The sequence below is a fragment of the Paenibacillus sp. MMS18-CY102 genome (genome assembly GCF_009789195.1).
In the GTDB taxonomy this organism is placed as follows: Bacteria; Bacillota; Bacilli; order Paenibacillales; family Paenibacillaceae; genus Paenibacillus_T.
Genome location: NZ_WSTC01000031.1, coordinates 1 through 57211 on the forward strand (window position 1 = coordinate 1; position 57211 = coordinate 57211).

At 50.9% G+C, this 57211-nt stretch carries 60 protein-coding genes (1 of these 60 cut by a window edge); 7 read left to right on the top strand and 53 right to left on the bottom strand.

All coding sequences use genetic code 11. The features are described 5' to 3' along the window. Nucleotides 1–191: 191 nt before the first annotated feature. From tatC to GON22_RS19945, 6 genes are read right to left on the bottom strand one after another with little or no spacing between them, the layout of a single operon-like run. A complete protein-coding gene (gene tatC, locus GON22_RS19920; protein ID WP_160397872.1) occupies nt 192–1001 on the bottom strand; it encodes a twin-arginine translocase subunit TatC in 810 nt (269 codons plus the stop codon). Between the two features lie 46 nt (nt 1002–1047). Next, on the bottom strand, nt 1048–1287 hold the full coding sequence (locus GON22_RS19925) for a twin-arginine translocase TatA/TatE family subunit (RefSeq protein WP_160397873.1): 240 nt from the start codon (nt 1285–1287) through the stop codon (nt 1048–1050). Nucleotides 1288–1345: 58 nt separating this feature from the next. Continuing rightward, a complete protein-coding gene (locus tag GON22_RS19930; protein ID WP_160397874.1) occupies nt 1346–2389 on the bottom strand; it encodes a molybdopterin-binding protein in 1044 nt (347 codons plus the stop codon). Next, a complete protein-coding gene (locus GON22_RS19935) occupies nt 2379–2879 on the bottom strand; it encodes a MogA/MoaB family molybdenum cofactor biosynthesis protein (protein ID WP_160397875.1) in 501 nt (166 codons plus the stop codon). Before GON22_RS19935 ends, GON22_RS19930 begins: the two co-directional genes overlap by 11 nt. A gap of 40 nt (nt 2880–2919) precedes the next feature. Continuing rightward, nucleotides 2920–3396 carry a cyclic pyranopterin monophosphate synthase MoaC gene (gene moaC / locus GON22_RS19940; RefSeq protein ID WP_160397876.1) on the bottom strand — a complete coding sequence of 159 codons (477 nt, stop codon included), beginning with the start codon at nt 3394–3396 and terminating at the stop codon, nt 2920–2922. After that, complete coding sequence (locus tag GON22_RS19945) at nt 3384–4025, bottom strand: 5-formyltetrahydrofolate cyclo-ligase (RefSeq protein ID WP_160397877.1); 642 nt, start codon at nt 4023–4025, stop codon at nt 3384–3386. The genes moaC and GON22_RS19945 overlap by 13 nt, the downstream gene beginning before the upstream one ends. Before the next feature lie 224 nt (nt 4026–4249). Here GON22_RS19945 and GON22_RS19950 point away from each other — a divergent pair, with 224 nt between their 5' ends. Then, nucleotides 4250–6193, top strand: a complete 1944-nt coding sequence (locus tag GON22_RS19950; RefSeq protein ID WP_160397878.1) for an ABC-F family ATP-binding cassette domain-containing protein — start codon at nt 4250–4252, stop codon at nt 6191–6193. A gap of 545 nt (nt 6194–6738) precedes the next feature. Here GON22_RS19950 and GON22_RS19955 read toward each other — a convergent pair. From GON22_RS19955 to GON22_RS19995, 10 genes are all read right to left on the bottom strand, one after another. Beyond that, entirely contained in the window at nt 6739–8391 is a 1653-nt protein-coding gene (locus GON22_RS19955) for a catalase (protein WP_237179258.1), read from the bottom strand. A gap of 460 nt (nt 8392–8851) precedes the next feature. Continuing rightward, nucleotides 8852–10474 carry a 2-isopropylmalate synthase gene (locus tag GON22_RS19960; RefSeq protein WP_202113356.1) on the bottom strand — a complete coding sequence of 541 codons (1623 nt, stop codon included), beginning with the start codon at nt 10472–10474 and terminating at the stop codon, nt 8852–8854. 20 nt (nt 10475–10494) lie between these two features. Next, a complete protein-coding gene (locus tag GON22_RS19965) occupies nt 10495–10854 on the bottom strand; it encodes a hypothetical protein (protein ID WP_160397879.1) in 360 nt (119 codons plus the stop codon). A 328-nt stretch (nt 10855–11182) separates the two neighbouring features. After that, on the bottom strand, nt 11183–11332 hold the full coding sequence (locus GON22_RS26195; RefSeq protein ID WP_237179259.1) for a hypothetical protein: 150 nt from the start codon (nt 11330–11332) through the stop codon (nt 11183–11185). A gap of 201 nt (nt 11333–11533) precedes the next feature. Further along, nucleotides 11534–12613 (bottom strand): tRNA (adenosine(37)-N6)-threonylcarbamoyltransferase complex transferase subunit TsaD, encoded by a 1080-nt coding sequence (gene tsaD / locus GON22_RS19970; protein WP_160397880.1) that lies wholly within the window; start codon nt 12611–12613, stop codon nt 11534–11536. After that, nucleotides 12610–13113 (bottom strand): ribosomal protein S18-alanine N-acetyltransferase, encoded by a 504-nt coding sequence (rimI, locus tag GON22_RS19975; RefSeq protein WP_237179260.1) that lies wholly within the window; start codon nt 13111–13113, stop codon nt 12610–12612. The genes tsaD and rimI overlap by 4 nt, the downstream gene beginning before the upstream one ends. Beyond that, on the bottom strand, nt 13110–13955 hold the full coding sequence (gene tsaB, locus GON22_RS19980; protein ID WP_160397881.1) for a tRNA (adenosine(37)-N6)-threonylcarbamoyltransferase complex dimerization subunit type 1 TsaB: 846 nt from the start codon (nt 13953–13955) through the stop codon (nt 13110–13112). The genes rimI and tsaB overlap by 4 nt, the downstream gene beginning before the upstream one ends. Continuing rightward, entirely contained in the window at nt 13952–14461 is a 510-nt protein-coding gene (tsaE, locus tag GON22_RS19985) for a tRNA (adenosine(37)-N6)-threonylcarbamoyltransferase complex ATPase subunit type 1 TsaE (RefSeq protein ID WP_160397936.1), read from the bottom strand. Before tsaE ends, tsaB begins: the two co-directional genes overlap by 4 nt. Nucleotides 14462–14507: 46 nt before the next feature. Then, nucleotides 14508–15722, bottom strand: a complete 1215-nt coding sequence (locus GON22_RS19990; RefSeq protein ID WP_336604337.1) for a thiamine-phosphate kinase — start codon at nt 15720–15722, stop codon at nt 14508–14510. A gap of 199 nt (nt 15723–15921) precedes the next feature. Further along, complete coding sequence (locus GON22_RS19995) at nt 15922–16791, bottom strand: YitT family protein (RefSeq protein ID WP_160397883.1); 870 nt, start codon at nt 16789–16791, stop codon at nt 15922–15924. 406 nt (nt 16792–17197) lie between these two features. Here GON22_RS19995 and GON22_RS20000 point away from each other — a divergent pair, with 406 nt between their 5' ends. Further along, complete coding sequence (locus GON22_RS20000) at nt 17198–17410, top strand: hypothetical protein (protein WP_160397884.1); 213 nt, start codon at nt 17198–17200, stop codon at nt 17408–17410. Here GON22_RS20000 and GON22_RS20005 read toward each other — a convergent pair. Further along, nucleotides 17407–17592, bottom strand: a complete 186-nt coding sequence (locus GON22_RS20005; protein WP_160397885.1) for an H-type small acid-soluble spore protein — start codon at nt 17590–17592, stop codon at nt 17407–17409. The genes GON22_RS20000 and GON22_RS20005 overlap by 4 nt on opposite strands. A 4-nt stretch (nt 17593–17596) precedes the next feature. Beyond that, entirely contained in the window at nt 17597–17827 is a 231-nt protein-coding gene (locus tag GON22_RS20010; RefSeq protein WP_006037510.1) for a hypothetical protein, read from the bottom strand. A gap of 161 nt (nt 17828–17988) precedes the next feature. Between GON22_RS20010 and ku the strand changes: the two genes are divergently transcribed. Continuing rightward, a complete protein-coding gene (gene ku, locus GON22_RS20015; protein WP_160397886.1) occupies nt 17989–19026 on the top strand; it encodes a non-homologous end joining protein Ku in 1038 nt (345 codons plus the stop codon). A gap of 506 nt (nt 19027–19532) precedes the next feature. Here ku and GON22_RS20020 read toward each other — a convergent pair. The 4 genes from GON22_RS20020 to GON22_RS20035 all read right to left on the bottom strand — a co-directional run bounded on the left by GON22_RS20020 (nt 19533) and on the right by GON22_RS20035 (nt 24717). After that, nucleotides 19533–21917, bottom strand: a complete 2385-nt coding sequence (locus GON22_RS20020; RefSeq protein WP_160397887.1) for an MMPL family transporter — start codon at nt 21915–21917, stop codon at nt 19533–19535. A 142-nt stretch (nt 21918–22059) separates the two neighbouring features. Then, nucleotides 22060–22620 carry a hypothetical protein gene (locus tag GON22_RS20025; protein WP_160397888.1) on the bottom strand — a complete coding sequence of 187 codons (561 nt, stop codon included), beginning with the start codon at nt 22618–22620 and terminating at the stop codon, nt 22060–22062. Nucleotides 22621–22645: 25 nt separating this feature from the next. After that, complete coding sequence (locus tag GON22_RS20030) at nt 22646–24037, bottom strand: sensor histidine kinase (RefSeq protein WP_160397889.1); 1392 nt, start codon at nt 24035–24037, stop codon at nt 22646–22648. Next, on the bottom strand, nt 24034–24717 hold the full coding sequence (locus tag GON22_RS20035) for a response regulator transcription factor (protein ID WP_160397890.1): 684 nt from the start codon (nt 24715–24717) through the stop codon (nt 24034–24036). The genes GON22_RS20030 and GON22_RS20035 overlap by 4 nt, the downstream gene beginning before the upstream one ends. 195 nt (nt 24718–24912) lie before the next feature. Here GON22_RS20035 and GON22_RS20040 point away from each other — a divergent pair, with 195 nt between their 5' ends. Next, nucleotides 24913–25638 (top strand): stalk domain-containing protein, encoded by a 726-nt coding sequence (locus GON22_RS20040; RefSeq protein ID WP_160397891.1) that lies wholly within the window; start codon nt 24913–24915, stop codon nt 25636–25638. A 63-nt stretch (nt 25639–25701) separates the two neighbouring features. On the opposite strand, the gene GON22_RS20045 is transcribed toward GON22_RS20040, so the two are convergent. After that, nucleotides 25702–26676, bottom strand: coding sequence for an ATP-dependent DNA ligase (locus GON22_RS20045; RefSeq protein ID WP_160397892.1), 975 nt, complete (start codon nt 26674–26676; stop codon nt 25702–25704). Between the two features lie 194 nt (nt 26677–26870). Here GON22_RS20045 and ligD point away from each other — a divergent pair, with 194 nt between their 5' ends. The 3 genes from ligD to GON22_RS20060 all read left to right on the top strand — a co-directional run bounded on the left by ligD (nt 26871) and on the right by GON22_RS20060 (nt 29327). Next, nucleotides 26871–27776 carry a non-homologous end-joining DNA ligase gene (gene ligD, locus GON22_RS20050; protein WP_160397893.1) on the top strand — a complete coding sequence of 302 codons (906 nt, stop codon included), beginning with the start codon at nt 26871–26873 and terminating at the stop codon, nt 27774–27776. 135 nt (nt 27777–27911) lie between these two features. Beyond that, nucleotides 27912–28847, top strand: a complete 936-nt coding sequence (locus GON22_RS26610) for a peptidoglycan DD-metalloendopeptidase family protein (RefSeq protein ID WP_160397894.1) — start codon at nt 27912–27914, stop codon at nt 28845–28847. Between the two features lie 30 nt (nt 28848–28877). Continuing rightward, nucleotides 28878–29327 carry a bactofilin family protein gene (locus tag GON22_RS20060; protein ID WP_160397895.1) on the top strand — a complete coding sequence of 150 codons (450 nt, stop codon included), beginning with the start codon at nt 28878–28880 and terminating at the stop codon, nt 29325–29327. A 229-nt stretch (nt 29328–29556) separates the two neighbouring features. Here the strand turns inward: GON22_RS20060 and GON22_RS20065 are convergent, their stop codons facing one another. The 30 genes from GON22_RS20065 to GON22_RS20210 form a co-directional block, all read right to left on the bottom strand. Further along, nucleotides 29557–30342 (bottom strand): ABC transporter permease, encoded by a 786-nt coding sequence (locus GON22_RS20065; protein WP_160397896.1) that lies wholly within the window; start codon nt 30340–30342, stop codon nt 29557–29559. Further along, nucleotides 30335–31249, bottom strand: coding sequence for an ABC transporter ATP-binding protein (locus GON22_RS20070; RefSeq protein WP_160397897.1), 915 nt, complete (start codon nt 31247–31249; stop codon nt 30335–30337). Before GON22_RS20070 ends, GON22_RS20065 begins: the two co-directional genes overlap by 8 nt. A 124-nt stretch (nt 31250–31373) precedes the next feature. Continuing rightward, nucleotides 31374–31712 carry a hypothetical protein gene (locus GON22_RS20075; protein WP_160397898.1) on the bottom strand — a complete coding sequence of 113 codons (339 nt, stop codon included), beginning with the start codon at nt 31710–31712 and terminating at the stop codon, nt 31374–31376. Between the two features lie 164 nt (nt 31713–31876). After that, nucleotides 31877–32365 carry a hypothetical protein gene (locus GON22_RS20080; RefSeq protein ID WP_160397899.1) on the bottom strand — a complete coding sequence of 163 codons (489 nt, stop codon included), beginning with the start codon at nt 32363–32365 and terminating at the stop codon, nt 31877–31879. A gap of 91 nt (nt 32366–32456) precedes the next feature. Continuing rightward, nucleotides 32457–32873: a hypothetical protein gene (locus GON22_RS20085; protein ID WP_160397900.1), complete on the bottom strand. Its 417-nt coding sequence runs from the start codon at nt 32871–32873 to the stop codon at nt 32457–32459. Between the two features lie 73 nt (nt 32874–32946). Then, nucleotides 32947–33447, bottom strand: a complete 501-nt coding sequence (locus GON22_RS20090; RefSeq protein WP_160397901.1) for a DUF1854 domain-containing protein — start codon at nt 33445–33447, stop codon at nt 32947–32949. Nucleotide 33448: 1 nt separating this feature from the next. Continuing rightward, nucleotides 33449–35722, bottom strand: coding sequence for an ABC transporter ATP-binding protein (locus tag GON22_RS20095; protein WP_160397902.1), 2274 nt, complete (start codon nt 35720–35722; stop codon nt 33449–33451). Then, nucleotides 35715–36158 carry a signal peptidase I gene (locus tag GON22_RS20100; RefSeq protein ID WP_160397903.1) on the bottom strand — a complete coding sequence of 148 codons (444 nt, stop codon included), beginning with the start codon at nt 36156–36158 and terminating at the stop codon, nt 35715–35717. Before GON22_RS20100 ends, GON22_RS20095 begins: the two co-directional genes overlap by 8 nt. Next, nucleotides 36151–36429, bottom strand: a complete 279-nt coding sequence (locus tag GON22_RS20105) for a PqqD family protein (protein WP_160397904.1) — start codon at nt 36427–36429, stop codon at nt 36151–36153. Before GON22_RS20105 ends, GON22_RS20100 begins: the two co-directional genes overlap by 8 nt. Further along, nucleotides 36426–37214 carry a hypothetical protein gene (locus GON22_RS20110; protein ID WP_160397905.1) on the bottom strand — a complete coding sequence of 263 codons (789 nt, stop codon included), beginning with the start codon at nt 37212–37214 and terminating at the stop codon, nt 36426–36428. The genes GON22_RS20105 and GON22_RS20110 overlap by 4 nt, the downstream gene beginning before the upstream one ends. A 122-nt stretch (nt 37215–37336) precedes the next feature. Further along, the gene (locus tag GON22_RS20115; protein ID WP_160397906.1) at nt 37337–37564 is read right to left on the bottom strand and encodes a hypothetical protein; all 228 of its coding nucleotides are present in this window, start codon (nt 37562–37564) and stop codon (nt 37337–37339) included. 218 nt (nt 37565–37782) lie between these two features. Continuing rightward, complete coding sequence (locus GON22_RS20120) at nt 37783–38760, bottom strand: LCP family glycopolymer transferase (protein WP_160397907.1); 978 nt, start codon at nt 38758–38760, stop codon at nt 37783–37785. Then, nucleotides 38757–39908, bottom strand: coding sequence for a nucleotidyltransferase domain-containing protein (locus GON22_RS20125; RefSeq protein WP_160397908.1), 1152 nt, complete (start codon nt 39906–39908; stop codon nt 38757–38759). The genes GON22_RS20120 and GON22_RS20125 overlap by 4 nt, the downstream gene beginning before the upstream one ends. Before the next feature lie 47 nt (nt 39909–39955). Further along, nucleotides 39956–41293 carry a UDP-glucose dehydrogenase family protein gene (locus GON22_RS20130; protein ID WP_160397909.1) on the bottom strand — a complete coding sequence of 446 codons (1338 nt, stop codon included), beginning with the start codon at nt 41291–41293 and terminating at the stop codon, nt 39956–39958. A 214-nt stretch (nt 41294–41507) separates the two neighbouring features. After that, nucleotides 41508–42869 (bottom strand): sugar phosphate nucleotidyltransferase, encoded by a 1362-nt coding sequence (locus tag GON22_RS20135; RefSeq protein ID WP_160397910.1) that lies wholly within the window; start codon nt 42867–42869, stop codon nt 41508–41510. Continuing rightward, nucleotides 42835–43734 (bottom strand): dTDP-4-dehydrorhamnose reductase, encoded by a 900-nt coding sequence (rfbD, locus tag GON22_RS20140; protein ID WP_160397911.1) that lies wholly within the window; start codon nt 43732–43734, stop codon nt 42835–42837. The genes GON22_RS20135 and rfbD overlap by 35 nt, the downstream gene beginning before the upstream one ends. After that, nucleotides 43727–44746, bottom strand: coding sequence for a dTDP-glucose 4,6-dehydratase (rfbB, locus tag GON22_RS20145; protein WP_160397912.1), 1020 nt, complete (start codon nt 44744–44746; stop codon nt 43727–43729). The genes rfbD and rfbB overlap by 8 nt, the downstream gene beginning before the upstream one ends. A gap of 21 nt (nt 44747–44767) precedes the next feature. Continuing rightward, nucleotides 44768–45313, bottom strand: coding sequence for a dTDP-4-dehydrorhamnose 3,5-epimerase (rfbC, locus tag GON22_RS20150; RefSeq protein ID WP_160397913.1), 546 nt, complete (start codon nt 45311–45313; stop codon nt 44768–44770). Between the two features lie 18 nt (nt 45314–45331). Beyond that, nucleotides 45332–46084 (bottom strand): sugar phosphate nucleotidyltransferase, encoded by a 753-nt coding sequence (locus tag GON22_RS20155; RefSeq protein WP_160397914.1) that lies wholly within the window; start codon nt 46082–46084, stop codon nt 45332–45334. Continuing rightward, nucleotides 46081–47616, bottom strand: coding sequence for a lipopolysaccharide biosynthesis protein (locus GON22_RS20160; protein ID WP_160397915.1), 1536 nt, complete (start codon nt 47614–47616; stop codon nt 46081–46083). Before GON22_RS20160 ends, GON22_RS20155 begins: the two co-directional genes overlap by 4 nt. Before the next feature lie 18 nt (nt 47617–47634). Then, the gene (locus GON22_RS20165; RefSeq protein ID WP_160397916.1) at nt 47635–48711 is read right to left on the bottom strand and encodes a glycosyltransferase; all 1077 of its coding nucleotides are present in this window, start codon (nt 48709–48711) and stop codon (nt 47635–47637) included. Continuing rightward, a complete protein-coding gene (locus GON22_RS20170; protein ID WP_160397917.1) occupies nt 48708–50069 on the bottom strand; it encodes a hypothetical protein in 1362 nt (453 codons plus the stop codon). Before GON22_RS20170 ends, GON22_RS20165 begins: the two co-directional genes overlap by 4 nt. Nucleotides 50070–50085: 16 nt before the next feature. Then, complete coding sequence (locus GON22_RS20175) at nt 50086–51252, bottom strand: glycosyltransferase family 4 protein (protein ID WP_160397918.1); 1167 nt, start codon at nt 51250–51252, stop codon at nt 50086–50088. 20 nt (nt 51253–51272) lie between these two features. Then, the gene (locus tag GON22_RS20180) at nt 51273–52379 is read right to left on the bottom strand and encodes a glycosyltransferase family 4 protein (protein ID WP_160397919.1); all 1107 of its coding nucleotides are present in this window, start codon (nt 52377–52379) and stop codon (nt 51273–51275) included. A gap of 10 nt (nt 52380–52389) precedes the next feature. Further along, on the bottom strand, nt 52390–53592 hold the full coding sequence (locus GON22_RS20185; protein ID WP_160397920.1) for a glycosyltransferase: 1203 nt from the start codon (nt 53590–53592) through the stop codon (nt 52390–52392). 16 nt (nt 53593–53608) lie between these two features. Further along, a complete protein-coding gene (locus GON22_RS20190; protein WP_160397921.1) occupies nt 53609–54301 on the bottom strand; it encodes a sugar transferase in 693 nt (230 codons plus the stop codon). 17 nt (nt 54302–54318) lie between these two features. Next, nucleotides 54319–55221, bottom strand: coding sequence for a UTP--glucose-1-phosphate uridylyltransferase GalU (galU, locus tag GON22_RS20195; protein ID WP_160397922.1), 903 nt, complete (start codon nt 55219–55221; stop codon nt 54319–54321). Nucleotides 55222–55454: 233 nt separating this feature from the next. Next, on the bottom strand, nt 55455–56144 hold the full coding sequence (locus GON22_RS20200) for a CpsD/CapB family tyrosine-protein kinase (protein ID WP_160397923.1): 690 nt from the start codon (nt 56142–56144) through the stop codon (nt 55455–55457). Continuing rightward, complete coding sequence (locus tag GON22_RS20205) at nt 56128–56889, bottom strand: Wzz/FepE/Etk N-terminal domain-containing protein (RefSeq protein WP_160397924.1); 762 nt, start codon at nt 56887–56889, stop codon at nt 56128–56130. The genes GON22_RS20200 and GON22_RS20205 overlap by 17 nt, the downstream gene beginning before the upstream one ends. A 15-nt stretch (nt 56890–56904) precedes the next feature. Continuing rightward, on the bottom strand, nt 56905–57211 hold the 3' portion of the coding sequence (locus tag GON22_RS20210) for a hypothetical protein (RefSeq protein WP_160397925.1). The gene runs 149 nt beyond the window's last position; the window shows 307 of its 456 coding nt (coding positions 150–456); the start codon falls outside the window, past its right edge; it ends in the stop codon at nt 56905–56907.

Genomic DNA, 57211 nt, shown 5'->3' on the forward strand with positions numbered 1-57211 from the left:
AACAGTTTTTATTACGGAGTCAGCGCCCCTAAAAGCCGCACGTTCTCCCGGCTATCGCCATCATAGACCGCCTATAAAAATAGGCCAACCAGAAATGTCTGGCTGACCTGATAATACGAAAAGCCGCTGCCAGCATCCCTCAATCAGGAATGCCAACAGCGGCTTCATGTTCGCTTTGTTACATCATTTAACTAGGCTGATTCCCTCTCCCACTTAGCATCAGCAGCCAACTGTTTCTTGTAGACAGTGCCCGACAAATAGATGCTTGCTTCATACAAGATGAGCAGCGGGATGGAAACAAGAATATCAGAAATGACATCCGGCGGGGTGATGACTGTGCCGATTAGGATCATGACAAAATACGCAATTTTGCGCATTTTTCGCAGCCGAATCGGGTTCAAAATGCGCAGCTTCGTCAAAAACATAATGACAAGCGGCAATTCAAACAGCAAGGAAATCGGAAGCAATAAGTTGAGCAGGAACGAGATGTATTGCATCACGCCATAAGTCTCTATAAGCCCAAGGCTGCGTGATACGGATGTCGTAAATTCGAAAGCCATCGGTGCAATAACAAAGTAAGCAAATGAAAGCCCCATTAGGAACAGCAGCAGCGTAAACGGAATGTACTTTAGCGTAGCACGTTGCTCCTGTACTGAGAGTGCTGGCTTAATAAACGCCCAGAGCTGGAAAAACACAAATGGAAGCACAAGCACGAGCGCGATGAGAAATGCGAATTTCATGTACATCCCAATGCCGTCCCATAGTGAGAACGTATGCAGGTCGACACCATTCATAGGGCCGTCTTCGATGACGAACAAATACAACGGCTTGGCAAAATAGAGTCCGATTCCGAGCCCGATCACGAGTACGAGAAGCGAATAAAAGATACGGCGCCGCAGCTCGCCAAGATGCTCCAAAAGCGGCATTAGCCCATTTTCACTTATTTGCTTTCTCACCTCTGCCGCCGACTGACCGGAGGAAGACTGGTGTTGCTCGGCCATGCTGGCTCACTCCTTAAGCTTATGTAGCAGAAAAAAACGGCCCGGATTAATCCGGAAGCCGCTTGTTGTCGGAGGACTGAACGTCGTCCGTCCGGTTCACTTCAACCCGTTCCTTAGACTTGCGGTCTTCAGGAGCCTCATCGATAATGTCTCGAGCGCCCGCTTTGAACTCTCGCAGCGTACGTCCGAAAGCCCGGCCCAATTCCGGCAGCTTATTCGGCCCGAACAACAAGAGGGCGACTAAAACTAACAAAATAATACCCGTAGGCCCAATGCCACTGAACATTGTATTCACCTCTCAGCTTCAAGTGAGAATCAAACTGTATAAAACGTTTGTCCTTGGCTTAACAGCCATATAACCCGCCGTACCCCATGCTCACAATATCGGCACGAGTAATGGTGTCACCGGCGAGAATACGCGGCAGCAGCACATCGAACGACGTGTAGGGATCATGCATAACACAACCTGGGAGACCCATAATGGGAATGCCGTTCAAATAACCCATTAACAGCATCGAACCTGGCAGCATTGGCGTGCCGTAGCTTACGATATCAGCTCCAGCTTCCTTGATAGCGCCTGGCGTGCGGTCATCCGGGTCAACAGACATGCCTCCAGTTACAACTATCATATCATAACCTTTGTCATGCAAGGAACGGATATGATTGACAATTGTTTGTCGGTCATCTGGCGAGAATAGCTGCTCGTCAACCTCTGAGCCTAACGCTTCCAGCTTCGCCCGTACAGCAGGGCCGAACTTATCTTCAATCCGTCCGCTGAACACTTCTCCGCCAGTCGTCAGCAGGCCGACACGCAGCTTGCGGAGCGGACGCACTTGAATGGGCGACTCGCCATTGTTGGCTGCCCGGTAGGCTTGAATTTGCTCCAGCGCAGCTTCCACCTTTGCCTTGGGCAACACGAGCGGAATCGCGCGAGTAGCCGCGACCGGCTGTCCTGCCGCTACAGGCGCATGATGCTTCACTGTCGCCAGCGCAATGTCGCCAATCTCGTTAATGGCATCAACTAGAGCGGGAGGAATGACAGCAAGGCCTGTTCGTTCCGAACGAAGCGTCACCTTGCCTTCATGCGGCTCGGTTAACGACAAGCCGTCTCCCAGCAACGCCGATGCTAGTTGTAATGCGGCATCATCCTCATGCAAATCATCATCGCCGATCTCAAGCGTATAGATATGCTCTTTGCCAATGTCCAGCAGCCCTGGAATATCCGCTTCGGCAATGAGATGGCCGCGCTTGTACTTGCGGCCCTTGAACTTCCCTGGCACAATCTGCGTCAGGTCATGGGCAAGCCGCATGCCGATTGCTTGCGCTACCGGCACTTCACGCATAACCGTTTCACGGCTGCCGCCCGTTCCATTCCTATTAGCGCTCATTCGCATGCTCTCCGATTCGGCCAGATACGATGCCCAGCGCATGCGGCAGTTGGTCCATGACCTGCATAAGGCATTCATGCACGCCCTTCGGGCTGCCTGGCAAATTAATGATTAGCGAACGGCCTCGCATTCCGCTTACCCCTCTGGACAGCATTGCTCGGCGCGTGCGGCTCATGCCCCCCATGCGCATTGCCTCCGAGATGCCCGGCACGAGCCGATCCGCGATTTTGATCGTCGCCTCCGGCGTAACGTCGCGTGGGCCCAGGCCAGTACCGCCTGTCGTAAGCACTAGGTCGGCTTGATAATAATCTGTCATCTCGATCAGCGCCGCCATGATCTCATCCTGTTCGTCAGGAACTATCCGATAATCGACGATTTCGCCGTTCAGCTCTTCCTCTACAAGCTCCCGGATGACTTGTGCACTCGTATCCTCACGTTCCCCCTTGGAACCTTTGTCGCTCGCTGTCAGAATCGCCACTTTCCATTTCATGAACAATTCCTCCCATCACTTGCGGTTATTCGGCAGCAGGCTAGCTCCCACTCCGATAGTCCCCGCTCTTGCCGCCGGTTTTCTCCATTAACCGTGTCGGCCCTATTACCATATCCTTCTGCAGCGCCTTACACATATCATACACGGTCAAGCCTGCGGCGGAAACCGCCGTTAGCGCCTCCATCTCAACGCCCGTCTTGCCGGCCGTCTTAACAGTTGCTTCAATATATAGTTCGTCCTGCCCATTATCGCCAAAAGCGATATTCACCCCGCTTAGCGCAATAGGATGGCACATCGGAATCCAAGCCGACGTCTGTTTCGCTGCCATAATTCCCGCCACCTGCGCTACTGCGAGCACATCGCCTTTGCCAATCTTGCCGGCTTTGATCGTCTGCAAGGTATCCGGCCGCATCGTAATTGTCGTTACCGCAATCGCCGTACGCGAGGTCACTTCCTTGTCCGTAATGTCGACCATTCGCGCTCGGCCTTGTTCATTAAAGTGTGTCAAAGACTCCATGTCGTACCGCTCCTCCGTCCACTTCGGTAAATCGCCTGCTCTGTCACGATCGCATCCATGTAGGCATCATGCCCATCCGTAGGCACCTGCTCGACTAACTGGGCTTCATAGCCGAGCCCAATCCATGGAGGCATTGCGCCACCCTCGGCGGCCACGGCTGCTTGCAGCGCATCGTAATACCGGTCATAATAACCCGCTCCGTAGCCAAGCCGCCCGCCCGTTCGGTCAAATGCCAAGCCAGGAACGATAACAGCCCCTGGAACAAAAGTATTGCCGCAAGGCGTCGCTGCCGCTGGATTCGGCTCTCGAATCCCATATGCGCCAGGCATGAGGCCATCCCAGCTTCGGATCCAATAAAGCGCCATCGTCCGCCCATCAGATTCACAGCAAGGGACAGCAGTTGCAACCCCGTTGCTCCAGCACCATTCAATCAACGGCGAGGTATCAAGCTCGCTTCGCAGCTGAATATAAACGAACACAGCCGATACGCCCGTCGATTCGAGCAACTGGGCCAATCTGCCGCAAGCAGCAACCGACCGCTGATCCCGTTCAGCAGCGCTCAGGGCATCCCTTTTTGCCTTCATCGCCTTGCGCAGCTCCGGCTTAAGCCCCTTCATTTGATCGACCATCCGCTATCGCTGCCTTTCTTTTCCATCACGTGCTTCTATATCGCTTTTAGTTTACCATTCTTATTGCGCTTTCGCCAATGTGCACATAGTTTCGCAAACGAACGGAATCATGTAAACTGTCCCTATAGAACATAATGCCCGGTGTCCGGGTTTTCAACAGCTGCTAGCATAATATGAACCTATATAAGAATGAACCGATATTGAAATTGGAGGCTATCCTTACCATGTTGCTTCAAGTATCCGACTTGACCAAAAGCTACGGCATAACGCCAATTTTATCCCGCATAACATTCCAGATCCAGGAGCGGGAACGAGTCGGGCTCGTAGGCGTGAACGGCGCCGGCAAATCGACGCTTCTGCAAATGATTGCAGGCGTCATTTCGCCCGATTCAGGTACGGTCTACAAAGCAAAAGAAACGCGAATCGGCTATCTTGCCCAGAATAGCGGCCTGCAATCCGACCGTACCATTATAGAAGAAATGCGTGAGGTGTTCCGCGATCTCATCGATACGGAGCAAGAGCTCCGCCAGCTAGAAGTGGCGATCTCCGACCCGCAGTTGCAGCAAAATGAAAAACGATATGAGGAAACGCTGGCCCGTTATGCTGCGCGATCGGAATATTTTCGCACGGAGGGCGGCTTCGAGATGGACACCCGCATCAAGAGCGTCCTTCACGGCATGGGCTTTGGCCAGTTCGACCAAGCGACGGTTATTTCGACGTTGAGCGGCGGACAGCGCACTCGCTTGGCGCTCGCGCGCATGCTGCTCCAAGCGCCAGACTTGCTTATGCTCGATGAGCCGACGAACCATCTGGACATCGAGACGCTTACTTGGCTGGAAGGCTACCTGCGCAGCTATAATGGCTCGCTGCTCGTCGTATCCCATGACCGCTACTTCCTCGATGCACTGGCAACGTCCATTATTGAGATCGAACGGCATGCCGCTAAGCGTTACACCGGCAACTATAGCCGGTACATTGAACTCAAGGCAGCAGAGTATGAATCGCAGCTCAAAATGTTCGAAAAACAGCAAGATGAAATCGCGAAGCTCGAACAGTTCATTCAAAAAAACATCGCCCGCGCTTCGACTACCAAGCGTGCACAGAGCAGGCGCAAAGCACTCGATAAGATGGAGCGCTTGGATAAGCCGTTAGGCGAACTCAAGAAAGCATATTTCTCCTTCGAAATTGACCGACCGACTGGCAAGGATGTACTAAACGCCGATTCGCTTTCCGTCGCATTCGAGGGCAGCAGTACGCCTCTATTCCGTAACGTTTCCTTTCGCTTAGAGCGCGGAGAAACGGTTGCACTTGTCGGCCCTAACGGAATCGGCAAGTCTACCCTGCTCAAGGCGCTGATCGACCAACAGCAGCTGGCTGAAGGAACCTATCGTTGGGGCACGCATGTGAAGCTCGGTTTCTATGACCAAGAGCAAGCGACTTTGACAGGAACAAAATCTGTCTTAGAGGAAGTATGGAGCGCTTTCCCTAGCTTAGAGGAATCCCGTATTCGCACTGTCCTTGGCAACTTCTTATTTAGTGGCGATGATGTGCAGAAGAGCGTCTCGTCGCTTAGCGGCGGCGAGAAAGCACGGGTTGCCTTGACGAAGCTGATGCTTGACCGGGCCAACGTCCTCATTCTTGACGAGCCAACGAACCACTTGGATTTGTTCAGTAAAGAGGTGCTCGAAGCTGCGCTGTTGGATTATGACGGCACGTTGCTGTTCATTTCGCATGACCGTTACTTCTTAAACAAAATGGCGGAGCGAATTGTCGAATTAACGCCGGATGGCTGCCAGCATTTCCTGGGAAATTATGACGATATGATCGAGAAAAAGCTGGAACGTGAAGAGCTTGCCGCACAAGCTTCCGCTGCTTCTGCTTCAACAACGAAGAGCAAGCAATCTGCTGTTGTGGAGCCTGCCGCCCCAACTTCCTATGAAGCAGATAAGCAAGCCAAGCGTGACGAGCGAAACCGCCAGCGCAAACAAGAGCAGCTGGAAGGCGAGATTGCAAGGCTAGAAGAAGAAATCTCAGCACTGGAGCTTGAGCTCACGGACCCAGCGGTTTTCAACGATTATGTGCGTATCCAAACGATACAAGGTGACGTGGAGACGAAGAAAGCTGAGTTGTCCGCCGTATATGAGCAATGGGAAGCCCTTGTAGGCTAGGATAGCGATATAACAAAAACAACGGAAGCCATGGCCTGAACTATAGCCATGGCTTCCGCTATCTATTATTAGTCCTACATCCCCGTTAACATCCCCCACTTTTCAGCTTATTTCTTGGCATCTGTCCGGATAATAAAAGCATATTCCTTTATCGAATCTCCCCACTTTCCAATTAAACGGAATCCGCGAATCGTAGCTCCGGGTTCATAATCTTTCGAGTTTGAGCTAAAGTTAGCCGCGTAATGCGCTTTGAGCGTGAAAGTGAACTGGGAGTCTTTAATTATTTAGTAGCGCTGCGCTTGCGATTGGGCCAGATGCCTGATAAACGATGCCAGAGTGGTCGCCGTTGTTATAATAAACTCTCGTGCCGATTACTGCATCGATTAGGTTGGTGAACGAGGCGTAGCTTCCGTCAGCCATATATTTGCTAGGGCTGTTCATCCAGTATGTGTTAGTGAAGGCACTTACTACTGCAAAAAAAGTACAGCCTCCTCAGCTTTACACTTGAGGGGCTGTACTTTGGTTCCCGCTGCCTTTCTTAGTTGCTAGTAACGATCCGACGGATGGCCAAGCTCCGATGCGATCTCCATCCCATCATTCGCTTCTGTTGTTCCAATATGCGAGCTACTGCCGGTCTTCAACGACTTCTCAATTGCTTGAGCGACAGCTGCGCCGTACTCAGGGTCCGCTTGCGTGAAGTGGTCGACCATCCGGTTGCGAATGATCTCCCGGCATTCCGATAATGCCGCTCCCAGATTCGCGACGAGATCGTTGCGCTCCACTTCATCCAAGCTGCGATAAGTCGTTCCAGCCTGGGCGAAGTCATTCGTCCGTTCAATCCGCTGGCGGACGAGCCGATCATGATAAACAGGCTCATGCTCCTTGCCTTGTTGCTTCGCTTCCTGCAGCCCGCCAAGCGAAGACGGCTCGTAATTGACATGCGGGTTCTGGCCTGGCGCCATATCAACCTGATAAACCATTTGCCCATCCCGCTGGTTCGTTGCCACATGCTTCTTAGGCGCATTAATCGGCAGCTGCAAATAGTTAGTTCCAACGCGATGGCGCTGCGTATCCGAATACGAGAATGTGCGCCCTTGCAGCAGCTTGTCATCCGAGAAGTCGAGCCCATCCACGAGAACGCCCGTGCCGAACGCGGCCTGCTCCACCTCGGCAAAATAGTTCACCGGATTGCGGTCGAGCACCATTTTGCCAACGCGAAGGAACGGGAACTGTTCAGGATCCCACAGCTTCGTCGGGTCAAGCGGGTCATAATCGAGCTCCTGATGCTCACCATCACTCATGATTTGGACGCATAACTCCCATGCCGGATAGTCGCCACGTTCAATTGCTTCATATAAATCCTGCGTCGCATGGTTAAAGTTTTTGGCTTGAACCTGCTCGGCTTCGCCTGCCGTAAAATTCCGAATGCCCTGGAGCGGCTCCCAGTGATACTTGACGAGCACCGCCTCCCCCTGCCCATTCACCCACTTGTAGGTGTTTACGCCCGACCCTTGCATCTGGCGATAGTTGGCGGGAATGCCCCACGGCGAGAATAGGAAGGTGACCATATGCGTCGCCTCTGGTGAATTCGATACGAAATCAAAGAAACGCTCGTTGCTCTGAATGTTCGTTACAGGATCAGGCTTAAACGCATGCACCATGTCCGGGAACTTGATCGGATCACGAATAAAGAAGATTTTCAAGTTGTTGCCGACTAAATCCCAATTCCCATCCTCTGTATAAAACTTCACGGCAAAGCCGCGAGGGTCACGCAGCGTCTCCGGCGAATGCCCGCCATGAATAACGGATGAGAATCGGACGAATACAGGCGTGCGTTTGCCTTTTTCTTGAAACAGCTTCGCTCTCGTATATTTCGATACCGGCTCATCGCCAGCTTTGCCGTATGCCTCGAAATAGCCATGCGCACCTGCGCCCCGCGCATGAACGACCCGTTCAGGGATGCGCTCCCGGTCAAAGTGCGAGATTTTCTCCAGAAAATCATAGTTCTCAATCGTCGTCGGCCCTCGGCTGCCGACCGTTCGAATGTTCTGGTTATCTGTTACAGGATGCCCTTGCCGGTTCGTCAGCGTCCGTTCATTCTCTCCCTCGGCAAATCGCGTGTCAGATGCGCTGCCCGCATGAAGATCAGGCGAACTCCCGCTCTTGCTTTGGTTGCCTTTATTATCATTAGAAAACATGCCTTTCCTCCGTTCGACAAATGTTGCTAGCACCCCCTCCATTATTTCTCAGATGATTCGGAGTTATGCATGATGAGCTTCTTACAGGCCGATTTTGGGCTTTTCCAAAATCTATTCACTTCATCCACAGTTTTATCCACACCCGTGAATAAATTGTTGTACAATTCTGTCGAAATAAACGTCGATAAACGCGTGATAAATAGCGGCTTGTCGAATGGCCTGCGACCTAAGTACTGCTTCCTCTCTCTTTTGTCCACGTTATCCACATTATCCACAATCCACCTGTGAAAAAGTTGTCCACTTTTACATAACAATTACACGTTTCGATAAAACGAGGTGCAGCAAGCTTTTGGAAGCGTTATCAACAGTTCGTTGGCCGTTTGTGGATAAATGGAAAAAAGAGCAGTCCCGCAGGCTAAATCGCCTGCCTAACTGCTCTTCATAAAGGATCATCCGCGGATTAACCTGCGGATTGTACCGGTACATCAGCTTGGGCTGTCGCATCCGCCTGCCCGGCTTGCTCTACTGCTGGACTTGCCTTGCGGCCGCTGCTCATGATCGCTTGGTTGCATGCCGCTACGTACGCTTGCGCCGCTGCCAGCACGATATCCTTATGGATTGCTGTACCCCGATAACGTTGGTCCTCATATACAATCGTCACGACCGCTTCGCCATACGCGCCCTCCCCAGTGGACAGCGAATGCAGCTCCAGGTCCTCGAACTCACCAGCATCCGGTATCGCTTGCTGAATGCAGCGGATCACCGATTCCAGCGGCCCTTCACCGACAGCCGAGTATGAGCGCTCAACGCCTTCTGCATCGCGAACCGTAACTGAAGCTACGCGGGAACGCTGCGTGCCGGATACGACTTGCAGATCGGCCAGCACGAATGGATCGGGCTGTGTTGCGGTCGCCTCGCCCGTAATGCGAACCAGCTCGCTGTCCGTCACGATTTTGTTAACGTCAGCGATTTCGATGAACTTCTCATAGATGCCTTGCATCTGGTCTTCGCTGACCTGAATGCCGTATTCCGACAGGCGATGCTTGATCGCGTGACGGCCTGACGATTTGCCCAGAATGATCATGCTCCGTGGAATGCCCATTGCCTCAGGGTCCATAATCTCGAACGTATTACGGTTTTTCAGCAGACCGTCTTGATGGATGCCCGATTCATGCTGGAATGCATTGCGGCCGACGATTGGCTTATTGAAGGCGATCGGGAAGCGCATCGTGCGGCTAACCAGTCGCGAGGTGTTGAAAATTTCGGCTTGCACAATGCCGGTCTCTGCCTGCAGCGCCTCTTTGCGCGTCTCGATTGCCATGACCAGCTCTTCCAGCGAGCAATTGCCGGCCCGTTCGCCGATGCCGTTGACCGTAACTTCGACCTGCGTCGCTCCGCCGCGAATGGCCGCGATGCTGTTGGCAACCGCCATGCCCAGATCGTTATGGCAGTGGGCGCTGAAGCGTACGCGATCAGCACCGCGCGCTTCGCGGCGTACGGTACGGAACAGCTCCTCTATCTCATGGGGCATTGCATACCCCGTCGTATCCGGCATGTTAATAATGGTCGCGCCCGCTTCAATCGCCGCTTCAACCATCGTGATCAGAAACTCATGTCCCGTACGCGTCGAGTCCATCGCCGAAAACTCAATTTCATCGACGAATTGCTTGCCGTAGCTGATCATATCCTTTGCCATCTGAATGACTTGGTCACGGGACTTGCGCATCTGAAAGTCCAGATGAATGTCCGACGAGGAGATAAACAGATGCAGGCGGCGGCGGGCAGCATCCTCTGTTGCGCGAACTGCCGCATCAATGTCAGGGCGCATGCAGCGGGCGAAGCCTGCGATCTCCACATTTTGCAGCTCGCGGGAGATTTGCTGAACCGCTGCGAAATCGCCAGGGCTGGAGATTGGGAAGCCAGGCTCGATGACGTCGATGCCCAGCTTTGCCAGTTGGCGGGCAATGACGATTTTACGGCCGGAATCAACTGCCGCTCCCGGGGATTGCTCGCCGTCACGTAGCGTTGTATCAAAAATTTGGATCCGGTTTTTATTCATCTCGTTAGGGGATTGGTTCGTCATGGTTGTTTCCTCCGCTCAAATTAGGTTGGGTGTACATGTGACAATAAAAAACACAAGCCTATCGTCTCTTCGCCTTGGCATGTGCCTTGGCGAATAAGAGACGACAGGCTTGTGTTCAAGCCGCTGCCGCGGTACCACTCTCGTTGACCCATCGCCTGACCAGCAATTGTTCGCTGTTTGCAGGTGATCGAGTCCGCTTGTTGCTGACAATCCGGCTCCCGCCATATCGCGGAAAGTTCGAATTGTCGGCGTCCAGGGTAACGGCTGGATGGGCCGTAACGATGTACGCAAGCTGTACGCGGAAACTTTCGCTCCGCCTTCCCTTGTTCCACCGCTCCGCTTACAGGCGAGTTTCCAACATTCGTTCGGCTGCGTCGCACCGTCCCGCAGCTCTCTGGCACCCCGAATCGTCGTACTGCTCCTGTTCATTGCGTTATTGCTATGCTTAGTTGTTTCTTAGGTTGTTCCTATGCAAATCTCGTCTTGAGATCTCAATGTTCCGTATGTGTGAATGTGAATCAGCCTGGTTCATCCGGTTAACTTGCGTAATGCTCTAACAGGATTCGCTTAACGTATTCCAACACGCAGCCGCCCTCCTGGGAATGGGACAAATCTGATGGCAACAAGAAAAGCCTGCCGTCTCCTGCATTGCAAGAGACGACAGGCTGTATGCCCGCGCGGTACCACTCTTGTTGACACCCGATTCGATTACTCGAAGCGAATGCCCACCTTAAGCGCTTCGCCATATCCGGCCGGACTATGGCTAACACGCACCCTATATCGGGGGTAAACCGTAATGGCGTACGGCCGAGCATCCTTTAGCCGATCAATCGGCTGCAAGATGAACGATTCCGCCACTCCGCTCCCAGGCGAGCTTCAGATCCCCTTCGACTGCGTTGCACCATCCCGCAGTTCTCTAGCGGCTAGCCGACATTCCGTCAAGCTCGCCATCCCCGGTTACTCTTACTATTCCTGTTCGTCGCGTTTGGAATTATTCGTTATGCGATCTGTTGAAGCTATTATATGCACATGCATATTGCAATGTCAACACCCAGTTTTTTAGGCTGATGGGCTTCCCACAGACCAAGCTTCGAGCGACAGCTGCGGATCGGCTTTCATATCGAGCGATGTAAATTCGCCATTTTTCCACTTCAAATGCGCTGCCGCGCCGATCATTGCGCCATTGTCTGTACATAGCTCAAACGGCGGCACAAGCAGCGGAATTTGCGCCTCTTTACAGCTGGCAGCAAGCGCCGTGCGAAGGCCGCGATTGGCCGCAACACCGCCGCATAACAGCAGCTGACGCGCGCCAAATTCACGAACCGCACGCATCGATTTGCCGATTAACACGTCAATAACCGACTCTTGAAAACCGCGTGCAAGCGCAGCCGTCCGGAGCGTCTCGCCTTTCATCCTGGCTTGGTTAATTGCAGCAAGAACGGCAGATTTTAAGCCGCTCAAGCTAAAATCATACGAATCCGGCTCCAGCCAAGCGCGAGGCAGCTCAATTACGTCATCTGCACCCACGGCAAGCTTGTCGATATGCGGCCCGCCCGGATAAGGGAATTCCAGCGCCCGCGCTACTTTGTCATAAGCTTCCCCGACTGCGTCATCCCGCGTACGGCCGATGATGCGGAAGGAGCCCTCGCGCTCCAGCAACACCAGCTCCGTATGCCCGCCGGATACGACCAGCGCCATGCATGGGTAAACAATATCGTGAACGAGTGCATTGGCATAAATATGGCCGGCAATATGATGCGTGCCGATGAGTGGAATATCGAGCGCCATCGCATAGGTTTTGGCCGCCACGCCGCCTACGAGCAGCGCACCTACGAGCCCCGGCCCTTGCGTGACCGCAACGGCCGACAGCTCGGAAGGCTGAACGCCAGCTTGCTCCAGCGCCTGCTCCATCATGAGCGTAATCGTTTCGACATGCTGCCTGGACGCTATCTCTGGAACGACGCCGCCGAACTGGCGATGCGTGTCAATCTGGCTGGAAATGACGTTCGACTCAATATGCCGCCCATCGCGAACGACGGCGACCGACGTCTCGTCACAGCTTGTCTCTATTGCAAGCAGAAGGCTTTGGGAAAGCGTTCCCGCGCTTGTATCTTTATGATGCTCATTCGTATTGGTCATCGTTGAACTCCTGTCCGCGGCGCGCTCAGCTCTACCCACATGATGAGCGCATCCTCGTTGTTGTCCGAATAATACCCGGGCCGCACGCCTGCAGGCTCAAACCCAAGGCGCCCATACAGCCGCTGTGCACGCTCATTGCTGACACGAACCTCAAGCGTCATCCGCTGCATGCCAGCTTCCTCTGCATCCACCATCAGCCGGCGCAATAGCAGCTCGCCTAGCCCCTTGCCTCGGCAGTCATGCCGCACTGCAACATTCGTCACATGCGCTTCATCGATAATGGTCCACATGCCGCCATATCCAATAATGCCGCTAGGGTCCTCCATGACCATATAGCGGGCAAAATGGTTATTCGTCAGCTCATTCGTAAAAGCTTCAGCCGTCCAAGGCGTCGTGAATGCTTCTTGCTCGATTGACACGATAGCCTGGATGTCGGCCAAGCGCATTTTGCGAAATTTGATGGTGGAATGCTCATTAGCGTTACTCATTGGATCGTTCATTGGCTCTCACGCTCCGCCTGCTGCTTCTCCCTCAGCTTAACTTCTGCCTCAGTCAGCTGCGTGTAATTCGGCACGAATGTGTGCACCTCTTCATGCTCGCCTCCAGCAATGCGGGCAGCGCCAAGAAGCGCGACGCTTCGCCCTTCCATAAGCGCATTGGCATAATCGACCTGTACGCCGATGCCCGCGCACAATTCGCTCAATCGGACAAGCTCTGCTTCATGGATCTGTACATCGCCGCCAATCATAATCGACAGGCTGCTAGGCTCCGCGCTGCGATGTTCGGATGCCAGCGCATATAGCTGGTCAGCCCAACCATTCATGAGGCGAATGCCGTCATCGGCCATTCGCTGCCAGGCGACATCGCCGTTGCTGATGAAAGCCGCCGTATATACTTGTCCACGCCGCGCATCCATAATCGGCACGAACCACTGTTCATGCGCCAATCCTGCATCTGCATCCGCACCGATAGTTCCCGAACATTTGCCGTTCATTTGGCCAAAGGCAAGCGCCTCCAGGCTTGATACGCCGACCAAAGGCAAACGCCAAGCCCATGCCAGCGTCTTCGCAACAGTAACCCCTATTCGCATGCCCGTATACGAGCCAGGCCCTCTGCCAACCGCAATGCCACCGAGTTCCTGCTGCGTCAGCTCACGGGATGCCAACAAGCCTTTTATCTTCGATACCACCTCAACGGAATGGTTGCGTTCGGCGAGTGAATGCACTTCGCCCAGCACTTCATTCCCTTGTACAATCGCCATCGCCATCGTCGCCGTTGACGTATCCAAAGCTAGTACAATAGGCTGTTGTGCCGCGCTTGCTTGCCCTGTTGTTCCGCTCATGGCCGCTCCCCCTTCTCCCGTTGTTCCTGCCACTGGGACCATTCCTTGACAAATGCCGCTTCCCTTGCCCCGGACGCCTTTAATGCATATTGCCGGCGCTGGTCCCCTAAGTGCGCGATATGGAGATGAAGCCGATCAGGCGGGAGCAGCTCCTCAATGAGGCTGGCCCATTCCACAATCGTAACGCCCTCTCCAAAAAAATAGTCATCTAAGCCTAGATCGTCCGCTTCATCAACCGACAATCGGTATACATCCATATGATAAAAGGGCATCGAGCGCCCTTCATATTCTTTGATTATCGTGAAGGTCGGGCTGCTCACAATGCCTGCAACGCCAAGTGCCGCAGCAAAAGCTTGGGAAAATCGGGTTTTGCCCGCCCCCAAATCGCCGTCAAGCGCCAGCACCGTGCCCGGCTTCGCCCACTGGGCGAGCCGCTGCGCCAGCTCAATCGTATCGGATTCCGACTCGCCTTCCCACACGAAAGCTGTCCCTGCCTGCTTGTCCATTCGTTCACCGTTCTCCTTCTGCTCGTGATCGGCGCCTTCTCCCGTTTCACGCAAAATGGTTAAATCCCTTCTTCGGGATCGGCCGCCTGCGTTCGGAAGAAAAACCGCTGCCGTTGCGGCTGCCAGCCGCCAATAGCATGACTTCCGGCTCCCCTGCTTCGGTCTCGCCTATGAGATAAAAAGGCAGCCCTTCTTCGGCGAATTGCGCTTTGGCCGCTTCCGCATCCGCTGCATCGATCGTTCCAAGCAGCACATAATCCTCGCCGCCATACAGCATCCAATCAAGCGCTTCATGCTTCACTTCGCTTGCATAGCTAACAAGCGCGCCGCTACGAGGCAGCGCGCGGTCGTGCAGCACAAGCCGCACATTCGAAGCTTGTGCAATTTCCCAAGCTTCGCTGGCAAGCCCGTCGCTGACGTCGTTCAGCGACGTACAGGTGCCGCGCGCAAGCAGCAGCCGCCCCGCGCGCACCGAAGGCGCTGGCCGGCGATGCGCGCGCACGAGCGCCTCGGGCAGGCCCGAGGCTGCTCGCTCCGCGCGGCTAGCGCTAGGCGCGCTTGCAGCCGGCGCAGTGCTTGCCGCCGGCGCGTCGCTTGCTGCGCAAGCCGGCACGGCAGCTGCGCTGATATCGCCGCGCTCCGCAGGCGGCGAAGCGCTCGCGCCGCTGCGTGCCGCCGCGGCGCCAACACCTGCGCCCTCGCCGCTATCCGCGGCGAGCAGCGCATGCAAGCCGGCCCCGGACATGCCGACGGGGCCGGTCAAGAACACGGCGTCGCCGGGCTTCGCCCCGGAGCGCCGAAGCGCACGCCCCGCCTCCACCGTCCCAACGATGGTGATGGCGACAGCCAAATGCAACGGCGACGACGTCGTGTCGCCGCCAATGATGGCCACGCCGTACTGCTCGGCGCACGCATAAATCCCGTCGTACAGCCGGCGCATACGCTCCGGCCCCCATGCTGGCGGCACACTCACCGAGACGAGCGCGTGCCGCGGCAAACCGCCCATCGCCGCGATATCGCTGACGTTCGCGGCTAATGCTTTGTACCCGATGTCCGCTTCCGCCATCGTCCCGTCGTTAAAATGCACGGTCTCCACCATCGTGTCGACCGCCAAAACCCATTGCCAGCTATCTAGCGGCCCAGCTGGCGCTTCGACGATCGCCGCATCGTCTCCAATGCCAAGCACAACGCCCCGCTCCCGCTGCCAGTCCGTCCCTTGGCGCCCTTGCGTCCAATGGCCGATGCTCGCGAACTCGTCCACCACTTTCGCCTCCAAGCCGCACTATGGCCTTTCTGCCTTGCCTATATCTTTTCATTCGCCGATGCTATGCGATTCCCTTATTATATCGGGCTGTGTCGGCTCCCGCAACAAAAGTGAAGCATGTCCAGCGCATACAAAAAAGCCGCGGCCATTGGGCTTAATCCCCATGGCCGCGGCCTTGCTGCACGGCGCAGCGCGCTTAGTGAATATCTTTCTTCTTGAAGCGTCCGCCCTTCACATCGTGAATATTGCCAACGGCCAGGAAAGCAGAATCGTCAATTTCTTGCACGATCGATTTCAGCTTCGCTTCCTCTAGGCGCGTTACGACGCAAAAGATCACTTTTTTGCTGCCGCCAGAAAACGCCCCTTCCCCATGCAAATACGTGACGCCACGGCCAAGTCGGCTCATGATCGCATCCCCGATAATTTCTGAATTATCGCTGATGATCCATACCGACTTGGATTCGTCAAAGCCTTCAATCGTGATATCGATCATCTTGAAGGCCAAATAATAAGCAACGAGCGAGTACATCGCACGGTCCCAACCGAACACGAACCCTGCACTGCCTAGGATAAAGAAGTTGAGGAACATAACAATTTCGCCGACAGAGAACGGAATTTTCTTGTTCACGAGAATCGCTACGATTTCTGTACCGTCCAATGAACCGCCGGACCGAATTACGATGCCGACGCCAATGCCCAGAATGACGCCGCCGAATATCGCAGCCAAGAAGGTGTCGTCGGTAAACGCCGGTACCGGATGAAGCAGGAAGGTGCCGATCGACATGACGACAACGCCGTATAGCGTAGAGAGCGCAAACGTCTTGCCAATTTGCTTATATCCGATAAACAAGAACGGCAAGTTCAGCAAGAAGAGGAATACACCGATAGGAACGCCTGACAGATGAGAACTAATGATAGATATACCTGTAATGCCGCCATCAATGATGTTGTTCGGAACAAGAAAAATTTCTAGCCCGACTGCCATCAAAATTGCGCCAATGGTCAGAAAAACGATCCGGCGCACAAGCTCAATCTTCGTTAATTTACTATGCTGGATTTGTGCCATAGTTGTCCCCCGCTTTCTCGTTGTTTCGCTTTACTATTTATAGTATACATGAAAAACGGCCTAATTTGAACCGAATTTCATCGTTTTTGTTCAAATTCGCTTGTTTTGATGGCTAAAATAGATCGAATCTCGCATTATCCTATCGTTATCGAATCCAATCTTCGATTATCTCAAAATGTCTGAAAAGTGTACACGCAATAGAAAAGGCCGCCCTCCAGAAAGCAACGCCAACCGTCGACTCTTTAAGGAACAGCCTCCATCATTCATACGCAACGTTAATCGTGCCCCAAATTCATCCGCTTCAAACAGCCAGCAACCATCTATTGCATCTAATCGGCGTTTCTTTTATGCTGGTCTTACCGGCTTAACAGCGGGAATTCGACAATTTTTCGGAGGGATTATCGAGATGGGCAAACGCCAAAAAAGCCGCGCAGCAAGCGCAGCCAATCGAACGGCAAAGGAACGGGCCGAGGCAATTATGTCAGGAGCAGGACGCAATCAATGGGTACGGAAGCCGCACACGCAAATCGTTACGAACCGCAAGGCAGAACAGCGCCGCACGTGGTGCCGAAAAGGCACGGACGACGGCGCTGTTTTATTTTGTGCAAAAAGCTGCTAGCCTTTATCCTCAACAAGCCGGTCAACCGACACGGTATGCGTGTTCTGCGGTGTTCCGCCTACTTGGACAGTAGCCATGCCATTGGCCTCATCAACGCTCTCGATCCACACAGGCTCTCCCTCAAGTTGGACGCCGATCGTTGCGCTTGATTCGTAAATTTGTTTTGCCCGCTGAATGTCCATTTCGCTACCCCTCCTTCGCTTCCTCATCGTTTAATTGCGCCAAATAATTATCCATATAATCTGTGGTTGACGCGTCGATCAGGCCATTATGCACCGTCACTTGACCGCCTCCCAAGCCTTCGTTTACCATCCGGTCGATGTCCATCTCATAGCTATCCCGCCCATCATGCCGGGAATCCGTCTGTGCGTCTGGGCCTCCGGCTTCCCCTGTATTCGTTACGTTTTCGTTAGCCATATCGTAGATGAACCTCCTAAAGATGTTGTTTGTCTAGCGGAACGCGATAAAGCTGCGCACAACCATCGCCTTGTTGTTCCTCTTCGAAAAATATGCCCTTTGCGGTTGAATATCATGCGTTGCGGGAACGATGGTAATAAAAACGTTGGAGGTGCGATTCGATGCATACGGTATGGAAAGGCGCCATCAGCTTTGGTCTTGTGCATGTGCCCGTCAAAATGTTTTCGGCAACAGAGGATAAGGATATCTCGCTGCGCATGATTCACCGCCCTTGCGGCAGCCCGATCTCTTACGTGCGGTCCTGCCCAAGCTGTGAAACCGAGGTCCAATGGGACGACATTATGAAAGGTTACGAATATGAAAAAGGGCGGTTCGTCCTATTCGAGAAAGAAGAGCTGGAGCAGCTAAGCGGCGAAAAGTCGAAGACGATTACGATTATTGATTTTGTCGCGTTATCCGACATCGATCCGATCTACTTCCAGAAGACGTACTTCTTATCGCCTGACCAAGCCGGCGGGAGCGCTTATCAGCTGCTGATGGAAGCGATGAAGCAGTCGGGCAAGATCGGCATTGCGAAAGTATCCATTCGGCAAAAGAGCTCGCTCGCTGCAATTCGCGTTATGGGTGATTGTCTCGCGATGGAAACGATTTTCTACCCGGATGAGGTTCGCTCGCCGCAGCAGGTGCCGGGCCTTGGCGATGCCAAGCCGGTGAACGAGAAGGAGCTGACGATGGCGCGCATGCTGATCGATCAGCTATCTACACCGTTCGAACCGGCCAAGTACACGGACGATTACCGCACGCAGCTGATGGATATGATCCAGCACAAAATTGCAGGCGAAGACGTGCGCATCGCGCCTCAGGCAGAGCCATCGAGCGTGCTCGACCTAATGGCGGCGCTGCAAGCAAGCCTTGAAGCTGCGCGCAGCGGCGGCGACTCCGCGGCAGCGCCTGCCGTAGCGGTCGGGCCGATCCCGACGGCCAGCGGCGATGACAGCGCAGCAGCGGCCGGCGCAGCCAAAGCGCCTGCGGCGAAGCGCAAGTCGCGCGCGAGCAAAGGCGCCGCAGCTGGCGCGGGCGATTCCGCAGCGGCGTTGGAAGCGCCAGCTGCTCCGGTGGCAGCTGGCGACGGAGCAGCTGGCGCAGGCGCCGCGAAGGTGCCGCGCAAGCCTCGCGCGGCGAAGAAAGCCGCGCAGTAGGGCAGGGAAATCTGCCCTATTCGACCCTTACTGGCGGATTCGCCTCAATAGGGCAGAGAATTCTGCCCTATTGCCCGCTTTCGCGCCGGCTCACCGCTTCAGGGCAGATTTTTCTGCCCTATTTGATCGTTGGTGGCGGATTCGCCTCAATAGGGCAGAGAATTCTGCCCTATTGCCCGCTTTCGCGCCGGCTCACCGCTTCAGGGCAGGTTTTTCTACCCTATTCGATCATTGCTGGCGGATTCGCCTCAATAGGGCAGAGAATTCTACCCTATTGCCCGCTTTCGCGCCGGCTCACCGCTTTAGGGCAGGTTTTTCTACCCTATTTGATCGTTGGTGGCGGATTCGCCCCAATAGGGCAGAGAATTCTACCCTATTGCCCGCTTTCTCGCTGGCTCACCGCTTTAGGGCAGATTTTTCTGCCCTATTCGCTCCATGCCGGTGGATTCGCCCCAATAGGGCAGAGAATTCTACCCTATTTCCCGCTTTCTCGCTGGCTCACCGCTTTAGGGCAGATTTTTCTGCCCTATTCGCTCCTTGCCGGTGGATTCGCCCCAATAGGGCATCCCCCGATTCCTGCTTCTTCCGCCAAGCAGCAAAAGCAAAGCTGGGAGCAGCATGCCTCGGACGAGAAAAGTATCGATGAGAACGCCAACTGCCATAATAATTCCAAACAAATATAATTCCTGAAGCGGCTGTGTCGCGAGCACGCCGAACGTGGCCGCCAGCAAAAGCCCTGCCGACGATATTACGCCGCCCGTTTGCGCAAGCCCCCTTTGCACCGCTTTGGCCCAAGGCATCTGCTCAGCTTCTTCACGAATGCGCGACACGAGCATGATATTATAGTCGACGCCAAGAGCGACGAGGAATACAAACGCGTATACCGGAATTCGATAGCTAATCGCCTCGAAACCAAAACCAAAGTGCAGGACCAGCCATGTTAATCCTAATGTCCCTGCATATGATAATAAAATCGTGCCTAGCATCAGCAGCGCTAACCGAGCAGAACGCGCTTGCCAAGCAAGCATAACCGCTAGCAAAGCTGTAATTAATACAATAAGCACAAACGTATCCTGCGTATTCATTGCCCTTACATCTGTTTGCAGCGCGGTCTGGCCAGCAAAATATAAAGTGTAACGGCTCGTATCAAGGCCGCTCTCCGCGATCAGCTTCGGACCGTTCGCACGCAGCCGTTCGATCGTATTGAGCGATTTCTGGGCATAAGGGCTTCCCTCCATAAGCAATTGCTGCCGGAAAGCTAACCTGTTGCTAGCAGCTTCAAAGGATCCGTTCCCCCCTATGTTTTCGTTATCCACTGCACCAGTCCCATGATTTAGCTTATCGCCAACAGCTAGCCCAGCCTGTTCCGACAACAATTTGCTTAATCGCGTAATCGCTTGCCCTTCTGCGCCCCCATCTGCCATCGGTTCTGATGCTACGAGTATTGCTTCTACAGGAGCCAGCCTGCCCGGGGGATAACTCCGTTCCAGTTGCTCGTAACCAATGCGCGAGGATGTATCCGATGGGAAGGATTGCAGCAAATTAAACGAATAGCGAATACCTGCCGTACCTACTGCCCCCAATGCCAAAATCAATAGCATCGGAATAGCCGCTAACGCCGGACGGCGCACAACGAAATTCGCAATTCGAGACCAGATGGGCGGCCGTTTTGCAAATGAAGCATTTTTGGCATAACTAGCGGATTCCGCATGGATTTCAGGTTTTTCCAAAGCCGTACGGCTAGCCATTCCGCGCTTAAGCAGCCGGCCCCCAGCAACCACGAACACTGCTGGCACCAGCGTCAAGCCCGCAAGCAGCATGACGATTACCGTCACGGCGAAAACCGCCGCGAACGAATGATAAGGCCTGAACACCGCAGCCAGCAATGCAAGCATTGCAACCATCACCGTACTGCCACTGAACATAATTGGCTCCGCTACGCTGCGCATCGTACGCGACATTGCAGCATAACGCGATTGCGTTTCTATCCCTTCGCATACAGCTTCACGGAACCTGCCGTAGACGAATAAGCAATAATCCGTTACGACAGCGAATAAGAGAATCATCATAATCGATAAGGCCTGCTTCTCAACGGTGAACCATCCCCAATGGGCACCAAGGCCGATGAGCTTATCCGTAATGGCGTAAGCGACGCCGGCGATCAAGAGTGGCAGTATGGCGAGCAGTGGCGAACGATAAATAACGAGCAGCAGCACGAGCAGAATCACGACCGTCGCCAACATAAGTACAACATCTGCGTTACGGAACAATTCAATTGTGTCAGCTGCAATGCCTGCTGGCCCAGTGATAGCAAACTGCATCGCCCCGGATTGGGATTGGGACTGCGATTGAGATTGGGATTTTGATAGGGATTCGGTTTCAGCACTCGTCATAATTGCTTCCACTTTGTTGCGCACTAGCTTCAACGTCTCGTCTATCGTATCCGAATCTAAATTCGGCGAAAGGGAGATGCTCAGCAGCGTGGTTGTCCCATCCTTGCTAGCTTGCCTATGGCGCTCAGCTTCCGATAGCTTGGCATAAGGAGCCACGCCTGGGATTGCCGCCGGCGCTTCCTTCGACTCCAGCCATTGGCTTACTTTCAATAGAGCAGCTTCATCCCCCGGCCCTAACGGCTGATCCCGATAAAATACGAGCAGCGCCGTTAATCCATTACCTGACGGAAAGTGTTTTGCCAACTGCTCCTGCGCTTTCGCAGAAGGTACGGCGTTTTGCACATGCCCTTCTCCTCCATTTACGGTGAGCGGCTTAGCAGAAGGAGCAATTGCTCCGAGTATAATCGTGATGAGAAGCCACGCGATAATAACGCCTAATGCTTTCTTGCGGCTTGCGAATAACGAGAGATAACGAGCTTTCCATTTTGCTCCGTTCACCAATTATCAGCCTCCATTCTCTTGGTTCCCTCATGGTAGGTCCGCAATATGAACGGATGATGAACTTTGGATTACAAAACAAAACCGCTGCCCAAGTTGGCCAGCGGTTTTTAGTTAAAAACTGTTACAGTGCACACTTCACTCAATTATTAAACGTAATGATTATTCTTATTTCTGCTGGATCTTTTCTTCCAACTACACGGTTAATAGATTCCAAAAATGAGTAACCACATTCCATGTAATTGACAGATTCATATATTTTCTCACCAGCCATATTCTCATCTTCATACTCAAATACTTGATTCCAATTAAATTCGAATAATTCCTTGGCAGTAAACCACGTTGTGCTATGGCATTCTAGATTTCTGATTTGAAGCGGAATCTCTGGGCTTACATCCTCGGGCAACCCCCTAGGGTCACTGATATAAGGCATATTTTCGGAATTCCTTTGATTAGCCAATATTGCGAAAAGGTCATAATTTCGCTCTGTGAATACCATATCTTCAAATTCGACGTTCCATATTGGATAATTTTTTTCAGGATAGAGAATTGCCCAGTCGCTTTTCGTCCATTTATCAATCGATATCCATTTCCCGGGCTGCGCAGCTTCAAATACTCGTGTACGATATTTTTTTGTTCTACAAAACAGTAGATGCTCGTCCCCATTACGTACCTCCAAAGTAAAGAAATATACTGACGTCATTCTAGTTTTCCTCACCTAATAACAACTACTTGTTCCTCAGAGGCAGTCTCACCGTCAATCGCGTCCACTTGCCTTGCTCGCTCTCTGCGATTACGGCCCCTCCGTGAAGCGATACGATTTTATGAACGATCGATAGCCCGAGCCCGCTTCCGCCTGCCTTCTCGCCTCTGCTTCGAGCAGCATCTGCCTTATAGAACCGGCCAAAAATATGCGGGAGCGCTTCTGGAGCAATGCCGCTGCCCTCATCCTCCACAATGACGACAGCCTCTTCCCCTTCCTCGTATTGCTTTACCGTCAACCGCCCGCCCGGATGCGAGAATTTGATCGCATTCGTGATGAGATTAAGCCATGCCTGATGCAACAGCCCTTCATCGCCGTAGATCTGGGTCTCGGTTAGCTGCATATCCAGCTCAAGCGATTTGCCCGCCCATTGCCGCTCGTTCATGATGAGCACTTGGCGCAGCTGTTCATCTAGACGATACGGCGCAAGCTTCAATTGCTGGCCTTCGTTATCGAGCGCCGCGAGCGTAAGCAACTGTCGGCTTAAGGAAGAGAGGCGGCGGCTTTCTTCCCCTATGAGCTGAATATAGCGTTTCTTGTCTGCTTCGGATGTCTCCCCCTCCTGCAGCGCCTGTGCAAAGCCTTGAATCGTCGTCAGCGGCGATTGAATTTCATGCGAGACGTTGCCGACAAACTGCTGGCGCATCGCATCCAGTTGGTGAATAGCCCCTGCCATTGTTTCAAAATCCCTTGCCAATTGCCCCAGTTCATCTTGCCGCGAGACGTCCAGTTGAATATCGTAGCTGCCCTCTGCCAATCGGCGTGTCGCAGCCGTTAGCTTCACGACAGGCCTCACTACGTAACGGGACGCGAGTGGGATGAGCAGCAAGCTGAGCACAAACATCCCGCCTAGCAGCCATGCGACCAAAACGCGAATATCACCGATTTGGCGTTCCAAATCCGGCCGAATAAACCAAGCGAATGCATGGCCATCCTTCTCGACATGGAGCCCAATCGTATTACGAACGCTATTTTCGAACAAGCGGGTTACAGGCTGAAAGCGGCGCCCATTATTATGGCTGTCATAGGCCGCTCCGCCTAAAACCGCTCGAATCTCCTTGTCTTCTATCCGCAAATGCCGGAAAGGCGATCCATACGAAGTCCGAACCATTTGATCGTTAACAACATAGATTTGGAAGCCTGTCCGAGCCATTCGATCCAAGTATTCCTCTTGCGATAGACTATCTGTCTCCTCATAGAGCTGGCGAATTTCGAGCGCGCTTCTCATCATGCTCGCCTCGCTGCTCGCCCGCAGCTTAACCCAGTAGAGCACATTCAAGCCAAGGATAGATAAAAGCCCGCTAACTAGCGCTATAGCTATGAAAATAATGACGATTCGAACGTATAGCGTCCTCATTCGGCAACCTCCAGCTTGTAGCCCAGCCCTCGAACCGTGGTAATCGCAAAGCCCGCCGAAGCGCCGAACGGAGCGAAACGTTCACGCAGCCTTTTAATATGCACATCAATCGTCCGGTCATCCCCCTCGTAATCCGCTCCCCAGATCGGCCGCAGCAGCTGCTCCCTCGTAAAAATGCGCCCAGGCTGGCTCGCCAGCTGCGCTAACAGCTCGAATTCTTTCAGCGGGAGCGGAACGCTCTCACCTTGCACAGTCACTTCATAACTATGGCGATCGACCGTTGTGCCTCCTAGTTGAAGCTTCTCTGAGGAGACGACCCGATACCGCCGCAGAAGTGCGCGCACCCGAAACAGCAGCTCATCCGGCTCGAATGGCTTTACCATATAATCGTCAGTGCCCGAGCGAAAACCGCGCGCTTTATCATCCAACTCTCCACGCGCCGTCAGCAGCATAACCGGGATATCATAGTCGCGCCGAATTTCCTCACACAGCAATAGCCCATCCTTCTCCGGCATCATGACGTCGACAATTGCAAGCGCCACATCCTCTTGCCGCATCACGCGCGAAGCTTCTTCCCCATCAGCTGCTTCCAGCGCCCGAAACCCTTCCCGTTGCAAAATAAATCGCAAAAGCTCCCGAATATTCGCATCATCGTCTGCGATCAATATCGCCGTCCTCATCGCCGTCATCTATCTCCTTCATACCAGCGTCCTCAGCTCTCGCCTCTTGCGGGCAATCCTATCACATTTAAGAAGTTTATGATATATTTACAGAAAATCTGAAAGCAAGGTTACGAGAAGAGCTGCGGTTACGCAACCCTAGCTCTTTTTATAGGAATCACAGCTAGCAGAAATGAGTAGGGGGAAAGGTTGAAAATGTTGAAGAAAAAAGTATTCATTACAGGGGCCATCGCGTCGCTTATGGTCTTCTCGGCTGCAGCCGGCGGCTACGCAGCAACCAAAATGAAACTCGTCATCGATGGAAAAAGCACGGCACTCGAACCAAAAGTCATTAACGGCACGACATACATACCTTTGAAATCTGTGGAAGCTCTTGGAGCAAACTACAAAGTAGACGCCAAGACGGGTACAGTGACGATCACAAGCAAGTCTGCCACTTCCACCGCGCCTGCCTCTAAAGTAGGGTCATCACGAAACACGCCAGCACCGCTCAATACTCCCGTAACCTTTAAAACAGATGACATCCTCTCTGGCACTTACACAGCGGAGATCACATTGCAGGAAACGATTCGCGGAGACCAGGCTGCTGAGATGCTCGCAAAAGCCAATCAATTTAACGAGCCCGCTACTGCAGGATACGAATATATGCTTGCTAAATTTAACTTCAAGGTGCTCAAAAATACGAAAAGTGATGCGGCCGTAAACCTTAATGGCGTCCAATTCACTTTAGTATCTTCATCAGGAAAAGATTACGAAACGCCATTTGTCGTGGAGCCGGAGCCTGCACTTTCTGCGAATTTATACGTCGGCGCCTCCAATAGCGGATGGGTCGCCTTTATGGTTAAAAAAGAGGATAAAACACCGCTAATTACGTTCGGCCGCAAATATGATGGCACCGGCGGCGCTTGGTTTAAACCTTAATAGGCAATAAACACCGAAGAGGGTGTCCCTAAAGCATAAACTTAGGGGCACCCTCCTTCCATTCTAACCTGGCAGCACACAGCTATGCGGCGGCACATCCAAAAACGCTTGCAGTGTCGGCTGCCTCAACTGCCGGCCTTCCTGCCACCGCCACTCTGCATATTGTAGGCGCATCGTTAGCAGGGGCTCTACCCATACTGCCCCTGCCATATCGCGGTGGCGCTGGGCGAAGGGGCTGCTGACTCGGCGTGCAGGCGCGAAAACGTCCGAGAGCGCCGCCCACTCCGCCCGTTTCAAGCGGCCTGATCCAACTTTTCCGATAAAATGCAGCCGTCCCTCCGCATCAAAAAGCCCGGCAAGCAGCGCATTCACTATGCCATCATCATTCGTCGTATACCCGCCGATGACGGCAGCCACATCGCCCCAATGCTTGATTTTGAGCCAGCGGTTATCCTTGCCTCCAAGCGAGTAAGTGCTGCCGGCTTTCTTAGCAACGATTCCCTCTAACCCTTGGCTTGCCGTTAGTTGCAGCAACAGATTCCCTTCCGTCACGGTTGGCACTAGTTGGACAGTTCGATTAGGCTGGATAATCGACCAAAGCTTCTCTTGCCGCTCACTGAATGGCTTGCCTGTCCACCATTGGCCATCGCAATAAAGCAGATCGAATGCCATATAGGCAATCGGCACCTCCTGAATTGCGGCCGACAATCGGTCAGGCCGGCGGATGCCATCGCGGCGCATAACTTCGTGGAATGACGGCTTGCCATCTGCACCAAGTGCAATGACCTCACCATCGAGGAGAACGGACTGTGCTGTACAATAGCTGCTCCAATCCGCCAATTCCGGGTATAATGGCGTTCGCTTGTTGCCGTGCCGATTAAACAACTCGCATCCCTCTTGATCGGCATAGACAAGCATTCTAACGCCGTCCCATTTGATCTGGTACACCCATTCATCGCCACTCGGCACCGCATCAGCTGCTATTGGCTCGAATGGCTCTATCGGATGGTTGATCGACCAGCTGTGCTTTTTGGCCATCTCTTTCCCCTTTCTCCCTACGATCCGAACGCTATTACCTATCTGCATTCAGCTTTGCCGCTTAGGCTCGTTCTATACCTGCATGGAACGCCGGCCGCTTGGGATTCGCTAGGTTTGCACCGCTAAGCGTATGCCGATACTGCGTATATCGAATTGCATTGCATACGGCAAAACACAGAAGGAGCTAGACGACGATGAGCGCAAGCCGCAAAGGAACCATTACAGTAGACGGCGAGCAAGTGGCCATCAGTAACCCCGCCAAGCTGCTATGGCCGGAGCTGGGCATCACGAAGCTGATGTATTTGGAGAAGCTTATCGCGCTTTCCCCTTATTTAATAACGCATTGCCGGGGCCGCTATTTGACGACGATTCGTTGGCCGGGTGGCGTTCATGGGGAGTCTTTTTACCAAAAAAATTGTCCCGAGCCTGCGCCCGCCTTCGTCCAAACCGCAGAGCAAGGAGGCATTCGCTACGTTCAGCTCGATTCGCTTGCTACGCTGCTCTGGCTCGGAAACCTCGCATGCTTGGAATTCCATGCCTCTTTCGACCGCATCGGCGAGTCCCTATTCCCAAGTGAATGGGTCATCGATCTTGATCCTTCATTAGAGGAGGAGCCGCGCATTATGGAGGCAGCGATTCTTGTAGGTGACTTGCTTCGGAGCATCGGATTGGCGTCGGTTCCAAAAACATCCGGTGCAACAGGCGTGCAATTGATTGTGCCCTCTGCAGGTGACGTTACGTTCGACGAGCTGCGGACCATTGGCCTTTTTGTCGGGACATACTTGACGCAGGTTCACCCAGAGCTATTCACGATTGAGCGGCTGAAAGCGAATCGCGGCGATCGCATTTATATCGATTACTTGCAGCACTACGCGGGCAAAACGATCGCGGCGCCCTACACCCCGCGGGCAAGGATTGGCGCGACTGTGTCAACGCCGCTTACGTGGGATGAGGTGAGGGATGGCGCCCGAATTGCAGATTTTAATCTGTTGACGATCGAGGGGCGCCTAGCAAGCCGTGGCGATTTGCTTCAGACGGTGAAACCGCAGCTGCTTCGTCCGATTTATGATTTTGTCAGCCAATCGAAGCCCTCGCCATAGTGCGGAAAGGACAAGCATTGCCTTTCTTGCGTGCGCAGCCTGGTTGTATTTTGGAGACATGAATTGTAGACAGCCCGAATAAATAGAGTTAGAACGTTCGAATACGCACTTGCCGGCAGAAAGGAGTACAGCTTAGTGAAACGGTCGCCAAAGCCGAAATGGTCCTTCGTACTGATGCGCGGCGCCGAACAATCGGTCAAACAGTTCAAGGTATCCAAACGGTCTGTCGTCGCCGCTCCAGCTGCAGCCGTCCTTGCCTTATCAGGATGTATCGCGGCGATCCAGATTCGATCCTCCTTCAAGATTGATTCGCTTCACGACGAAATGTCGCAGCAATCAAACTCATTCTCCCAAACGGTGAATGGCAAAGACGATTCCATTGGGACACTCCAAGAGGAGATCGGCAGGCTGAATCGCCAAACCCAGGAGCTGAAGGGCAAGATTAACGATCTGCATGAGCTGGAGAATAAGCTGAAAACCTTCATCGAGCAGTACGGGCGGCTTACGGAGACGTCCTCTTCCGCCACTCCCAATGCACAGGAAGCACGCGATTTGATCATGAAGGCGGAACAGTCGGGCCTTGATTTTCGCCAGATCAGCTCTCTCGTTGACACGATGGAATTGACGATGGAGCAATCGGTCAAGCAAGCGCAAGCAAGGCAAGCGGAACTGGACGCCCTCCCTACAGGGTGGCCGGCCAAATCATCCGCTACGTTTACATCCGGTTTCGGTTACAGAGTCGACCCCTTCACCGGCAAATCCACCTTTCATGCAGGGGTTGATATTGGCGGCAACGTTGGGGATGCTGTCTTCAGCGCAGCTGATGGAACTGTAGAGGAAACTGGACAAGACGGAAGCCGCGGCAGATTTGTCGTCATTAATCACCATAATGGTTTGAAAACGATCTATATGCATCTATCGCGGATCGAAGCCTCCTCTGGTGACGAGGTCGTCCGCGGTGAAAAAATCGGCTTGATGGGCAGCACAGGCCGCAGCACTGGCGCCCACCTGCATTTTCAGGTGATGCAGCACGACGAACCGGTTAACCCGCTGCGTTATTTGTCTAATTGAATAGGTCATAACCACTTTTAGGGGGTATCCATGTTCAAAGATACGAAGCGTCTAAACTTGACCGACACCTTAATTGGCCAAGGGACGCATGTTGAAGGGAAAATGGTGTGCGAGGCTGGGCTTCGCATCGAGGGCGAATACCGCGGGGATATTGAATGTCTAGGGGATGTTATCGTTGGCGAATGCGGCGTTGCGCGCTCTAACATTAGTGCACGCGATATTACAATCGCAGGCAAAGTGTATGGCGATGTGGTAACCAAAGGCCGCCTGACGATAACAGCGACTGGCCAGTTGCACGGCAACATTAGTGCGCAGTCGTTCGTCATGCAAGACGGCGGCATCTTCACCGGCGCATGCCGAATGGAACGCACGCAGGAGCAGGCCCGCTCCCGCTCGCTTCTCGACTCGGAACCGCAGGCCCGTGCGGACCAGCAACCGCAGCAGTCCTCGAAAGAAAAGCGCCAAGCTCAAGCGGGCTAGGTTGCCGCTTGAGCGCCTAGCTTACACATAACGAAGAGGCCGTCCCTTGGCTGGGGACGGCCTCTTTTTTGCGGGCGCTTCTGCGCCGGATAGGGTAGATTCCCCTGCCCTATTCGCGCTCGCATGCGCATGCCTTGGGCTAACACAAAAGCGGTCCCGTACCTGCAAATAATCTGCAGGCACGGGACCGATCTCTTGCGCTTTTATTGCATCATTCGCAATAAGAGCGTTACGTCGCAATATCGCGCTTGTTGAACAGAATCCAGGTAACCGCAATGAACACGATGTAGTAGACGCCCAATACGCCGAGCGAGAAGCCAAGCGTGTGTTCATGCTCATTGTTGTTGAGATATTGGAGCAGATCCGTCTGCATAAACCACAAATACTGAACCCATCCTTGATCGACAATAGACAGAATTTCGGACAAGATACTGCTGGCGAACATCATTAAAATGGACAAGCCAATCGCCAGGCCCCCACTGCGAAATACGGTCGATAACAAGAAGGAGATGGTTACCGTAAAGATCACACCGATAAATTCCAACCCGTAATATTTGAAAACATAGCTCCAGATCGAGCCCGAAATCGCTCCCGAGATCGCATTATTCGTATGTCCTGCACTAAAGCCGAAAAATATTCCTTCCCATATGTACAACCAAACAAACAGTACGACTGAAAAGAACAAAGCGAACTGAATGAGCGAGACGTACTTGGACAACAAGATCTTAGAGCGCGACCATGGCCGAATCATTAGCAGCTTAATCGTCCCCGTGGAGAACTCCCCTGCTACACTGTCCGCGGATACGACGACGGTAAAGATGGTCACGAACATGAATCCAAGGGTAGATGCACTAAAAAACACATCCCACATGGACAGTATCTCTTCATCCACATTCGCGAAGATAATTGATAACAACAGCATGAGGACCAGAAGAATTCCCATCATGATCCATGTACGCATGCGTGAGTAGATCTTCATGTTCTCATTGCGAACCAAATCCATAAAATTACCCAACCGTCTCACCTCCCGTGATCTCAAGGAACTGTTCTTCCAGCGATTTGCTCTGCACGCGGAAGCCGTATACCTTAATTCCGGAAGCAACGAACTGCGCATTAATGGAGGCTGCCTCTTCCCGATTCGCTTCTAACTCAACAGCGCTGCTATCTACCTTGGTACGATGGCCCGTTAGCAAGGCAGCAGCATCCTCAGGACGGTCAACCTCGAAGCGATACGTCAATAACGCATCCGCTGCTGGCCCTTCCTGCGAAATAATCCGTTGATCGACGAGTTTGCCGTTTTGAATAATCGCAACGCGATCACACATCAGCTCCATCTCGCTCAACAAGTGGCTGGATACGAATACGGTAATGCCCTCTTCCTTGGCCAGCTTGCGCAAGTAATCGCGCAGTTCGCGAATGCCGACAGGATCCAACCCGTTCGTCGGCTCATCGAGAATAAGCAGCGATGGCTTATGCATGATCGCTTGTGCAACACCGAGGCGTTGGCGCATCCCCAATGAATAAGTTTTCACTTTATCATGAATGCGGGCTTGCAGCCCGACCAGTTTAACCACTTCATCGATGCGCTGGCGCGTAATGCCAGGCACCATGCGCGCGAAGTGGAGCAAGTTTTTGTAACCGGACAAATACTTATACATTTCAGGGTTTTCGACGATTGCCCCAACTTGCCGAATCGCCTTCTCGTAATCGCCCTGTATGCTATGGCCTTTAATCCTAATTTCCCCGCCGGACAGCTTCATCAAGCCAACCATCATGCGGATCGTCGTCGTCTTGCCAGAACCGTTAGGGCCTAGAAAGCCGTAAACTTCGCCAGGCTGCAGGTCAAGCGATAATTGGTCAATAATAGTCCGATTGCCGATTCGTTTCGTAACGTTCGACAACTGGACAACCGGTGCACTCATTTAGGCTGCCTCCCTCACTTTGTCTTCCAATTTTTATATTATACACGATCCTGCGCCTAGTAAGAAATGAGTTTAAAAAAACTTAAGGTCCGCCGGCGCGCTCCCAAAAGCGGCCGACGAACCTTTAATGAAAGACGGAAACCGAAGCGACTCGGTCCGATTTGAACATTTGGTCCCAATGCGTCATGCTATTGGGCTCAATCACCGTTGCAGCAGGGTTGCTGTGATCGTCAAGGGAGGTCGTGGAAGCAAGCGGTAGGCTATCTTGATGCGAATGATTAGTCCGCAAATGTTGATGATCCGGAAGGTCGGCGGCGTGGCTCTGTTTCAACTCGCAAGCCAAGCAGCAGCCTAGCTGATGGACGACTCGAAAATATCCTGTACGGAACAATACGTCTGCTTCTTTTTTCTCTAATAGCTGCCCGCAACAGACACAATAGAAACGATCATCATTTGATAACATAGCCGTGCATCTCTCCTTATATGACAAACTGTATTATACTATATGTATCATAAATCGCATAAATGCTACATTACGTATCCTTTACGTTAAATTTATGACAAATATCGATTTCTGTCAAGAGATTTACCCGACTATTGTCGTTCTATCAACCATCATTCCTATAACTATTCCTTCGCCTCCCATTGCCACAGCAGTGTCCATTTCCCATCAACTTTAACTGCATAACAATCTTGCACGAGCTCGAACGGGCCATACAAACTATGGAACGACTGCGTTACCTCTATTTTGTAAACATCCTGCAATGGCTCTGATGCTTGTGTGGCGCGAAACTCGCCAACAGGCTTCGGGCTTCCAATCGAAAACTCGAATGTCTTAGACTGGAAGTCCTGCATGAGGATATGGGCACGCTGCTGAATATATTTGTCCTTCGTAAAATGCTCCTGCATCACCGGGTGAAACAGCTCCCATGAGCTGCCGAAATCGCCGCTCTGCTCCAGCTCATAAAATTGCTCAACAACCTGCGCCGCTCCATCAGCACTGCCTTGCGAGGTAACAGCTCTCAGGCCTCCAATTGTCAGCCACCCGACGAATACGACTACGGCTGCCAATCCCATCAAGCGCAGCCAGGGCTGCATTCTCCGCCTTCGCCACATTCCCTTCCCCCCCGTTCCGGGGAGCTAACTAGCTATCTGCACGATAGCCATTGCCGTTAGACATGCCCCCATAGTCTATCCTATGAGAGGATTATCCGCTTATTCGCCAAAATAAAGATTGCATATCCGGGCCATCAGGATCGGCAGACCTTACCAAGTCCAGCATCGCGCCTGCTATCGCCTTGCGAATGGCGGGATCAGGGTCAATAGCGCACTCATACATCAACATGTTATCCTCGCGCTGCCGCATCGTAATGCGGCCAAGCAGCCCAAACTCCCACTCGCGAAAAACAATGTGAAGGTTCACTTTATAGCCTTCATCAACGGGAAAGCGCAAATAGGTCATAAACCGAACGCCTGTCACCGATAGCTGCGTCAGCAAGACCGGTGTCCGGCGGCTCGTGATTGATGCTCCCGCCCGTCCCGTAATAATTGATAAATACGTTGAAGAAGGCTGTCTCATATGCAGCCATACCTGCCCGCTGCCTGGCAACTCGTTAAATTCCATTTTCTCTGCTCCTTCTGCCGCATGGCGAATAAACGGAAGAAGAGGGCCGCCTGTGGGCTGCCCTCTTCTTCCGTTATTGAAATTTAATCGTGCTCCACTGCTTCCTGCTATTCGTATCCAGCGATTCATCTTGCTTAAATTCAAACCGGCGTCCGTCTTGGTCCGTCACAATCCAACGGCCTGGCGCCACTTGGCGAATGCTTTCATGCAAGTTCATCATCATAAGCCGCGTCACCCCATATTCCGTATCCACTGACCAAGACCAATGGGAGCCGCGTTTCTTAATCGAAACAATTCGCGTAATGCGAGGGATCATATACCGCTCCCGCAGCGCCTCCTCTGCCACAAAGCGGCTCTCTTCCGATAACTGCGATAAACAGTCAATCGTGTAAAGCTCTGCCCCGTTATCCGACTTGACACTAATGTGCTTATTCGGAATGGTGTAAGGGAAACAGCGTACGAGCGAGATTTTGCTGTAAGAATCCTGATCGATTTCGATAGATAAAGCTCCTGTTAGCGAACGGAATAATCGAATAACAGGCTTCGAACGATTCAAATATACGAGATTGCTCATCCTACCCTACCTCCGATGGCACCGCATGCGTTAGTTGCTTCTGCGCTTCGACCAGCCTGTAATACGTTCCGCGACGTGCATAGAGTTCATCGTGCGGGCCTACTTCTGCAATTCGGCCCTGCTCAAGCACGACCAACCGATCCGCTCCCCTAAGCGTAGACAAACGATGCGCAATCGCAATCGTCGTTCGCCCTTGCACGAGCCGGGCAAGCGCTTCTTGGATCTCGCGCTCCGTCTCGGTATCGACCGAAGCTGTCGCCTCGTCGAGTATGAGCAGCCTCGGGTTGCGCAGCACCGCACGGGCGATCGCAATGCGCTGCTTCTCCCCGCCGGACAAGCGATGCCCGCGCTCGCCAACTTGCGTGTCGTAACCCTCCGGCAGGCGAGTAATAAACGCGTGTGCATTAGCGATGCGCGCCGCCTCCATAATTTGCTCGGGCGTAGCGCCAGCAACGCCATAAGCGATATTTTGGGCGATCGAGCCGTCGAATAGAAACGTCTCTTGCAGCACCACGCCGATGTGGCTGCGCAAGCTCTCCTGCTTCATATCCCGCAGATCGCAGCCGTCCAATGTAATTCGCCCTTGATCCGGATCGTAAAATCGGCAGATGAGATTAATCAGGGTCGACTTGCCTGCACCAGATGGCCCGACGAGGCCGATCATCTCGCCTGCGCGAATTGTCAGATCGATGCCGTGCAACACTTGGCGATCTTGCTCATAGCCGAATTGCACATCCTCCAGCCGAATTTCTCCCATAACCTCGTCTATAGCTACAGCATCCGGACGGTCTGCTACATCCACTGGCGCATCTATAATTTCGAATACGCGCTCACCCGAGCCGAGCACGCGATTGATCGTGCCGAGCGAAGAACCGAACCCTTGCACAGGACCTAGGAACATAATGATATAAGTCGTATATGCTGTCAGCGTACCGACAGTCATGTGCCCATCCAGTACAGCCCGGCCACCCGCGTACCATACGACAATGCCGAACAACGCAATAACCAGCGAAAGAATAGGCGATACGCTCATCCATAGATTGCTCATGGACACCATGCGTGAAATAAGATTCTGATTCGCCCGATCAAAGCGCTCGCGTTCCGTTTGTTCCTGCGCGAACGCTTTGATCACTCGAATGCCCTGCAGCGCTTCACCAATCACATTTTGCACGGTGATTGCTGCTTGCCATTGCGAATACCATAAAGAATTTAGCTTCGGCCATAGCCAGAAAAAGATGCCAGCCGCGATGGGCAGCGGGATAAGAATCATTAGGGTAATCTGCCAGTTCAGGATGAACAGCAAGCCTAGAATGCCCGTTGCCAGCACGATTTGCATCGCAATTTGGATCATGCCTGAGGTCAGGAAGTTTTTGAGTTCCTCCGTATCCCCTTGAATCCGCCCGATAAATTGCGACACTTGGCGCCGATCAAAAAAACGCATCGATAGCTTCATCAGAGCGCCAAACATATCCCGCCGGATATCGCCCATCAGTTGCCCGCCAATTCGGACGCCCAAGTAATTGTTGATCACTTGGATGCCTGAACTGAGAACATGCGCGACCGCCAAGCCAACCGTCAGCCAAACGATCGCCGAGCGGCTGCCCTCATCAGGAGAAGTCACCGCATCGATAATAAGTTTGATAAGATAAGCGGGAACGAGCTCAATCGAGATCGCGATGAGCACGAGTGCGCCGCTGTACATCATTGGCTTTCGGTAAGGCCTGCAATAAGCGACGATCCGACGCATCATGGCGAACTTGCTGCTGCAACGCATGCATTTGCGCCTGCCAGGGAGCGTGCGTTTCCCACAGCTCGCACAAACATGTTTCCCTTCTTGCGCTTGTCCTTGGCTATGCGCTGCCGAAGCAGCCCCTCGCTGCCTCTTCGTATCCTCGTGCTCTGGCTCCGCTTCGATCCACGCCTGAATCGCCGGCATCGCTTGGCGGAACGCTTCAATATAAGGAAGCGTAAACCGAGCCGCTTCCCGCTCGCCTTCTTGCGTCTGAAACACCAGCGCAGCGCCTCCGACGGCTTCCCGAATGCCCACGCCGCGTATCGTTGGTTTGGCGATCATGTGATACAACGTCCGCTGCTGCCCAATTACGAATAAGCCATCCTGCGTAAACACAACTTCACAGCTTTCAAATCGCAGCTGCTCATTCAGGTCTGCCTTAAGGCGCAGCCAACTGCTCTTCAGCACCTGCGCCAAATACTGGTCGCCAGCTTGAAGCTCCGAGCGCTTCCCAGCGCCGCGCCCGTGCCTTGTGCTACGCATGTCCCCACCTTCTTCGTATATACCGATTCATCAGGCCTGGCCACTTGGGCATATGCATCGCAAGCCAGCTGAATAACCTAAACTTCCAATTGTCTGCAGTTATCCATGCGCCATTGCGCTTCACCCCAACGAATCGGCCGATAATCCTTTTATAAGGAACGGGGTCGTCGCTAACGTAGCTCGTATCGCCTTTGAAAATATATTGCGTCTCGTTATCCTTCGCCACAATCGCCCGCAGGCGATGCGCAACCATCAATTCCTGCTGGGTAATGAACAAGCATACATCCCCAATTCGAAGCTCTTCTGGAGAAACTTTCACGAACGTACTTACATTCCCTTGCTGGATTAAGGGATACATGCTTATTCCGAAGGACGGAAGCTCGATTCGGCCGCGTTGGTCGATCCAGCCCGCCACGAGCGGAGCGATATCATGCATATTGCAACAGCCCTACTCCGATGAGCTCCGTTACAAACAATTCAATATCCTGCTCCACCATTACGCGGTCAACGCCATATTCCGCTACAATTTGGTCCGTCAGCTCCGGAATGGTTGGGTACTGCTCCAGCAACGACCAGATGCTGCCGCCCAGCTCGTTGAGCTTCGTAATGGAATGCGTCTCAATATTAAGCAGAACCCACTCCCCGTCCAGCTCTGCCGTCTCGATATTTTCTTGGCGTACTAAAGTTTGGTGTTGTAGCTTCGTCATGAGATTTGCCCCCAGAAGGTATCATTTTTTTGAAAATGCAATTGAAACGCTGGCACGCTTTCCGCTACTTGCTTGCACAATGCAATCAGCTTCGCCGTCTCAAGCCGGTTATGCTTCCAATAGAACACTTTATCCATCAGAAGCACGAGCGTATCGACCTTGCTGACGCTTATCCGAAACACCTGCTCCGACTGATTAAGAAAATGGATGCCGCCGAGCGGGCTCGCAAGCACCTCACACGGCTCCTCTAGATCGCTTCGAAGCGGCGAGTCATGTACGATGGCTGAGCCGTCATCATCGAACAGCAACAGCGTCGCTTCATCCGATAGTACGGGCCTTGGGATCGACAGCTCGGCTACCGTTGACTTGCCTGCTCCGGAATGCCCTGCGAACAGCCATGCTTTGCCATGCTCCACGATGCAGGAAGAATGGATAAGCAGCCCTTTGCGGCGGTGGACGAGCCATGCGCTGTACCAGTTGATAATGCCGTGCTTAATCGCAAGCTGGTCATAGACATGAAGAACTGCACGGCTATAATCATGCTTCACGCACAGCTTATAATCAGCCCTCGTATAAATAATAGCTTCTTCAGTTTCTTCAATCTCGGTAGGCCCATCGTCATACATCGTGCCATAAAAATCGTTTACCGTTATTTCTAGATCACATTCTGCTCCAAGCGCCATCTCAACCTTTCGGAACCGCTTCTCTACCCATTCTTGCAAATGGGAGGTCTGCAGGTTAAACCCTATCGTATGATCCGCAACTTTCACCGTTGAACGATACATATCGTAACCTCGCTTATATGTCGAATCTTATATTTTTAGTTGTTAGAATATTTCGTCTTTTAATATTAAATAGCAAAAGCGGACCTCTGCAGTCCGCTTTGCCGGTGCATTGCTTGATGCTGCTAGTGACCGTGTCCGCCGCCGCCTGGACCGCCGCCATACCCTGGGAACGAAGGACCAGAAGGTCCGCGGGGTCCGCCGCCATGCCCTGGTTTATGGAATATCCAGCAAATCAACGGCTTGAAATCCCAGCATTCACACCATTTGTAGAACCAGCTGTTGCTGATATTTGTCGTGCCGAATTCGACCGACTGATGCATCAGCATTCTCGGAGCCACATAGCTCTTCATAGAACCACCTCGCTTTCCTTAAATTTACGATACAAATTGTATCATGTCAAGCATAGATTAGCTCTAAGCTTGATATGAACCGGAGGTAACCTGCCCTTCTGTTAACTTCTGCTGGATGCTGTGCACACGATTGGCTTTTATATGATCCGAATAGGCCGGGAATGCCGTCGCTTCATTAACTAGTACATTCCGGCAGGCGGGAGTTCGATAACGAGAGATTAGGAGCCTGCACTTGTTGCGTCGGTCCCAACTGATGTTACAGGCGCTTGAAGCTGGTGAATTTTAAGCAATTGATGAATGCGTGCTTTCTCTGCATCGGCTACAAGCAGATACCAAATGCCATTGATCCGCTGGCCACTGCCGGCTATTTCTATCGTCTCAATCTTCTCAATATGCGACTGATAGTCCGTAGCGAACCGTTTCATATCGCCAAACGTGACGTTTGTTTTCACTTGTTGGCCAAGCTCAGCCAGCAGGTCATTCGCCTTAGTTAGGTTCGTAAACTTCAGCGCATCCTTCATCATGTTCTGAATGATGCTGCGCTGCCGCGCATTCCGCCCGAGATCGCCCCTAGGGTCATCATACCGCATACGGGAAAAAGCGAGCGCTTCCTCCCCATTAAGCGAAATCTTTCCCTTCTCAAAGTGATGCCCTATATAGTCGAAGCTGAATGGATTGTCGACTTCTACCCCGCCTAGCACATCGACGATACGCGAGAAGCCTTCCATATTCACCTTGACGTAATAATCGATTGGGTAATCGAGAAACTGCTCCACCGTTTGGAGAGACATACTGACACCGCCGAATGCGTACGCATGGTTGATTTTGTCCACGGTGCCATGCCCTACAATCTGCGTTCGCGTGTCCCTTGGAATATTGAACATCAGCAGGTCATGCTTCTGTGGATTGACGGATAGGACAATCATCGTATCCGACCGCCCCGCATCGTTCTTCCGTTCATCTACGCCAAGCACGAGGACGGTGAATGGGTCTTTATTGGCCGTTTCGGCCGGCTTCTTCGGCACTTCCTTATCCTTGCTGACATAAACCGGCTTGACGACTGGCTCATACATGTCATCTGCTGTGCTTTTGAAGGAGTGGTAGGCGTACCAGACGATCCCTGAAGCGATAAGAATCAACACGCCTAGGCTGATCGAAGCTGTAACTAGAATCCGCTTCTTTATAGAGGTTTTCATAATTGGGTTCGGCTCCTTGACTTCTCTTTGGCAGGGCTTAGCTTCAATAACAGCCGCATCCGATTGCGGTATATTCGTGCATATACGACAGCCAACGAAGGGCTCTGGCCTTCCTTGAGCTGATTCATTGCAAAGTCTCTTGGCGGCAACAGCATATAACGCAAATGAGCTAATCGATGTTTGTTCGAGTCATAGCTCACTGCTACCGACATTAAACGGAACATATAATAACGCCACTTCTTCTGCCCCTGCGCCATATCCCGTACGAGCTGCATGCTCCAGAACGGCCAATGGCGTGTTTTGGGCAGCGGCTTGTGAGCTTGTAACTGCGGGAATAGGCGGTAAACGAGAGATAGCACAATGAGAACCTTAGCGTAGTTGCCATCTTGTTTTGCTTTCTTGAATAACGCACCGTAATCAATTTGTTCCCCAATCCCATACACAAGATGGACGATATCATGGACTTGCTTCAGGGAAAGCATGTCGTGATTATAGCCATGCAGGCAAACATGATAGAACACATCCTGCGCCGCCATCTCTTTCACATGCTGGTAGCCCCGGAGCGGCAAAGCTCTGTCCCAACTGTCATCGACGGCTGTATCTGATATGTGGGACCGCAATATATTCCAATGGAGCTCCACTCCTAGGAAGGGAAACATCACATTATCGAACATTTTGTTATACAAAAAATGAAAATGCGAGCCATCATCCTCATCCTGCTTGCAGAATCCTTCCCGCTCCAAAAGCGCATGCGCTTCCTCTAGACGGTCAGGCCGCACAAGCAGGTCAACATCCGTCGTTGGCCTTGCGGCAAAATGGCCGAAGTACTGCTCCGCCAAACGAATGCCTTTCAATACAATGACGTCAATGCCAGCCTTGTCGAACACGCGCAGCAGCTTGTTCATCTCGCCGCGAATGAGCATATTCTGAAACAATATGGCATCGGCGCGCAGCTTAAGCTCCTTCATGAACCATTCGGGCAGCTCCTCGTGCAGTTCCTTCGAACGAATCAAATGATACAACTGGGAGAAGAACTGGAACCGTTCAACGTCCTGCCACACTTCTTCTAATTCTGGCACATCGCCGAACAGCGGACGCTGGCCTTCATATATACGGTTTAACAATGCAATGATCGGGCTAGTATCCATCTTCTCCTCCACAGCAGTTCATTTGGCGTTAACGTTCAACTGTTCTGTCAGAACAAGAGAACGGGATTTTGCTCACGGACACCTTGGCTTAAGCTTGGCCGCCCGACGGAATAATAAATGAAGGATGTCTGGGACAGCTCCTCCTCGCGGAATACGTTTCTGCCATCGATCAGAATCGGTTTGCGCAGCAGCCGCTCCAGCTCAGGCAGCGGAATTTCTGCAAACTCTTTCCACTCGGTCAACAGGCAGAGCGCATCAGCGCCACAGGCTGCCTCCTCCTTGCTTGCACAGTATTCCAAATTCGGATGCGCCAATGTTCGGCTGAAGTTCGCTGTAGCAATGGGATCATAGGCTTTCACCAACGCTCCCCGGTCCAGCAGTGCTTGAATAATTTCCATGGCAGGCGCATCGCGCACATCATCGGTTTCCGGCTTGAATGCCAAGCCCCAGATTGCGACCGTCGTATCCTTCAAGTTATCTAGAATCGCTTCCAGCTTGCGAATGACGTTATAGCGTTGATCCTGATTGACTTCGACAACCGATTTGAGCAGCTTAAACTCATAGTCAACATGGCCCGCGATTTGAATGAGTGCTTGGGTATCTTTAGGGAAGCAGGATCCCCCGTACCCGATGCCTGCTTTCAAGAACGAACGGCCGATCCGGTTATCGTATCCCATACCCTCGGCTACCTTCGTCACATCTGCCCCTACCTTCTCGCAAATGTTGGCGATCTCGTTAATAAACGATATCTTCGTCGCCAAGAAGGCATTAGAAGCATACTTAATCATCTCTGCACTGCGAATGTCCGTAACGAGAATATTGCTTGTTAGCGGTGCATGCAGCGCAGTGAGTTGTTCCCGCGCCAGATCGCTAGACGTTCCGATAACGATGCGATCTGGATGCAGCGTATCTTGAATGGCCGAGCCTTCACGCAGAAACTCAGGAACGGAAGCAACAGCGAATGGCTGCTCGGTGCAGTCCGCTATAATCGCTCCAATCTTCTCATTCGTGCCAACAGGAACGGTGCTTTTGGTTACGATGATGGTGTAGCCCTTCAAAGCCTCGCCAATTTCGCGCGCAGCCTGTTTAATATAGCTTAGATCCGCTTCTCCATTTGGCAGGGACGGTGTCCCCACCGCCAGAATGACGATATCAGCCAGGCGGACGGCATCGGCAAGATCAGTCGTGAACCTTAGCCTGCCGGCTGCTGTGTTCGTCTGGATAAGCTCTTTCAAGCCAGGCTCGTAGATCGGAACCTCTCCGCCGCGAAGCATCTCAATCTTCTCGCTCACTTTATCTACACAGACGACCTCATTGCCCTGATGTGCAAAGCAAACGCCAGATACTAGACCGACATATCCCGTGCCGATAACCGCCAGTTTCATCTCTCTACCACTCCTATTTTCTAAAAGGTGGTTTAAATGACGACACTTGATCACGATGTAATTCGAAGTAGAGCTCCGACGTCGAATCTCACACCAGATCTCGAACTCCGTTGCTCATTTAGGCTCCCCTAAACTCCGCTACTCGTTCTTCGGTCTGATGTGACCTTCTCGGTGCTGAAGAGTCGACATTTAAACTTTCATTTAATATTTATTATTAATGAACAAAGCTCAAAATCTCGGTCCATTCCATACTGAGCCGGACGATGTCCTCCTCAATCAGGTCACTGCCGCTCTGTACCTCAATCAGCTCCAAATCCGTAATGGCGCGGATGCTGTGCTTCATGCCTTCTGGCACGAGCACGACGTCGCCCGCCGTAATCCGGCGGTAGCTGCCATCCAATATAATCTCGCCTTCACCTGCGATAATCGTCCATACCTCACTGCGCTTAAGGTGATATTGATAGCTCAGGTTCCTCCCCGCAGTTATCGCAATCCGCTTCGTTAATACGTTTCGCCCATCGGCAACTTGCATGAAATCGATGACCTTGTATTGCCCCCAACGGCGTTCCTCGAACATTGGCCGCTGATTCCAGTCGCCCGACAGCTCTTTAATTCGCGGGCTATGCGATTTGTCAGAGACGAGAATGCCATCCGGGCTCGCTGCAACGACTACATTCGATAAGCCAATCACGGTAATCGGGATTTCCAGTTCATTAACGAGGTGAGTATTGTGGCTATCCTCCGTAACGGAGCCTTTGCCGTACACCGCGCTTTCCATCTCATCCGTCAGCGTGTTCCATGTCCCAAGATCACGCCATTGCCCGGAATATCGAGTCACAGCGATATGTGCCAGCTTCTCTACCACCTCGTAATCGAAGCTGTTCTTCGGCAAGCTCCGATATTGCCTACTCATCTCTTCATATTGAATAGGCAAATTTTTCTCGATTAGCAGATTAATAATCGTATCCAATCGAAACGCAAATACGCCGCAGTTCCATAAAGCCCCTTGTGCGATCAACGCTTCAGCTACTTCGGCACTCGGCTTCTCTTTGAAGCACTCCACGCGTTGGGCTGCCCCATGCTCCGCTCCTGAAGGAACGATGTATCCGAAGCTTTCCGAGGGAGAATCGGGAACAACGCCCATGAGCGCCAATTGTGCGCCAGTTTCCCTAATCGCATGCTCCAGCCCTTTCACATGCTCGAAGAAATCTCCACTTACGTATGGATCGACTGGCATGATCGCAACAACCTCATCCAGAGATACACCTTCTACGCTGTACAAATAAGTCGCTGCCAGCGCAATAGCCGGAAACGTATCTCTCCGCTCCGGCTCCACAATGATCGATGTTTCATTATTCAGTTGGCTCTCAAGCAGCTCGACTTGTGCCCTGCCTGTTGCAATATAACTGCTGCTGGATAAGCCCGCCGCGCCCAATTGGCGCCAAACGCGCTGTACCATCGATTCTGTCCCGCCATCCGGGTGCTGCAACAGCGGCAGAAATTGCTTGGAACGCATGTCATTCGAAAGCGGCCACAGCCGTTTACCCGATCCGCCCGATAGCAGTACGATTTTCATTGCTTTCACTCCCGTCGTTCAGTTCCGTTATAAACTGCTCTAGCGCCTCTTCCCAATGCCGCATCGCTGGGAAGCCGCCAAGCCTTAGCGACATATGGTCAAATACAGAGTAAGATGGCCGTTTGGCTGGGCGTACGAATTGCTCCGACGAGACAGCCGCCAACTCCACTTGAAGCCCCGCAAGACGGAAAATCGCTTCCGCGAATTCATGCCACGAGCAGCTTCCGCTATTGGATACATGGTAAGTCCCGTACCGCTCCGTTTCGATTAATCGGCCGATGCAAGCTGCCAAATCTTTCGTAAACGTCGGGCAGCCGACTTGATCGTTCACGACCGAGACGCTCCCCCGCTCCGCGCCAAGCTTCAGCATCGTTTTCACGAAGTTCGCGCCATGGGCTCCATAGACCCACGATGTACGCACGATATAATGGCGGGCGTGCAGCGTCTCGACGAAACGCTCGCCCATCCATTTGGATTTGCCGTACACATTGACAGGATCGATTGGCGAAAACTCGTCGTACGGGCGAAAGCCTTGGCCATTGAATACGTAGTCCGTGCTGACATAAACTAGCTTCGCACCGATTGAATGGGCAGCTGACGCGACGTTCGCTGTGCCATACCCGTTCACCATATACGCCTGATCCGGCTCATCTTCCGCTTGATCGACCTTCGTATACGCACCCGAATGAATGACAACATCTGGCTTTAATTCCCGCAGTACCTGCTGCACCTGGCGTTCTGAGGTTACATCGAAATCCGTCCGGCCAAGCCCATGCACTTCATGCCCCAACTCTGCTAAATGCTTAACAAGATCGACGCCCAACTGGCCGTTGGCGCCTGTCACGACAATCCGTTGTTTAGCCATACAGCGGCTCCCCATACTGCTTGCTGTAATAGTTCATGTAATCACCGGACTTGATGCTGCGCCACCAGCCCTCGTTCGCCAGATACCACTCAATCGTCTCCGCAATGCCCGTTGCAAACGTATAATCCGGCTTCCAGCCCAGCTTCTCAGTGAGCTTCGTCGGATCAATTGCATAACGGCGGTCATGGCCCAGGCGGTCTGTTACGTATTTGATCTGCTCCTCCGATTTGCCTAGCTTCGCAAGGATGAGCTTCACGATCTCAATGTTCGTCCGCTCGTTATGGCCGCCGATGTTGTACACCTCGCCAGGCTCGCCTTTATGAATAACAAGGTCAATCGCTTTAGCATGGTCTTGCACATGCAGCCAATCGCGCACATTCAAGCCATCGCCGTATACTGGCAACTGCAAGCCATCGAGCGCATTCGTAATCATGAGCGGAATCAATTTTTCTGGAAAATGGTACGGTCCATAGTTGTTAGAGCAGCGTGTAATATTCACATTCATGCCATATGTTTCGTGGTACGCCTTTACTAGCAGATCCGCTCCCGCTTTGCTTGCAGAGTAAGGGCTATTCGGCGCTATGGGCGTCTCTTCCGTAAAGTAGCCCGTCTCGCCGAGCGATCCGTATACTTCATCCGTCGAGATTTGCACATATTTGCGGATGCCCTTGGCACGGGCTGCGTCCAGCAGCACCTGCGTCCCGATCACATTCGTCCGTACAAAGACGCCTGGGTCCGTAATGCTTCGGTCGACATGGGACTCGGCTGCGAAGTTAACCAGCACATCGATCTCATGTTCATCCAGCAATTGCGCAATGAGTGCCGCATCGGCGATATCGCCTTTGACAAAACGGTAATGCCCATTGCCTTCAACGTCCTTCAAATTTTCCAAATTGCCTGCGTAGGTCAAGCTATCGAGATTGACCACTCTATAATCCGGGTGCGCCTCGAGCATATATCGAACGAAATTGCTTCCGATAAAGCCCGCTCCGCCAGTTACTAATAGATTCATATGTAAACCGCTCCTTTGGGATTAGAAGTAAATGCCCGCCTCACGAATGCCAGGATGCACCTTGTCTTTATCCGAGAGAATGACGCGATCCGTCGGCCATTCAATGCCGATGTCTGGGTCGTTCCAGAGCAGCCCGCGATCATGCTCCGCCGAATAATATTCATCGACCTTATATAGCACCTGCGTATTAGGCGTTAGCGTGCAGAACCCATGCGCGAACCCTTGTGGGACAAGGAGCTGGCGCTTATTCGACTCGCTCAGGATAACGCCTACCCATTGGCCGTAAGTCGAGGAACTCTTGCGCAGATCGACCGCCACATCGTAAATCGCGCCTGCCACGACACGCACCAGCTTCGTCTGTGCCTTCGGCGCAAGCTGAAAGTGCAGCCCTCTTACCGTTCCAGCCTCCGAGGACAAGGAATGGTTATCCTGCACAAACTTGTAGTCAATTCCGGCAGCATGGAACTTCTCCTTGTTGTAGCTCTCCGTAAAAAAGCCCCGATGATCGCCGAATACATTCGTCTCGATCAACAGGACTCCGTCTAGTTTCGTATGGGTTATTTTCATAATAAGTTACGCTCTCCCCTATTGAACAGCCACAGGCTGGCGGCCGAAATCCAAATCGAATTGCTCGTTGCGCAGCAGCTCATTCGCCTTGTTCCACGACTCATGCGTTCCCGCATCCGTCCACCAGCCGCTGAGCACGTCATACGTCAACAAGCCGCGTTCGATATACGCATTGTTCACATCTGTGATCTCTAGCTCGCCGCGCCCCGATGGCTTCAGCGTCTTCACAATATCGAACACTTGCGCATCGTACATGTAAATCCCCGTGACCGCGAAATTGCTTTTCGGCTGCTTTGGCTTCTCTTCGATCGAACGAATTTGTGTGCCATCCAGCTCAGCAACGCCATAACGTTCTGGATCATGCACTTCTTTGATCAATATTTTGGCGCCAGCGCCTTGCCGCCTGAAATTCTCAACGTATTGGGAAATATCATCGGAGAAAATGTTGTCTCCCAAAATAACAGCGATCGGCTCGTCATGTACAAAGCTGCGCGCCAAGCCAAGCGCCTGCGCGATGCCGCCTGCTTGGTCCTGCACCTTATACGAGAAGCTCACGCCGAACTCATAACCGCTGCCCAAAAGATTAACGACATCGCCCATATGGTCACGTCCCGTGACAATGAGGATGTCGTCAATGCCGGCTTGTTTTAGTTTGTGAATCGAATGGTAAATCATCGGGTATGGCCCCACCGGCAATAAATGCTTGTTCGTTACCTTCGTCAATGGGTAAAGACGCGATCCTGTTCCGCCTGCAAGTATAATTCCTTTCATTTCTCAACACTCCTTAGTCTATTTTGGGCATTTCGCCTCAACAGTTTACTTAGATTTATTTCTTTCACTAGGCTAAGCCCAATCAGATAAATGATCGTAAATGAGCAGCCGCAAACGATAAGATTTACAATATCAACAGCGCCTAAATAGAAGCGAATAAAGTATGTACAGATAGCCGCAAGCATACTGGAGGCAAAGATGCTCATTAGCGATTTCACATTCATTTTCCATTGTATGGTTCTCGATGAAAACAAATAAACGCAAACCGGATAGACGGTCAGGCTAATCGTACTTGCAATCGCCGCCCCTTGATAAGAGTATTTCGGAATGAGCAGGATGTTCAGCCCGACATTAACAACCACACAGCAGATAACAAACGTTAGCATCGTTCTCGTTTTATTCTTAATTTCAAACCCTTTGTGGCCATACATGCCGAAGTTCCACATAATGAGGCCAAACATCATATAGGGCAATATGGATGAACCAGCTTGATACTCATCTCCAAGCAAGAAAGAAGTAACATCGGATCGAACGACAGTCAAATAGATAAATATCGGGAAAATAATTAACAGGTATACCTTCGAAAAAACAGATATGATTCGTTGAATTTCCTTATCGTCCGACGTTGTCGCCGTATTCATAATAATTGGATGGGCTGCCATTAATAACGGTGTGCAAAACAGGCCAATAGAAGCCGATACGACCGAATAGGTCGCCGTATAAATCCCTACTTCTTGGGAGCTGTGATAAAAACCAAGCATATAACGGTCAACAAGGTTTAATAGCGAGTTTCCAATAAACCATCCAATCATAGGGAAGCCATACTGAACAAACGTTTTGATAAACTGTTTGTTTTGGGCAGTTAACCTGAATCTGAAAAGGGATCGATAGCCGGTTGTTCTCATCATTGGCACGAGTACAATCAGTTGAGCGAGCAGAATGCCAAGAAAGATGCTATCTGTGCTTTTGTGCACGAAGAATACGATTAATAGCGAAAGTGCAGATTTTAACAGGGCATTCATCAAATTAAACCGCCGATACTCGCCTGCCCTGTAGTCGGATTGAAGAATGGTCGACATCAGGACGAAGAGCATCTGGGTGATAACAATTAAAATGACTGTCACATATAAAATCCGGTTTAACCCAAACAGCAAATTAGAAATTGGAGCTAGCAATAAAAGCACTAATGCGCCATACGCCATCATTGCCAGCAAGGATTGAAGGTTGCTATCAAATTCTAGCAGCCCATTATTCTCCTTATAGACAGGGCGATATCTCTGAATGGATTGCTGTATCCACTGCGTAATTAGCGTAGAGACGAACAGTATTGTGCTCAGTATAACCGCATATTGGCCATAGTCAGAAGGATCGAATATTCTTGTGAATACAATAATATTCGCCATTCCTAGTACGGCAGGAATTATGATGGCGGGACCATATACAAACACATCTTTTTTTAATTTTGCTGACACTTTTTGTACGACGGACGGTGGCTGGGCCACCGCTGAAGCGGAGCTCGTGTTATTTTGCAAGTGACGCACCTTCATTCATTAGGCCGAGGCATCGGCCAAAATCTTTTCAAAGCAGGACGAAATGTCATTGTGGCTGTTGCCTTGTTCAATTAACTCGACGACGGATTTCGCCATGCTTTCCCTCAGATATGGATTCTCCTTCAGTTTGAGGATATTGTCCGCTATCTTCTGGCTCATGTTCTCTTCCTCATCGACTAATACAATGTTTTTTCCATTCTCGAACATAGCTTCAATCGCTGGTGTTCTGAGGGTAATAATCGGTTTTCCGCATGCTGCCAACTGAAAAACCTTATTCGGAATGACACGCTTAACCTTCTCGCTAGCGCCAAAAATGCCAAGCCCAATATCAGCCTCAGCAATTTCATTGGGCAGCTTCTCGTATGCCCTGTGTGACACAAAATCAATATTCTCAAGATTGTACTTCAATGCGAGCTTGATCATATCGTCCCTGGTCTGCCCGGAACCGATCAACGTAAACCGAATGTCCTCGTGCTCTTTAAGCAGATTAGCTGCTTCGATAATATGTTCAATTCCGTGTAAGGGGCTAAACCCGCCATAAAACAAAATGTTAAATGTGGGACCCTTCGCAGCATTGGGCACTGGTTTAAAAATATCCTCTGCCCCGACTGGAATTACGGCCAGCTTCCCATCTGCTCCCCCGAAAAACTGTTTGAAAAATGCTTTATGATGCTCCGTATCACAAATAACGACATGCGATAGTTTCAAGCATAACCAGTCGTTCAAATAAAACCGGATAGCACGCAAAGACTTCTTCTTAGCCAATTTACGATCATTTACTAATGTGTCATAATCGGATATCAACATGTCTGTTACGATTTTTTTGCCAAGAAGCCTAAATATAATTAAAATGAGCGGTGAATTAACCTGATTGAAAGCCGGTATAAATATAATCTTGGTATGAACTGTAAATATGACTTGCCATATTAAACGAATGATTTTCAAACTTCTCTTCAGCAATCCGATCTCTGGAATTTCAAAAGAACGAAACTTCAACTGCGTATGATTTAATAACACGCGGTTTCTTGAATAGTTCAATTGCCAACCGATCATTGCAAAGTCGATTTTCTCTCTCATTTGCCTCCACCCAATCTTGTTACTGTGCCAGCGCCCATGCGATAAGCTCTAGCACTATTTTTCTTAAGCACTTCATTTAGCAACCACGCAGATACATAGAAGAACACGATAAAAAATGTAGAGTTTGCAAACGCGTCGAACGATACCCTCTGGAACCACATCAAGGAAGGCAGCAGAATGATGACTTGCTTGAACTGGTTCAATTTCGCAATGATCACGCCAATTATCGCGAATACAACTACAATCAGAGGATAACCGCCTAACTGCCATGCTTCCGCTACTGGAGAGAAGCCATAACTCATGCCGTGCTGGGCTTGCCAAGGATAATAATGTTGTACAAAAAACTTATCCGAAGAAAACTTAGCCTGGCCGAAAAAATACTCATACACGGAAGATGGCAAGAAACTGAAGCTCTCTAAGAGGTATGTATTTTTAGGCCATTCCGCTTCTGCAGCCTTGCCCACCACATCCATAGTAACCCGGAAAGCCCCTCCCGTTTCTCCGCGATTGTAAGCCCACTCGTACTTCTCATAAGCACTAAGCGGTTGGTTATACAACACGCTGCCTCGAAGGTTTGTGAACAATGGGGACATGAATAACAAAATAAAGAAAAGAATCATTATTTTCTTAAATGACGTTGTAATGACACCCTTTTTAGACATGACAAGCAACAGGGCTGGCAAACAAACAAATAGAACGTCGCCTCTTGCACCAAATCCAAAGATAAGGAACAGTGCCAGCGTCATCACAAAACCGAGATAATAATTTAACCGCTTTACAGTACTTGCCGTAATTAGCAAGCCTACACTCAATATAATTTGCCATGGCACGCTGATCGAGCTAGAATCTTCTTTCTGGAAGTTGTTAATCCGGTTCTCAATTCCAATGGATCCAATTCCTCCGAGAGACTGTACATGAATAATCAAAAACGCTAGGCCCAGTACCACCAAAAGCATTCCGGTCTCAAACTTGAAAACATATCCCAAACCATTAATCGAGACATTAGCTTCTTTTTTGTATCCCAGAACGATTTTTTTCATAAACAAATAGAAAAGTGTGCAAGTAAAGTTAGCTACAGCATACATAGCAGTTGTCTGCATGAGGGCTGGGCTATGCAGCTCCAATCCTAATAAATAATCCATTGGATACATAGCGGACCACAAAAACAAACATCCAAAAAACCAGAAGTCTACGCTCAAAAAAGAATCTTTTCTTCTTAGTGCCGGCAATACAATGAAAAGAGGAGACAGCAAACCCATCGCTATAAGAACCCACGCCAGATCCGCTCCCGATAAAGAAATGAACAAGCATGATACTGAGGCAAGCGTTAATGCATAGAGCAAATAGGCCTTTTTCATGGTTTCATCCGCACCTCTATGAGTAGCTAGTTATTGTACGATTATTATCGAGCAAAACTTGCTCTGGCCTCGCGACATCGTAGACCACTTCAAGCGCACTCAACATATGTTCAATTTGGAACTTCATTTCAAATAGGTGACGGCTATTTTCTGCAAACTTCGCTGCCAGCAGGGGATTGTTCATAATCGAGATAATCTTCTGCACGCCTTCTTCCACTTTTCTCGATTCAAACAGATAGCCATTGTAGCCATCTTTCACGACCTCATTATTGCCAATGACATTCGTTGCGACTAATGGAAGGCCATAATTTAAAGCTTCCAAAACCGAATAGGGCATCCCTTCATATAAAGAGGTAATTAAGTAAATATCGAAGGTTTGAACGAACGCCATCGGATTTCTTTGGAATCCCGTCAATATAATCTTCTCTTCAAGCTGATGCTTTTTAATCTCTTGTGCAATTTCATTCTTCATGCTGCCGTCGCCGACATAGACGAATTTTACATTGTCGCACGCTGTTACAACCTCTTTGGCAATATGGAAGAAGGTCCACGGGTCTTTCTGCGGCTCCAGCCTAGCGGTTGTTCCAATGACAAACGTATTTTGATCCGGAGCGAATTCCCGATTGGTTTTCGTAATCCCGTTATAAATCAATATGGATTTCCGTGGCGCGGTAACTTTGTTCTGTAACGCTGTATCCCGCTCGCCCTCTGAGACATTGATCGTATAATTGCAAAACTTGTCCAATACCCTTTCGAAAAACAAAAAAACCAACTTCTTAAGTTGGTTTAGTTCAGAGTTTTGGAACATATAGGCATGCGGCGTATAGATGATTTTATTCGTTCGGCATAAGTAAGAGGCAATGCGTCCAACACCTCCAGCTTTAGAGCTGTGGCAATGAACAATGTCCGGTTTAAAATCCCGAATTAACCGTATGAGCTTGAATAGCGCTTTGGTATCTTTCCAAGGCGATATCTCCCGGACAAAGTTAGCTAACGCATAAAATTTGACCCCTTTTTCCTTAAGGCTATCCATCTCTTCCATAAAAATCGGATCTGTACGGTCTACACTGTGTACAACTACGATTTCGTATTTGGAATGGTTAATATGGTGGAGAACATCAAGCAGGTGCTTCCGAACGCCTCCGCCAATGGATTCACATACATACAGAATTTTTCTTCTCATTTACCCACCACGCTTCACGTCTATTTGATCCCAGACAACTCCGAGCATACGCCACTGGCAAACGATTTCCACCGATACGTGTTAGCATGCCGAACGCCTCTCTCGGAGAGCGAAGCACGCAGCTCACGATCCACTAACAGCTCTTCAATCTTCTGCGCAATATCCATGTAATCATGCGGATTGCAGTAGACAACCTCCGAACCGCAAACCTCAGGCAAAGACGCTGCGTTCGACACAATGACGGGGCATCCGCAGGACATCGCCTCGATTGGAGGAAGCCCAAACCCTTCGTAGAACGAAGGATAAATAAAGCAAGCTGCATTTTTGTACAGCACGCCTAATTCTTCATCTGTCACATAGCCTAAATAGTTAATTTCCTGATTTTTCTGATAATTATCCTCTGAGCTGCTAGTGAACACTTTCGAGAAATTCCCGCCTACGATGACGCATTTATAATCGGCCATATTCATTTTCTCCATCGCTTTGACGACAGATTTGAAATTTTTGTTAGGAGCCATGCTGCTAACCGCTAGAACAAACTTTCCTTTTTCAATCTGGAATTTCGTTAGAATCGTTTCTTCACTAGATTCATCGGCCGGAACGGAAAAATGATCGACGCCCAAATGAACGGCTTTCACTTTATCCTTATTAAAACTGCAATACTTAACAAGCTCCGACTTTGAGAAGTTAGAAACCGTAATAATTTTTAAAGACAGTATTTTGAAGAAGAAAAACATGGTTTTGTACCAGATTTTAAAAGATGCAGAAAAATTGTCGGAGTTGGCGTAAATCGCTGCATCATGAATTGTGACCATTTGTTTCTTCTTCAAAATGGGAGCTGGTCCACAGAGGTTAATGATGGTCTTTCCGAAACTTTTCAGCGGCAGACTAATCTGTTCCCATAAGTGCCCGTTGAACAACCCCGCTTCTATGACTGGTATGTTGTCCAATTGGATCTTGTTTGCACTCCCTTTGGGGCAATACACAATAAAGCTGTATTTGTGGAAAGACAAATCTTCCTGGATCAATGCGTCGAGCGATTTAACAAATTCATAAGCAACCCTTTGAACGCCTGTAATTCTTTGCTCTAAAAATCTGCCGTTAATAATGATGGTCTCTTTAGACATAAGAAGGCTCCTAATAGACATGCAAGAGTTGATTGTATATTTCACTATGCCTCTCTAACAACATGTCTGTATTGAAATTCTTGCTATACGCATTCACGGCTTCCATCAGCACACGCCTTTCGCTCCCATCTTTTTGGGAGTAGGCGACAATAGAGTTTTTAATGCCCTGCACATCCCCAGGCTCGAAACAAAAGAACTCCGGTTTATAAATAACTTCAGGAATTCCTCCAATTCTAGATCCGAACACCGGTGTGCCCACCAGGTAAGACTCAATAATGACCCTTCCGAACGGCTCTTTCCATACAGATGGGACAAATGTAGCATCCACTTTAGACATTTCTGTAATGATTTGATTCCGGTCAACTTTTCCGTAAAATACGATGCGGCTATCCGTCTTCGCTAGCTCCTTCAGTGGCTGCAGTTCTGGTCCTTCTCCAAAAATTCGCAATTCCGAAACAATGGAGTTGTCCAGCTCTTTGACGGCTTGGATCAAATAATCGATTCCTTTTATTGCGCTGATTTGCCCAAAGTAACCGAGGACCAGGCTAGCATTGCTATTTTCAGTTTTCGCCTTTTTCTCAAATAGGCTGCACGTCAATTCATCTGGCTCCACCACATTGTTCACAACATGCCTTTTGGCATTTTTAAAATAGCCATGTTTCAAATGCGTATCGAGTACATCATTTGAAATTCCAATAATGGCATCTACATAATGGCTGAATCTCTTGGCCACATTCTGGTAGAACAACGAATAGAGCTTCATATTTATCGGATCAATGAGCGAGAAATCCCTTAATGTGTGAACGATCGGAATATTTAAGTCCCGGGCTGCTTTCCACAAAGAAAGACTTAAGCCCGGCAAGTTTTGCGTGTGAAGCAGCTGCACCTTATTTTCCTCTAACAATTGTTTTGCATGGTGATATTGATTGAAATTATAAATATCTTTCAATCTCCATCTAATTTTATTAATCGAATTCTTCTTCAGCTGAGTGTCCCCATACCAATACAAATTGGAATACGGCAATTTCAGCACATCCACGCCATTGAAAACATCATGTTGAATGCGTTTGTCATTGTGATCGCCAACCGTGAGCACTTTTACGGAGTAGGACCTGTTTAATGTTTCAGCCAATATTTGCGTTGATATTTCTGCCCCGCCAATGATAGTTGGCGGGTACAAGCTATGTGCCACAGCAATTGCTAACTTACCCACTTCGCATCATCCCGTTTCAGTATGCGTTTTTGGAGCCGATCAGAAGCTTTACCGTTTTGAGCATAATGCCGATATCATACAAAATGCTTCTATTCTGAATATACTGAAGATCCAGTTCTACCATTTCACTAAAACTTAGATTGCTTCTGCCGCTTACTTGCCAAAGCCCCGTGCACCCCGGCGTTACGCGTAGCCGTTGCTTATCATAAGTCGTGTATTCCTCTACTTCACGGGGAAGCGGTGGCCTAGGGCCAACCAACGACATATCGCCACGGATTACATTCCATAACTGCGGAAGCTCGTCAATGCTGGTACTCCGGATGAATTTGCCGATTTTTGTAATGCGGGGATCATCCTTCATTTTGAACATTGCACCTTGAACCTCATTTTTCTCTAACAGTTCACCTAATAGATCTTCTGCATTAGACACCATGGACCGAAATTTGAACATTTTGAATGTCCGCTCGCCTTTGCCCACTCGCTTCTGCGAAAAAAACACCGGTCCATGCCGGTCTTCAACTTTAATGGCTACCGCAAGTGCAATAAAGACTGGAGACAATAGAATCAATCCGATTGAAGCTGCAATAATGTCCATCGCCCTCTTCAATACGAGATAGGACCGGATATTCTTCTTTCTCTCTAACGCATACGACGGATAATAAGAATTAGCCTCTAACGCGACATCAGCATCATTCCGTTGCGGAGTCATGTACTCATTCTCCCTTCTTACCGATCAAGAATTAATTTATTCGTTTGTTCCCGTTGCAGAATCTCTTCTAATGCTGTTAGCAGTGGCAGGCGCAGCTCTTTATTTTGAAGTGCGAAGTCAAGCGTCGTCGTAATAAACCCGAGCTTCTCTCCCACATCGTAACGAATGCCATCAAAATCGTAAGCAAATACGCCTTCCTGTTCATTCAGCTTCTGAATGGCATCCGTTAGCTGAATCTCTCCTCCGGCGCCTGTTTCCTGGGCCTCAAGAAAATCGAAAATTTCCGGCGTTAGGACATAGCGTCCCATAATCGCAAGGTTGGATGGCGCTGTGCCAAGCGGCGGCTTCTCCACGAACCGCTTTACCTGCACAAGCTTGCCTTCACTCTCGCTTTCTGATGGATCAACAATGCCGTAACGTTCCGTTTGCTCGATTGATACAGCCTGCACCCCAATTACCGACCGTTCCGTCCGATCATATTGCTCTATAAGCTGTTTGGTGCAAGGCGTTTCGGCAACAACGATATCGTCGCCTAGCAGCACAGCGAATGGCTCATCGCCAATGAAGTTGCGAGCGCACCATACGGCATGCCCCAGCCCCTTGGCTTCTTTCTGCCTTATGTAATGAATCTCTACGTTGGATGACTTCCGAACCTCCTCTAGAAGTCCGAGCTTCCCTTTCTCCAGCAAATTATGCTCCAGCTCGAACGCTGTATCGAAGTGGTCTTCAATGGATCGCTTGCCTTTGCCAGTTACGATGATGATGTCTTCAATTCCTGAAGCGATTGCTTCTTCTACGATGTATTGGATCGTCGGCTTATCTACGATGGGGAGCATTTCTTTTGGCATTGCTTTTGTTGCAGGAAGAAACCGCGTGCCTAATCCAGCTGCAGGAATGATTGCTTTTCTAACCTTTTTCATCGTCCTCACCCTATCCTTTTCTCTTTTTTTCATTAATAAAAACACGAGTTATACCACTTTTCATGAAAGCGGTATAACTCGCGTTTCTATGCTTTTCTTTCATCGTTAGGGCATTTAACCCATCCTCACATCACACCCTCGACGATAAACGTCTAAGGTCCGAAGACCCACAGCGTGATCGAGTGCCTACAGTGATAAAGGTGCAGTAGACATTACCTTTATGTGACACTTCGTTATTCTTTCGATCCGTAATAGTAGTAGTAATAGCCCTCCGTCTGTTTGCGCTCCACGTTATTTAGCACAACACCGAGAATCCGGGCATTCACATGATCGAGGTTTGCTTTCGCCTTGCGCACCAAATCTCGCTTCACTTTTCCCGACTGCACAACGAGCACAACCCCATCACAATTCGCGGATATGATCATGCCATCTGGAACAGCTAGATTCGGAGGCGTATCGATCAAAATCATGTCATACTGATTTTTCAGCTCGGACAGCAGCTGCTTCATCTTCTGCGACCCGAGAAGCTCCGATGGGTTCGGGGGAACCGGTCCCGATGAAATAACCGTTAGGTTATCGACTAGCGTCGCTTGCTCCACCTCCGTGAGATGGAATTGGCCAGCCAATAAGTTGGTCAACCCGATCCGATTGCTAAGCTCAAACATACGGTGCAAGGAAGGCTTACGCAGATCGGCATCGATTAACAGCACTCGCTTCCCTTCCATTGCGTACGTAATCGCTAAGTTCGTAACGGTTGTCGTCTTGCCTTCACCAGCTTGCGCAGAAGCAATCATGATCACCTTAATCGGCTCATCAACGGAAGAGAATTGAATATTGGTGCGCAGTGTACGATAAGCTTCGGAAATCGGCGACTTCGGGTTCGAGATCGTGATTAGGTTTGCTTGGCTATTTTGCCGGGACATAAGTCGATTCACCTACTTGTGCAGAAGTGTGAGACTGTGGCTTGCTAGGGCGCTTGCGTTTCAAATCGCTGCGGTCCATCTTCGTAATGAGCGTCAACATCGGCAGCTCCAGCGCCTTCTCGACATCTCGCTCCGTCTTGATCGTGTCGTCCATGTAATCCAATAGGAAGGCTAATCCGATTGCGAGCATCGCCGAAACGATAAAGCTGATCATCAGGCTTGAGATTGGATCCATGTTGATCGGGTGCGGATTTGATACATTCAGATTTGCTTCGTTAAGCACCGTCACGTTATCGACTTTCATAATGCTAGGGTTTTGCCCTTTAAATATCTTCGCGATAGAGTTGACCGCTTTCGCAGCTTGCTGGTAGGAGGTACTTGCGAAGGTAATGTCCATAATTTGCGATTCGTTGCTTGAACTAACCGATACGCCGGATATTAATTGGTCCGAGGTAAGGCCTAGATCTGGATATGCGGATGCAACTTTATCCATGATCGCCTTGGACTTAATAATCTCCTTATAGGAGTTGATGACCATCAAGTTCGTTTGAATGAGGTTATAATCGAGCATCGAAATTCCGTTATACTCATAGGATTGGTTCACCACGAGCTTTGCCGATGCAGAGTAGACAGGGGTTGTGTAGAAGAAGCCTTTAATTCCGGATAAAATACAAGCAATCAATACTATTGCTACAATTAACCACTTGCGTTTCATTACGATTTGAATATATTCTTTGAGTTCCACGTCTTAGCGCCTCCATTATGTGTAGATAGAGTTGATTGACCCGATTCCGGTTCGCATGACCCGCCGATAATAAGAATGAATTCGGCTAGTCTCTGCTGGCTCGGCGAGCAGCCTCTCATTCAGCCGCTTAATGACCTCATTCTTGGGAATGCTTGTGTGCGTAAACTCCAAACTGTATCGATACATATTGTGTCGCTCTTCTCGGCCGGAAATGATCCCAACCACACATACCTGGCGCTCTTGTAACATGAAGCTAACTGCTATGCGATAGCCGTCCGCTATCGGAAAACGTAAAATTGTATCAAATTCCAATTTATCTGGT

Bases quoted from the DNA above. Each gene is read 5' to 3' on its own strand.
- tatC (WP_160397872.1), bottom strand. From the start codon at position 1,001: ATGGCCGAGCAACACCAGTCTTCCTCCGGTCAGTCGGCGGCAGAGGTG.
- GON22_RS19925 (WP_160397873.1), bottom strand. From the start codon at position 1,287: ATGTTCAGTGGCATTGGGCCTACGGGTATTATTTTGTTAGTTTTAGTC.
- GON22_RS19930 (WP_160397874.1), bottom strand. From the start codon at position 2,389: ATGAGCGCTAATAGGAATGGAACGGGCGGCAGCCGTGAAACGGTTATG.
- GON22_RS19935 (WP_160397875.1), bottom strand. From the start codon at position 2,879: ATGAAATGGAAAGTGGCGATTCTGACAGCGAGCGACAAAGGTTCCAAG.
- moaC (WP_160397876.1), bottom strand. From the start codon at position 3,396: ATGGAGTCTTTGACACACTTTAATGAACAAGGCCGAGCGCGAATGGTC.
- GON22_RS19945 (WP_160397877.1), bottom strand. From the start codon at position 4,025: ATGGTCGATCAAATGAAGGGGCTTAAGCCGGAGCTGCGCAAGGCGATG.
- GON22_RS19950 (WP_160397878.1), top strand. From the start codon at position 4,250: ATGTTGCTTCAAGTATCCGACTTGACCAAAAGCTACGGCATAACGCCA.
- GON22_RS19955 (WP_237179258.1), bottom strand. From the start codon at position 8,391: ATGTTTTCTAATGATAATAAAGGCAACCAAAGCAAGAGCGGGAGTTCG.
- GON22_RS19960 (WP_202113356.1), bottom strand. From the start codon at position 10,474: ATGACGAACCAATCCCCTAACGAGATGAATAAAAACCGGATCCAAATT.
- tsaD (WP_160397880.1), bottom strand. From the start codon at position 12,613: ATGACCAATACGAATGAGCATCATAAAGATACAAGCGCGGGAACGCTT.
- rimI (WP_237179260.1), bottom strand. From the start codon at position 13,113: ATGAACGATCCAATGAGTAACGCTAATGAGCATTCCACCATCAAATTT.
- tsaB (WP_160397881.1), bottom strand. From the start codon at position 13,955: ATGAGCGGAACAACAGGGCAAGCAAGCGCGGCACAACAGCCTATTGTA.
- tsaE (WP_160397936.1), bottom strand. From the start codon at position 14,461: ATGGACAAGCAGGCAGGGACAGCTTTCGTGTGGGAAGGCGAGTCGGAA.
- GON22_RS19995 (WP_160397883.1), bottom strand. From the start codon at position 16,791: ATGGCACAAATCCAGCATAGTAAATTAACGAAGATTGAGCTTGTGCGC.
- GON22_RS20000 (WP_160397884.1), top strand. From the start codon at position 17,198: ATGGGCAAACGCCAAAAAAGCCGCGCAGCAAGCGCAGCCAATCGAACG.
- GON22_RS20005 (WP_160397885.1), bottom strand. From the start codon at position 17,592: ATGGACATTCAGCGGGCAAAACAAATTTACGAATCAAGCGCAACGATC.
- GON22_RS20010 (WP_006037510.1), bottom strand. From the start codon at position 17,827: ATGGCTAACGAAAACGTAACGAATACAGGGGAAGCCGGAGGCCCAGAC.
- ku (WP_160397886.1), top strand. From the start codon at position 17,989: ATGCATACGGTATGGAAAGGCGCCATCAGCTTTGGTCTTGTGCATGTG.
- GON22_RS20025 (WP_160397888.1), bottom strand. From the start codon at position 22,620: ATGACGTCAGTATATTTCTTTACTTTGGAGGTACGTAATGGGGACGAG.
- GON22_RS20030 (WP_160397889.1), bottom strand. From the start codon at position 24,037: ATGAGGACGCTATACGTTCGAATCGTCATTATTTTCATAGCTATAGCG.
- GON22_RS20035 (WP_160397890.1), bottom strand. From the start codon at position 24,717: ATGAGGACGGCGATATTGATCGCAGACGATGATGCGAATATTCGGGAG.
- GON22_RS20040 (WP_160397891.1), top strand. From the start codon at position 24,913: ATGTTGAAGAAAAAAGTATTCATTACAGGGGCCATCGCGTCGCTTATG.
- GON22_RS20045 (WP_160397892.1), bottom strand. From the start codon at position 26,676: ATGGCCAAAAAGCACAGCTGGTCGATCAACCATCCGATAGAGCCATTC.
- ligD (WP_160397893.1), top strand. From the start codon at position 26,871: ATGAGCGCAAGCCGCAAAGGAACCATTACAGTAGACGGCGAGCAAGTG.
- GON22_RS20060 (WP_160397895.1), top strand. From the start codon at position 28,878: ATGTTCAAAGATACGAAGCGTCTAAACTTGACCGACACCTTAATTGGC.
- GON22_RS20070 (WP_160397897.1), bottom strand. From the start codon at position 31,249: ATGAGTGCACCGGTTGTCCAGTTGTCGAACGTTACGAAACGAATCGGC.
- GON22_RS20075 (WP_160397898.1), bottom strand. From the start codon at position 31,712: ATGTTATCAAATGATGATCGTTTCTATTGTGTCTGTTGCGGGCAGCTA.
- GON22_RS20080 (WP_160397899.1), bottom strand. From the start codon at position 32,365: ATGTGGCGAAGGCGGAGAATGCAGCCCTGGCTGCGCTTGATGGGATTG.
- GON22_RS20085 (WP_160397900.1), bottom strand. From the start codon at position 32,873: ATGGAATTTAACGAGTTGCCAGGCAGCGGGCAGGTATGGCTGCATATG.
- GON22_RS20090 (WP_160397901.1), bottom strand. From the start codon at position 33,447: ATGAGCAATCTCGTATATTTGAATCGTTCGAAGCCTGTTATTCGATTA.
- GON22_RS20095 (WP_160397902.1), bottom strand. From the start codon at position 35,722: ATGCGTAGCACAAGGCACGGGCGCGGCGCTGGGAAGCGCTCGGAGCTT.
- GON22_RS20100 (WP_160397903.1), bottom strand. From the start codon at position 36,158: ATGCATGATATCGCTCCGCTCGTGGCGGGCTGGATCGACCAACGCGGC.
- GON22_RS20105 (WP_160397904.1), bottom strand. From the start codon at position 36,429: ATGACGAAGCTACAACACCAAACTTTAGTACGCCAAGAAAATATCGAG.
- GON22_RS20110 (WP_160397905.1), bottom strand. From the start codon at position 37,214: ATGTATCGTTCAACGGTGAAAGTTGCGGATCATACGATAGGGTTTAAC.
- GON22_RS20115 (WP_160397906.1), bottom strand. From the start codon at position 37,564: ATGAAGAGCTATGTGGCTCCGAGAATGCTGATGCATCAGTCGGTCGAA.
- GON22_RS20120 (WP_160397907.1), bottom strand. From the start codon at position 38,760: ATGAAAACCTCTATAAAGAAGCGGATTCTAGTTACAGCTTCGATCAGC.
- GON22_RS20125 (WP_160397908.1), bottom strand. From the start codon at position 39,908: ATGGATACTAGCCCGATCATTGCATTGTTAAACCGTATATATGAAGGC.
- GON22_RS20130 (WP_160397909.1), bottom strand. From the start codon at position 41,293: ATGAAACTGGCGGTTATCGGCACGGGATATGTCGGTCTAGTATCTGGC.
- GON22_RS20135 (WP_160397910.1), bottom strand. From the start codon at position 42,869: ATGAAAATCGTACTGCTATCGGGCGGATCGGGTAAACGGCTGTGGCCG.
- rfbD (WP_160397911.1), bottom strand. From the start codon at position 43,734: ATGGCTAAACAACGGATTGTCGTGACAGGCGCCAACGGCCAGTTGGGC.
- rfbB (WP_160397912.1), bottom strand. From the start codon at position 44,746: ATGAATCTATTAGTAACTGGCGGAGCGGGCTTTATCGGAAGCAATTTC.
- rfbC (WP_160397913.1), bottom strand. From the start codon at position 45,313: ATGAAAATAACCCATACGAAACTAGACGGAGTCCTGTTGATCGAGACG.
- GON22_RS20155 (WP_160397914.1), bottom strand. From the start codon at position 46,084: ATGAAAGGAATTATACTTGCAGGCGGAACAGGATCGCGTCTTTACCCA.
- GON22_RS20165 (WP_160397916.1), bottom strand. From the start codon at position 48,711: ATGAGAGAGAAAATCGACTTTGCAATGATCGGTTGGCAATTGAACTAT.
- GON22_RS20170 (WP_160397917.1), bottom strand. From the start codon at position 50,069: ATGAAAAAGGCCTATTTGCTCTATGCATTAACGCTTGCCTCAGTATCA.
- GON22_RS20175 (WP_160397918.1), bottom strand. From the start codon at position 51,252: ATGAGAAGAAAAATTCTGTATGTATGTGAATCCATTGGCGGAGGCGTT.
- GON22_RS20180 (WP_160397919.1), bottom strand. From the start codon at position 52,379: ATGTCTAAAGAGACCATCATTATTAACGGCAGATTTTTAGAGCAAAGA.
- GON22_RS20190 (WP_160397921.1), bottom strand. From the start codon at position 54,301: ATGACTCCGCAACGGAATGATGCTGATGTCGCGTTAGAGGCTAATTCT.
- galU (WP_160397922.1), bottom strand. From the start codon at position 55,221: ATGAAAAAGGTTAGAAAAGCAATCATTCCTGCAGCTGGATTAGGCACG.
- GON22_RS20200 (WP_160397923.1), bottom strand. From the start codon at position 56,144: ATGTCCCGGCAAAATAGCCAAGCAAACCTAATCACGATCTCGAACCCG.